This is a genomic window from Aeromicrobium sp. (genome assembly GCF_047606445.1).
GTDB lineage: Bacteria > Actinomycetota > Actinomycetes > Propionibacteriales > Nocardioidaceae > Aeromicrobium.
This window is the reverse complement of sequence record NZ_JASGEK010000002.1, coordinates 1-56,502: the sequence shown is the minus strand read 5'-3', so window position 1 is coordinate 56,502 and position 56,502 is coordinate 1. Positions and strand designations below refer to the sequence as shown.

55 protein-coding genes and 3 tRNA genes (1 of these 58 only partly in view) are annotated in these 56,502 nt (G+C 69.5%); 30 read left to right on the top strand and 28 right to left on the bottom strand.

Annotated features, from left to right (window positions below):
* On the bottom strand, positions 1-205 hold the beginning of the coding sequence (locus QM621_RS00475; protein ID WP_414988377.1) for a RidA family protein. Its footprint begins 257 nt before the window's first position; 205 of the gene's 462 nt are visible here — the first part of the coding sequence; its start codon is at positions 203-205; the stop codon falls past the left edge of the window.
* Between the two features lies 1 nt (position 206).
* The gene (locus QM621_RS00470) at positions 207-362 is read right to left on the bottom strand and encodes a DUF4177 domain-containing protein (protein WP_290582353.1); all 156 of its coding nucleotides are present in this window, start codon (positions 360-362) and stop codon (positions 207-209) included.
* Between the two features lie 70 nt (positions 363-432).
* Between QM621_RS00470 and QM621_RS00465 the strand changes: the two genes are divergently transcribed.
* Positions 433-1,401, top strand: coding sequence for an ArsA-related P-loop ATPase (locus tag QM621_RS00465; protein WP_414988376.1), 969 nt, complete (start codon positions 433-435; stop codon positions 1,399-1,401).
* Entirely contained in the window at positions 1,398-2,585 is a 1,188-nt protein-coding gene (locus QM621_RS00460) for an ArsA family ATPase (RefSeq protein WP_414988375.1), read from the top strand. Before QM621_RS00465 ends, QM621_RS00460 begins: the two co-directional genes overlap by 4 nt.
* 18 nt (positions 2,586-2,603) lie before the next feature.
* On the opposite strand, the gene QM621_RS00455 is transcribed toward QM621_RS00460, so the two are convergent.
* Complete coding sequence (locus tag QM621_RS00455) at positions 2,604-2,879, bottom strand: WhiB family transcriptional regulator (protein ID WP_414988374.1); 276 nt, start codon at positions 2,877-2,879, stop codon at positions 2,604-2,606.
* A 207-nt stretch (positions 2,880-3,086) separates the two neighbouring features.
* Here QM621_RS00455 and QM621_RS00450 point away from each other — a divergent pair, with 207 nt between their 5' ends.
* On the top strand, positions 3,087-5,219 hold the full coding sequence (locus QM621_RS00450) for a transglycosylase domain-containing protein (protein ID WP_414988373.1): 2,133 nt from the start codon (positions 3,087-3,089) through the stop codon (positions 5,217-5,219).
* Here QM621_RS00450 and QM621_RS00445 read toward each other — a convergent pair.
* A complete protein-coding gene (locus QM621_RS00445) occupies positions 5,216-5,677 on the bottom strand; it encodes a GatB/YqeY domain-containing protein (protein ID WP_414988372.1) in 462 nt (153 codons plus the stop codon). The two genes, QM621_RS00450 and QM621_RS00445, sit on opposite strands and share 4 nt — an antisense overlap.
* Positions 5,678-5,711: 34 nt before the next feature.
* On the opposite strand from QM621_RS00445, the gene QM621_RS00440 reads away from it, so the two are divergent.
* A complete protein-coding gene (locus QM621_RS00440) occupies positions 5,712-6,611 on the top strand; it encodes a metallophosphoesterase (RefSeq protein WP_414988371.1) in 900 nt (299 codons plus the stop codon).
* A gap of 35 nt (positions 6,612-6,646) precedes the next feature.
* Positions 6,647-6,720 (top strand) — tRNA-Pro (locus tag QM621_RS00435).
* 59 nt (positions 6,721-6,779) lie between these two features.
* Here the strand turns inward: QM621_RS00435 and QM621_RS00430 are convergent.
* Positions 6,780-7,298, bottom strand: coding sequence for a LytR C-terminal domain-containing protein (locus QM621_RS00430; RefSeq protein ID WP_414988370.1), 519 nt, complete (start codon positions 7,296-7,298; stop codon positions 6,780-6,782).
* A gap of 170 nt (positions 7,299-7,468) precedes the next feature.
* On the opposite strand from QM621_RS00430, the gene QM621_RS00425 reads away from it, so the two are divergent.
* Positions 7,469-7,681, top strand: a complete 213-nt coding sequence (locus QM621_RS00425; RefSeq protein ID WP_414988369.1) for a hypothetical protein — start codon at positions 7,469-7,471, stop codon at positions 7,679-7,681.
* 12 nt (positions 7,682-7,693) lie between these two features.
* Here QM621_RS00425 and QM621_RS00420 read toward each other — a convergent pair whose 3' ends face one another.
* Positions 7,694-8,851, bottom strand: a complete 1,158-nt coding sequence (locus tag QM621_RS00420; protein ID WP_414988368.1) for a THUMP-like domain-containing protein — start codon at positions 8,849-8,851, stop codon at positions 7,694-7,696.
* A gap of 184 nt (positions 8,852-9,035) precedes the next feature.
* Between QM621_RS00420 and groES the strand changes: the two genes are divergently transcribed.
* Complete coding sequence (gene groES, locus QM621_RS00415; protein WP_414988367.1) at positions 9,036-9,326, top strand: co-chaperone GroES; 291 nt, start codon at positions 9,036-9,038, stop codon at positions 9,324-9,326.
* Positions 9,327-9,432: 106 nt separating this feature from the next.
* A complete protein-coding gene (gene groL / locus QM621_RS00410) occupies positions 9,433-11,037 on the top strand; it encodes a chaperonin GroEL (RefSeq protein ID WP_414988366.1) in 1,605 nt (534 codons plus the stop codon).
* A gap of 54 nt (positions 11,038-11,091) precedes the next feature.
* On the opposite strand, the gene QM621_RS00405 is transcribed toward groL, so the two are convergent.
* Positions 11,092-12,222 carry a polysaccharide pyruvyl transferase family protein gene (locus QM621_RS00405; RefSeq protein ID WP_414988365.1) on the bottom strand — a complete coding sequence of 377 codons (1,131 nt, stop codon included), beginning with the start codon at positions 12,220-12,222 and terminating at the stop codon, positions 11,092-11,094.
* A 92-nt stretch (positions 12,223-12,314) separates the two neighbouring features.
* Here QM621_RS00405 and QM621_RS00400 point away from each other — a divergent pair, with 92 nt between their 5' ends.
* The 5 genes from QM621_RS00400 to QM621_RS00380 all read left to right on the top strand — a co-directional run bounded on the left by QM621_RS00400 (position 12,315) and on the right by QM621_RS00380 (position 18,404).
* Positions 12,315-14,144, top strand: coding sequence for a glycosyltransferase (locus QM621_RS00400; protein WP_414988364.1), 1,830 nt, complete (start codon positions 12,315-12,317; stop codon positions 14,142-14,144).
* Between the two features lie 264 nt (positions 14,145-14,408).
* Positions 14,409-14,690 carry a hypothetical protein gene (locus QM621_RS00395; protein WP_414988363.1) on the top strand — a complete coding sequence of 94 codons (282 nt, stop codon included), beginning with the start codon at positions 14,409-14,411 and terminating at the stop codon, positions 14,688-14,690.
* Positions 14,691-14,734: 44 nt separating this feature from the next.
* On the top strand, positions 14,735-15,475 hold the full coding sequence (locus QM621_RS00390; RefSeq protein ID WP_414988362.1) for an HAD family hydrolase: 741 nt from the start codon (positions 14,735-14,737) through the stop codon (positions 15,473-15,475).
* On the top strand, positions 15,472-17,961 hold the full coding sequence (locus QM621_RS00385; protein ID WP_414988361.1) for a glycoside hydrolase family 65 protein: 2,490 nt from the start codon (positions 15,472-15,474) through the stop codon (positions 17,959-17,961). The genes QM621_RS00390 and QM621_RS00385 overlap by 4 nt, the downstream gene beginning before the upstream one ends.
* A 62-nt stretch (positions 17,962-18,023) precedes the next feature.
* Complete coding sequence (locus QM621_RS00380) at positions 18,024-18,404, top strand: hypothetical protein (protein WP_414988360.1); 381 nt, start codon at positions 18,024-18,026, stop codon at positions 18,402-18,404.
* A 297-nt stretch (positions 18,405-18,701) separates the two neighbouring features.
* Here the strand turns inward: QM621_RS00380 and QM621_RS00375 are convergent.
* The 3 genes from QM621_RS00375 to QM621_RS00365 all read right to left on the bottom strand — a co-directional run bounded on the left by QM621_RS00375 (position 18,702) and on the right by QM621_RS00365 (position 21,476).
* Positions 18,702-18,775: transfer RNA gene (locus QM621_RS00375), tRNA-Asp, on the bottom strand.
* Positions 18,776-18,843: 68 nt separating this feature from the next.
* Entirely contained in the window at positions 18,844-20,943 is a 2,100-nt protein-coding gene (locus QM621_RS00370; protein WP_414988359.1) for an MMPL family transporter, read from the bottom strand.
* Entirely contained in the window at positions 20,943-21,476 is a 534-nt protein-coding gene (locus QM621_RS00365; protein WP_414988358.1) for a TetR/AcrR family transcriptional regulator, read from the bottom strand. Before QM621_RS00365 ends, QM621_RS00370 begins: the two co-directional genes overlap by 1 nt.
* Positions 21,477-21,567: 91 nt before the next feature.
* Here QM621_RS00365 and QM621_RS00360 point away from each other — a divergent pair, with 91 nt between their 5' ends.
* Positions 21,568-22,371, top strand: a complete 804-nt coding sequence (locus QM621_RS00360; RefSeq protein ID WP_414988357.1) for an alpha/beta fold hydrolase — start codon at positions 21,568-21,570, stop codon at positions 22,369-22,371.
* On the opposite strand, the gene gluQRS is transcribed toward QM621_RS00360, so the two are convergent.
* The 3 genes from gluQRS to QM621_RS00345 all read right to left on the bottom strand — a co-directional run bounded on the left by gluQRS (position 22,355) and on the right by QM621_RS00345 (position 23,873).
* The gene (gene gluQRS, locus QM621_RS00355; RefSeq protein WP_414988356.1) at positions 22,355-23,227 is read right to left on the bottom strand and encodes a tRNA glutamyl-Q(34) synthetase GluQRS; all 873 of its coding nucleotides are present in this window, start codon (positions 23,225-23,227) and stop codon (positions 22,355-22,357) included. The two genes, QM621_RS00360 and gluQRS, sit on opposite strands and share 17 nt — an antisense overlap.
* Positions 23,228-23,302: 75 nt before the next feature.
* Entirely contained in the window at positions 23,303-23,506 is a 204-nt protein-coding gene (locus tag QM621_RS00350) for a cold-shock protein (protein ID WP_414988355.1), read from the bottom strand.
* Positions 23,507-23,797: 291 nt separating this feature from the next.
* A tRNA-Glu gene (locus tag QM621_RS00345) sits at positions 23,798-23,873 on the bottom strand.
* Positions 23,874-24,058: 185 nt separating this feature from the next.
* On the opposite strand from QM621_RS00345, the gene QM621_RS00340 reads away from it, so the two are divergent.
* The 4 genes from QM621_RS00340 to QM621_RS00325 all read left to right on the top strand — a co-directional run bounded on the left by QM621_RS00340 (position 24,059) and on the right by QM621_RS00325 (position 27,398).
* Entirely contained in the window at positions 24,059-24,409 is a 351-nt protein-coding gene (locus QM621_RS00340; protein WP_414988354.1) for a metallopeptidase family protein, read from the top strand.
* Positions 24,402-25,046: a pirin family protein gene (locus tag QM621_RS00335; protein ID WP_414988353.1), complete on the top strand. Its 645-nt coding sequence runs from the start codon at positions 24,402-24,404 to the stop codon at positions 25,044-25,046. Before QM621_RS00340 ends, QM621_RS00335 begins: the two co-directional genes overlap by 8 nt.
* A 117-nt stretch (positions 25,047-25,163) precedes the next feature.
* Positions 25,164-26,435, top strand: coding sequence for an MFS transporter (locus QM621_RS00330; protein ID WP_414988352.1), 1,272 nt, complete (start codon positions 25,164-25,166; stop codon positions 26,433-26,435).
* A gap of 87 nt (positions 26,436-26,522) precedes the next feature.
* Complete coding sequence (locus QM621_RS00325; protein WP_414988351.1) at positions 26,523-27,398, top strand: hypothetical protein; 876 nt, start codon at positions 26,523-26,525, stop codon at positions 27,396-27,398.
* On the opposite strand, the gene QM621_RS00320 is transcribed toward QM621_RS00325, so the two are convergent.
* A complete protein-coding gene (locus QM621_RS00320; protein ID WP_414988350.1) occupies positions 27,395-28,180 on the bottom strand; it encodes an exodeoxyribonuclease III in 786 nt (261 codons plus the stop codon). The two genes, QM621_RS00325 and QM621_RS00320, sit on opposite strands and share 4 nt — an antisense overlap.
* Before the next feature lie 9 nt (positions 28,181-28,189).
* On the bottom strand, positions 28,190-29,023 hold the full coding sequence (locus tag QM621_RS00315) for an EamA family transporter (protein WP_414988349.1): 834 nt from the start codon (positions 29,021-29,023) through the stop codon (positions 28,190-28,192).
* 47 nt (positions 29,024-29,070) lie between these two features.
* On the opposite strand from QM621_RS00315, the gene QM621_RS00310 reads away from it, so the two are divergent.
* The 9 genes from QM621_RS00310 to QM621_RS00270 all read left to right on the top strand — a co-directional run bounded on the left by QM621_RS00310 (position 29,071) and on the right by QM621_RS00270 (position 36,399).
* Positions 29,071-29,703, top strand: a complete 633-nt coding sequence (locus tag QM621_RS00310; protein WP_414988348.1) for a hypothetical protein — start codon at positions 29,071-29,073, stop codon at positions 29,701-29,703.
* Between the two features lie 54 nt (positions 29,704-29,757).
* Entirely contained in the window at positions 29,758-30,543 is a 786-nt protein-coding gene (locus tag QM621_RS00305) for a hypothetical protein (RefSeq protein WP_414988347.1), read from the top strand.
* Complete coding sequence (locus tag QM621_RS00300) at positions 30,540-31,115, top strand: hypothetical protein (RefSeq protein WP_414988346.1); 576 nt, start codon at positions 30,540-30,542, stop codon at positions 31,113-31,115. The genes QM621_RS00305 and QM621_RS00300 overlap by 4 nt, the downstream gene beginning before the upstream one ends.
* A 121-nt stretch (positions 31,116-31,236) precedes the next feature.
* Positions 31,237-31,605: a hypothetical protein gene (locus QM621_RS00295; protein WP_414988345.1), complete on the top strand. Its 369-nt coding sequence runs from the start codon at positions 31,237-31,239 to the stop codon at positions 31,603-31,605.
* Complete coding sequence (locus tag QM621_RS00290; RefSeq protein WP_414988344.1) at positions 31,602-31,775, top strand: hypothetical protein; 174 nt, start codon at positions 31,602-31,604, stop codon at positions 31,773-31,775. Before QM621_RS00295 ends, QM621_RS00290 begins: the two co-directional genes overlap by 4 nt.
* 29 nt (positions 31,776-31,804) lie before the next feature.
* On the top strand, positions 31,805-34,084 hold the full coding sequence (purL, locus tag QM621_RS00285) for a phosphoribosylformylglycinamidine synthase subunit PurL (RefSeq protein ID WP_414988343.1): 2,280 nt from the start codon (positions 31,805-31,807) through the stop codon (positions 34,082-34,084).
* A 70-nt stretch (positions 34,085-34,154) separates the two neighbouring features.
* Positions 34,155-34,358, top strand: coding sequence for a hypothetical protein (locus QM621_RS00280; RefSeq protein WP_414988342.1), 204 nt, complete (start codon positions 34,155-34,157; stop codon positions 34,356-34,358).
* Positions 34,351-34,545 (top strand): hypothetical protein, encoded by a 195-nt coding sequence (locus QM621_RS00275; protein WP_414988341.1) that lies wholly within the window; start codon positions 34,351-34,353, stop codon positions 34,543-34,545. Before QM621_RS00280 ends, QM621_RS00275 begins: the two co-directional genes overlap by 8 nt.
* Before the next feature lie 84 nt (positions 34,546-34,629).
* A complete protein-coding gene (locus tag QM621_RS00270) occupies positions 34,630-36,399 on the top strand; it encodes an ABC transporter ATP-binding protein (RefSeq protein ID WP_414988340.1) in 1,770 nt (589 codons plus the stop codon).
* Positions 36,400-36,564: 165 nt separating this feature from the next.
* On the opposite strand, the gene QM621_RS00265 is transcribed toward QM621_RS00270, so the two are convergent.
* From QM621_RS00265 to QM621_RS00205, 13 genes are all read right to left on the bottom strand, one after another.
* Positions 36,565-39,018: a type IV secretory system conjugative DNA transfer family protein gene (locus tag QM621_RS00265; protein ID WP_414988339.1), complete on the bottom strand. Its 2,454-nt coding sequence runs from the start codon at positions 39,016-39,018 to the stop codon at positions 36,565-36,567.
* A 61-nt stretch (positions 39,019-39,079) separates the two neighbouring features.
* The gene (locus QM621_RS00260) at positions 39,080-40,630 is read right to left on the bottom strand and encodes a tetratricopeptide repeat protein (protein WP_414988338.1); all 1,551 of its coding nucleotides are present in this window, start codon (positions 40,628-40,630) and stop codon (positions 39,080-39,082) included.
* Positions 40,627-43,194: a hypothetical protein gene (locus tag QM621_RS00255; RefSeq protein ID WP_414988337.1), complete on the bottom strand. Its 2,568-nt coding sequence runs from the start codon at positions 43,192-43,194 to the stop codon at positions 40,627-40,629. The genes QM621_RS00260 and QM621_RS00255 overlap by 4 nt, the downstream gene beginning before the upstream one ends.
* A 121-nt stretch (positions 43,195-43,315) precedes the next feature.
* Entirely contained in the window at positions 43,316-45,049 is a 1,734-nt protein-coding gene (locus tag QM621_RS00250) for a hypothetical protein (RefSeq protein WP_414988336.1), read from the bottom strand.
* A gap of 178 nt (positions 45,050-45,227) precedes the next feature.
* Complete coding sequence (locus QM621_RS00245) at positions 45,228-45,854, bottom strand: TIR domain-containing protein (protein ID WP_414988335.1); 627 nt, start codon at positions 45,852-45,854, stop codon at positions 45,228-45,230.
* A gap of 133 nt (positions 45,855-45,987) precedes the next feature.
* Positions 45,988-46,773, bottom strand: a complete 786-nt coding sequence (locus tag QM621_RS00240; RefSeq protein ID WP_414988334.1) for a hypothetical protein — start codon at positions 46,771-46,773, stop codon at positions 45,988-45,990.
* Positions 46,766-47,143, bottom strand: coding sequence for a hypothetical protein (locus QM621_RS00235; protein WP_414988333.1), 378 nt, complete (start codon positions 47,141-47,143; stop codon positions 46,766-46,768). Before QM621_RS00235 ends, QM621_RS00240 begins: the two co-directional genes overlap by 8 nt.
* On the bottom strand, positions 47,140-47,811 hold the full coding sequence (locus QM621_RS00230; RefSeq protein ID WP_414988332.1) for a hypothetical protein: 672 nt from the start codon (positions 47,809-47,811) through the stop codon (positions 47,140-47,142). The genes QM621_RS00235 and QM621_RS00230 overlap by 4 nt, the downstream gene beginning before the upstream one ends.
* On the bottom strand, positions 47,808-48,788 hold the full coding sequence (locus tag QM621_RS00225) for a hypothetical protein (protein WP_414988331.1): 981 nt from the start codon (positions 48,786-48,788) through the stop codon (positions 47,808-47,810). The genes QM621_RS00230 and QM621_RS00225 overlap by 4 nt, the downstream gene beginning before the upstream one ends.
* 3 nt (positions 48,789-48,791) lie before the next feature.
* Entirely contained in the window at positions 48,792-49,034 is a 243-nt protein-coding gene (locus QM621_RS00220; RefSeq protein ID WP_414988330.1) for a hypothetical protein, read from the bottom strand.
* 22 nt (positions 49,035-49,056) lie between these two features.
* Entirely contained in the window at positions 49,057-49,329 is a 273-nt protein-coding gene (locus tag QM621_RS00215; protein ID WP_414988329.1) for a hypothetical protein, read from the bottom strand.
* Positions 49,329-52,193 carry an FtsK/SpoIIIE domain-containing protein gene (locus tag QM621_RS00210; RefSeq protein ID WP_414988328.1) on the bottom strand — a complete coding sequence of 955 codons (2,865 nt, stop codon included), beginning with the start codon at positions 52,191-52,193 and terminating at the stop codon, positions 49,329-49,331. The genes QM621_RS00215 and QM621_RS00210 overlap by 1 nt, the downstream gene beginning before the upstream one ends.
* A gap of 1 nt (position 52,194) precedes the next feature.
* A complete protein-coding gene (locus QM621_RS00205; RefSeq protein ID WP_414988327.1) occupies positions 52,195-52,548 on the bottom strand; it encodes a hypothetical protein in 354 nt (117 codons plus the stop codon).
* A gap of 233 nt (positions 52,549-52,781) precedes the next feature.
* Here QM621_RS00205 and QM621_RS00200 point away from each other — a divergent pair, with 233 nt between their 5' ends.
* The 3 genes from QM621_RS00200 to QM621_RS00190 all read left to right on the top strand — a co-directional run bounded on the left by QM621_RS00200 (position 52,782) and on the right by QM621_RS00190 (position 56,307).
* On the top strand, positions 52,782-53,786 hold the full coding sequence (locus tag QM621_RS00200) for a hypothetical protein (protein WP_414988326.1): 1,005 nt from the start codon (positions 52,782-52,784) through the stop codon (positions 53,784-53,786).
* A 95-nt stretch (positions 53,787-53,881) separates the two neighbouring features.
* On the top strand, positions 53,882-54,316 hold the full coding sequence (locus QM621_RS00195; RefSeq protein WP_414988325.1) for a T3SS (YopN, CesT) and YbjN peptide-binding chaperone 1: 435 nt from the start codon (positions 53,882-53,884) through the stop codon (positions 54,314-54,316).
* 2 nt (positions 54,317-54,318) lie between these two features.
* Positions 54,319-56,307, top strand: a complete 1,989-nt coding sequence (locus tag QM621_RS00190) for an AAA family ATPase (RefSeq protein WP_414988324.1) — start codon at positions 54,319-54,321, stop codon at positions 56,305-56,307.
* Positions 56,308-56,502 lie beyond the last annotated feature (195 nt).

The window sequence follows — 56,502 nt, the reverse complement described above, 5'->3', positions numbered from 1 at the left end:
TGCGGGCGAGCTCGGCGGCCTCCTCCGGGCTCACCTCGGCGCCGACCTTGCCGGTGGCGACGAGCGCGCCGTCGACGAACGGCAGTTGGCCGGAGGTGAACACGAAGCCGCCATGCGCGACCGCGGGCACGTAGGACGCGACCGGCGCGGCGACCGGCGGCACCGTCAAACCGACGGCGGCGAGGCGTTCGGCGACCCCGCCCATGTCAGGCCGCCGGACGCTTGAAGTAGGCCACCAGGTTCTCCGGGTTGAGGCCCGGCACGATCTGCACGAGCTCCCAGCCGTCGCGGCCGAAGTTGTCGAGGATCGCCTTGGTGTTGTGCACGAGGACAGGCGCGGTCAGGTACTCCCACTGAGTCATAGGCCGACTGTAGCCAACCGGGCGTCCACGATCGGCCCCGCCGAGCGCGCCGACTCGCTAGGGTGACCTCGTGACCCAGACCGCGCTGCATGTTGTGACCGGCAAGGGCGGCACCGGCAAGACCACCGTCGCCGTGGCGCTCGCGCTCGCGCTCGCCGACCAAGGCCAGCAGGTGCTCGTCTGCGAGGTCGAGGACCGCCAGGGCATCGCCCAGCTCCTCGACGTCGCCCCGCTCCCCTACGAGGAGCGGAAAGTCGCGACGGGGCTCGGCGGCGGACAGGTGTTCGCGCTGGCCATCGACCCGGAGTCGGCGCTGCTGGAGTACCTGGAGATCTTCTACCGGCTCGGCCGGGCGGGCAAGGCGCTCGACAAGTTCGGCGTGATCGACTTCGCCACGACCATCGCGCCCGGCGTGCGCGACGTCTTGCTGACCGGCAAGATCTACGAGATCGCGCGCCGCGCCGCCAAGCCCAGCCCGGCGGGCCCGGCCTATGACGCCATCGTCGTCGACGCGCCGCCGACCGGCCGGATCACCCGCTTCCTCAACGTCAGCACGCAGGTCGCGGGGCTCGCGAAAATGGGGCCGATCCGCAAGCAGGCCGACGCGATCACCGCGATGATGCGCTCGGCGGCGACCCAGGTCCACCTGGTGACGGTGTTGGAGGAGATGCCGGTGCAGGAGACGCTCGACGGGGTCGCGGAGCTGCGCGCCGCCGAACTGCCCGTGGGGCACATCGTCGTCAACCTCGTCCAGGAGAGCCTGATCTCGGCCGGGACCGCCGCCGCGCTGGCCTCCGGCGAGCTCGACACCGGCGCCGTCGCCGCGGTGCTCGCCGAGGCGGGGCTGCCCGAGCCGGCCGCGCCACTGCTTCTCGCGCAGGGCGAGGGCCACCTCGAACGCCACCAGTTGCAAGAGTCGCAACGGTCCCTGCTGGCCGAGAACGACGTCGACACGGTCGAACTGCCCCGGCTCGACGGCATGGACCTCGGCGGGCTCATGGACCTCGCCGGACGACTGCGCGAGGGGGGCCTGGCATGAGCCGAGGACCCCGCACCGCGCCGAAGCGCCGTCCGCAACCGCCCCGCCCCCGGGTCGTCACCCCGCACGCGGCGGAGGGCCGGCTCGACGTCGACGCGCTGATCGCCGACCGCTCGGTGCAGATCGTCGTGTGCTGCGGCTCCGGCGGCGTCGGCAAGACCACGACTTCGGCCGCCCTCGCGATGCGCGCCGCCGAGGCGGGCCGCACCGTCTGCGTGCTGACCATCGACCCGGCCCGACGCCTCGCGCAGTCGATGGGCCTGACCGAGCTCGACAACACGCCGCGGACGGTCGTCGGCGCGGGCGCGAACGGCGGCTCGCTCGACGCGATGATGCTCGACATGAAGCGCACCTTCGACGAGGTCGTCGAGGCGCACGCCAGTCCGGAGAAGGCCGCGCAGATCCTCGCCAACCCCTTCTACCAAGCCCTGTCCAGCTCCTTCGCGGGCACGCAGGAGTACATGGCGATGGAGAAGCTGGGGCAGTTGCACGCGCAGGGCGACTGGGATCTCATCATCGTCGACACTCCGCCGTCGCGGTCGGCGCTCGACTTCCTCGACGCTCCCGAGCGGCTGTCGTCGATGCTCGACGGGCGCTTCATCAAGCTGCTGCTGGCCCCCGCGAGGGGTCCGGCGCGGCTGCTCAGCGCGGGTTTCGGGCTGGTGACGTCGGCGATCAACAAGATCCTGGGCGCGCAGACGCTGACCGACGTGCAGACTTTCGTGGCCGCCTTCGACACCCTCTTCGGCGGTTTCCGGCAGCGCGCCGAGGCCACCTACGCGCTGCTCAAGGCGCCGGGCACCGCCTTCCTGGTGGTGGCCGCGCCGGAGCCGGCCGCGATGCGCGAGGCGTCGTACTTCGTGGAGCGGCTGGCCGGCGACCAGATGCCGCTGGCCGGGCTGGTGGTCAACCGGGTCCATGACGACGTGGCCGACCTGATCGACCTCGACGACGCGCGCGCCGCCGCCCGCCGGCTCGCCGGCGGCGAGGGGGTCGCGCCCCAGGTGGCCGAACTGCTGGCCGTGCACGCCGAGCGCGTCGCCATCGCCGGCCGCGAGCGACGCGAGCGCGAGGGCTTCTCCCGGTCGCACCCCGGCGTCCCGCAGATCCCCGTCACCGCGCTGTCCGCCGACGTCCACGACCTCGACGGCCTGCGTCAGATCGGCGGCCTGCTCGCCCGGTGAGTCCGCTGGCCGACGGACTCAGCGCGACGGCTGCAAGTCCCGCGAACCCAGCACAGAGCGCCACGCGGTGACCTCGGGACGGCTGCGCAGCAGAGCGCGCCGCTCGCGTTCGGTCATGCCGCCCCACACGCCCCACTCGATGCGGTGGTCGAGGGCCTCGGCCAGACAGTCGGCGACCACGGGGCACCCGCCGCACACGGTCTTGGCCTGGTTCTGCTCGGCGCCTCGCACGAACAGCTCCTCGGTGCGGCCACGACAGACAGCCCGGGTCGCCCAGTTGTCCTCCCACGGCATCGCGAACCTCCCGAATCCTCTCCGGCGTGACTGCGCACGTTCTTTAGACGACCGTACGAAAACGACGCCCCGTCGCGGCAGGGCCAACTGGGGCGTTTCCCGTAGTCCTTTCGGACTATTCGGGACTGGCCCCCTCCTCTCGGCGACCCCGCCTCGCCCACAGGTCGGCACCCCCGGCTGTCACGGCCGTCACGTATCGTGGTCGGCATGGATCTCGACCAGGCGACCACGCGGCTGCGGCGACGAGTCCGCTCCGAGCGCCGCCCTCCGTCGAGCCTCGCGAGCATCGCCACCATCGCCCGGCTCGCCGTCATCGGCGGGCTCATCACCGCCGCCGTCGTCACGCCCACCGCTGCGCTGACCTCCTACACGGCCTCCAAGGTCGCCCAGGACATCATGGACGCGCCCATCGTGCTGCCGGAGACCGCCAACCCGCAGACCACCGAACTTCTCGCCGCCGACGGGCAACGGATCACCTACTTCTACGAGGAGAACCGTCAGGACGTCCCCCTCGACCAGATCGCCCCGGTCATGCGCGACGCCATCTTGGCGATCGAGGACAACCGCTTCTACGAGCACGGCGCGCTCGACCTCGAGGGCACGCTGCGCGCCTTGGCCAACAACGCGGCCGTCGGCTCGGTCCAGGGCGGCTCGACCATCACCCAGCAGCTCGTCAAGCTCACACTGCTCCAGCAGGCGGTCACCGACGAGCAGAAGAAGGCCGCCACCGAGCAGACCTTCGCCCGCAAGACCCGCGAGCTGCGCCTGGCGATCGACTTCGAGGAGAAGTTCACCAAGGACGAGATCCTCACGCGCTACCTCAACATCGCCTACTACGGCGACGGCGCCTACGGCATCAACTCGGCGGCCCTGCACTACTTCTCGGTGACCCCTGCCGAACTCACCCCCGCCCAGGCAGCGATGATCGCCGGCCTGGTCCAGAACCCCGTCGAGTACGACCCGAACGTCTACCCCGAACGTGCCCTGCAACGTCGCAACACGGTGCTCGCGGTCATGGCGCAGCAGGGCAAGCTCTCCCAGGACGAGGCCGACGACCTCCAGGCCACCGACCTCGGTCTCAACGTCACCGAGTTCCCGAACGGCTGCGTCACCACGACGGCCGCCTTCTCCTGCGACTACGTGCGTCGCTATCTGATGGAGGAGCCGGCGCTGGGCACCACGTACGAGGAGCGGCGCGAGCGGCTCGAGCGCGGCGGCCTGACGATCAAGTCCAATATCGACCTCAACATCCAAGGCGCCGCGAACGACGCCGTCGCCGCGCACGTCTCGCCCACCGAGCAGGCCATCGGCGCGCTGGCGATGGTCGAGCCCGGCACCGGCAAAGTCCGCGCCGTGGCTCAGTCCCGCCCGATGGGCCGCGACAAGGCCGCCGGCGAGTCCTTCATCAACTTCGCGGTGCCGACCCAGTACGGCGACTCCGCCGGCTTCCAGGCCGGGTCGACCTTCAAGCTGTTCACGCTCGCGGCCGCGCTGAAATCCGGCCTGCCGCCCAGCACCAGCTTCAACTCTCCGGCGTCGATGACCGTCCCGACCGGCACCTACTTCGACTGTCAGGGCCGCGGTACCGGCCCGTGGAAGGTCGGCAACTCCACCTCGTCGGGCATGATGAACATGTACACCGGCATGCGCTTGTCGGTGAACACCTACTTCGCCCAGCTGGAGGCGAAGGTCGGCCTGTGCCCCACGGTCCAGATGGCCGAGTCGATGGGCATCACGGTCCCCGACGGCACGGACGGCACCGCCAACAACGTGGTCCCCTCCTTCACGCTCGGCGTCACCGACACCAGCGTGCTCTCCGTCGCCGCCGCCTACGCTACACCCGCCTCGGGCGGCCTGTACTGCGAACCGCAGCCGGTCTCGGAGATTCTCGACGCCGACGGCGAGGTGCTGAAAGCCTATGACCCAGACTGCACGCAGGTCTTCGACAGCAAGGTCGCCGCGCAGATCAACGACATCCTGCGGGGCCTGCAGGAGCCGGGCGGTTTCGGGTATCAGCGCGGGACCGGTCTGAACATCCCCTCGGCGGCCAAGACCGGCACGACGGAGAGCGCCAAGGCGGTCTGGTACGCCGGGTACACCCCGGAGTTGGCCACCGTCGCGATGATCGCCGGCGCCGACGCCGACGGCATTCCGATCCCGCTGCGCGGCGGCAACGCGTCGGGCAGCGCGGTGGCCGGACCCATGTGGGCGGCCGCCATGAAGGTCATCCAGAACTGGCTGACGCCTGTCGATTTCGCCCCGCCGCCGACCCGGCAGCCGACGGCGACCCCCACGCCCACGCCGACCACCCCGGCGACTCCTGCGACGCCGGCCGACTAAAGGCCCAGCTGGCGCCGCACCTCGGCGGCCACAGCGCCGCCGTCGGCGCGACCCTTGACCTGCGGCTGCACCCGCCCCATGACCATGCCCATGGCCTTGCCGCCCTGCTCGGCGGCGCCGGTCTGCTCGACCACCCCGGCGACGATGGCCGCGATCTCCTCGGGAGTCAGCTGCTGCGGCAGGTAGACCGCGAGGATCCGGGCCTCGTCACGTTCCTTCTGGGCGAGCTCGGGACGGCCGCCCTCGTCGAAGGCGGTGGCGGCCTCGCGGCGCTTCTTGGCCTCTTTCGCGACGATGTCGAGGACTTCGTCGTCGCTGAGCTCGCGGGCCTCGGTCCCGGAGACCTCGGCGTTGGTGATCGCGGTCAGCACGAGGCGCAGCGTCGAGGCCGTCAACGCCTCGCGTGCTTTGAGCGCGGTGGTCAGGTCGGCACGCAGTCGGTCCTTGAGGTCAGCCATGGGCTCATCATCTCCCATGTGCCAAGGTGGGGCCATGCGCACTCGCGACCTCGTCACCTGGCCGTTGCTCGCCGCGGGCGGCGCGCTGGCCTGGGGTGTCTGCGAGGCGCGCGCGTTCACCCTGCGCCGGTTCACCGTGCCGGTGCTGCCGCCGGGCTCGCGGCCGCTGCGCGTGCTGCACCTGTCCGACGCGCACATGCTGCCGTCGCAGGGGCGCAAACAGGCGTGGCTGCGCGGACTGGCCGATCTGAAGCCCGACCTCGTGGTCAACACCGGCGACAACCTGGCGCACCTGGACGCCCTTCCGGCGATCCTCGACGCCTACGAGCCGCTGCTCGACGTGCCGGGCGTGTTCGTCTTCGGGTCGAACGACTACTTCTCGCCCCGCCCGAAGAATCCGGCGCGGTACTTCCTCGGCGGTTCCGGCGTCGGAGCCGCGGGGGCGTGGGAGCGTCAGCCCGACCTGCCGTTCGAGGCGATGCGCGAGGCGTTCACCCGGCGCGGCTGGACCGACCTGTCGAACCGGCACGACGAGTTGACGGTCGGGGGGCTGCGTCTCGCCTTCGCCGGCGTCGACGATCCGCACCTGGAGTACGACCGGCTGGACGACGTGCCCGCCGACGCCGCCGCGGACCTCGCCATCGGCGTCGCGCACGCCCCCTACCTGCGCGTGCTCGACCGGTGGAACGCGCTCGGCTACCCGTTGATCCTCGCTGGGCACACCCACGGCGGGCAGCTGTGCGTGCCGTTCTACGGGGCGCTGGTCACCAACTGCGACCTCGACCGGGCGCGCGCGCGAGGCCTGCACACCCATGCGACACCGGGCATCGAGCCCTCCTGGCTGCACGTCTCCGGCGGCCTCGGGACGTCGCCGTACGCGCCGATCCGCTTCGCGTGCCGCCCCGAGGCGACCCTGCTGACCCTCACCGAGTAGACTTTCTCCGGTCGCCTTGATCGGGTGACTGACACCGGGGTGTGGCGCAGCTTGGTAGCGCGCATCGTTCGGGACGATGAGGTCGCAGGTTCAAATCCTGTCACCCCGACTCGGTAGAAGGCCCGGCGTTCTGAGAAGAACGCCGGGCCTTCGTCGTGTCGTGTCTGGTCAGTCGCCGACGGTGAGGTCGGGCACGCAGACGTCGGCCGCAGCCTCGGCAGTGATCTCGGTCGGCGCCCCGGGCTTGACGTCGGTGTAGTTCGGGCCGACCACGACCGTCACGCCGTCACCGATCGGAATGTCCGGCGCGACGATCTGCGGGACGACCTGGAATTGCGCGGCGACCAACTCGACCAGCGGGCTCTCCGGCTCCTCGGTCAAGATCGCCACGTGATCGACGGGGATCTCGCTCTCGCTGTTGCCGATCGTGCCGGCGAGGAAGCCCTGACGCTGCAGATTGATGCTGGCACGGTTGGCCAGGCCCTCACGTCCCGAGGCGTTGAAGACGTCGACCTGGACGAGGTTCGCCGTCAGCGGCTCGCCCGCCGCCACATGCTTCATCGTGCAACTGGGTCGTTTCTCGCCACCATCGACGGGTTCGGTCAACATATTCCAGCCCGCGAACGCACCTCCGCCGAACACTCCGAGCGCCACGACGGTGGTCAGCGCTCCTACGGCCTTGCTCATCGGCGGGCTCCCATCGTGTGGACACGCGCGTGCGGGACGATGCGCAGCGGGCCGTCCTCACGGTACCGACGTCCCTCAGCCACCTCCCGGAAGATCACCCGGCCAGTCTACGGGCACGCCGCTGCGCGATGATCCACCATCTCGTGGCCTCGGACCGTAGAGTGGGGGCCATGGCCCGTCAGTCCCTGTACATGACCCTCCTGCGCCGCCATATGGACGAGGGCAAAGACTGGCACGAGTCCTCCGAGCGGGCGTTGGTCGGCGTGCAGCAGGCCTACGACCTCATCAAGCAGGCCGTGCTCGGTCCCCCACAGCTCCAACAGCAGTCCGCCAAGGAGCCGCCCTCGTCGCCCGGCGAAGGCAGCCACCGCTCAGTGTCCTGACGTCCCCGCCGGTCAGACGACGGCCGGTTCGACGAGGAAGGCTCGTCCGGCGCCGTCGACGCGGGTCATGAGGAGGGTCGCCTCGTGGGGGCCGTCGAGTTTGAGGCGGCGGACGAGCTCCTCGGGGACGGTCTGGACGCCGCGCTTCTTGACCGTCAGCGTGCCGACGCGTCGTTCCCGGAGCGCGGCGCGCAGCTGCTTCTCGCGGAAGGGGAGCTCGGCGAGCACGGTGAAGCGGCGGGCGAGGGGCGTGACGTCGCCCCGGTCGGAGCTGAGATAGGCGATCTTCGGGTCGATCAGCCAGCCCTGGAGGTCGTCGGCCAGCTCGGCGACCGCCCCGGCGCGGATCACCGCGTCGTCGGGCTCGTAGAGGTAGCGGCCGACGTCGCCGACGACCGGCGGTTCCTCCCGGTGGGCGAGCGTCGCGCCCGACGGCAGCAGGGTCGCGCGGCGCCGGACGCGGGCGAAGGGGGCGCCCCAGAGGCAGCACTCCACGAGGTCGCCGCCGTCGCTGACCCACTCGGCCTCCGCGCCGGGCGGAATGTCGGCGTGGGCGAGGCCCGGCATGACCTTCGCGACGGCGCGCCCGGCGAGCAGCTCACGGACCCACGGCCACGGCGGCTGGAGGTCGCTGACGCCGAACACCCGGCCGCGTCCGGTGCGGCGGGCCGGGTCGACGAAGGCGGTCTCGTCGGGGCCGACGACGGTGTGGGTGGCGTCGGCGTGCTCCACCTCGCCGTCGAGGCCGAGAGCGCGGAGGTTGGCGCGGGCGACGGCCGCGCGCACGGGGTCGAGCTCCACGCCGCGGACCCTCAGGCCGGCTCGGGCCGCGGCGATGAGGTCGGCTCCGATCCCGCAGCCGAGGTCGACGACCGCCTCGGCCCCGGAGTCCGCGAGACGGCGGGCGCGGTGCTCGGCGACCCGGCGCCGGGTGGCCTGCTCCAGCGCGTCGGGAGTGAAGTAGAGCCGGGCGGCGTCCTCGCCGAACTTCGCCGCCGCTCTCGCCCGCAGCCGTCGTTGCGTCATAGCCGCCGCGACGAGGTCGCCGTCGTGGTCGCGGCGCAGCCGGGCGCCGAGCGCGAGGTCGTCGTCGTCGGTGGCGTCGGCGAGCGCCGCCAGCAGCTCCTGGCCTTCGAGGTCCAGCAGCCGCTCGAAGGTCGCCAGGTCCATAGAGAAGACCCTAGTCCAATTCTCGGCCCACTTTTAGCACTCGGCTTGGGTGAGTGCCAGCGACGTGCTACATTCCGAATTGGCACTCTCGCCCTGAGATTGCCAACGTGCGCGGCACCGCGACGACGCGCACACCTTCCGAATGTTCACCCGACTCCATTCATCACGAAGGGGAGGTCGACCAGTGTCGACGATCAAGCCGCTCGAGGACCGTCTCATCATCAAGACGAGCGAGGCCGAGCAGACCACCGCGTCCGGACTCGTCATCCCGGACACCGCCAAGGAGAAGCCGCAGGAGGGCGAGGTCGTGGCCGTGGGCCCCGGTCGTGTCGACGACAACGGCAACCGCGTCCCGCTCGACGTCGCCGTCGGCGACAAGGTCATCTTCAGCAAGTACGGCGGCACCGAGGTCAAGCACGCCGGCGAGGACTACCTGATCCTCTCCGCGCGCGACGTCCTCGCCGTCATCTCCTGACGCCCGTGGCCCCGGTGCTCCCTGTGAGCGCCGGGGCTCTCGCGTCCCCTCACATCTTCGATTTCCCAGACTCCATCCAATTTTCACTCCGCGAAAGGTGGCTTCCATGCCCAAGATCCTGGAGTTCGACGAGAACGCCCGCCGCGCCCTGGAGCGCGGCGTCGACAAGCTCGCCGACACCGTCAAGGTCACCCTCGGCCCCAAGGGCCGCTACGTCGTGCTCGACAAGTCGTGGGGCTCGCCCACGATCACCAACGACGGCGTCACCGTCGCCCGTGACATCGAGCTCGACGACCCGTTCGAGAACCTCGGCGCCCAGCTGACCAAGGAGGTCGCCACCAAGACCAACGACGTCGCCGGCGACGGCACCACGACGGCGACGGTCCTGGCCCAGGCGATGGTCCACGAGGGCCTGCGCGCCGTGGCCGCCGGCGCCAACCCGGTCGGCCTCAAGGCCGGCATCGAGAAGGCCGTCGCCGCGGTCACCGAGAAGCTGCACGAGACCGCCCGCGCCGTCGACGACGTCAAGGACATGAGCTCGGTCGCCACCGTGTCGAGCCGCGACAGCCACATCGGCGAGCTCATCGCCGAGGCCTTCGAGAAGGTCGGCAAGGACGGCGTCATCACCGTCGAGGAGCACAACGCCTTCGGCACGCAGCTCGAGTTCACCGAGGGCATGCAGTTCGACAAGAGCTACCTGAGCCCCTACATGGTGACCGACGCCGAGCGCATGGAGGCCGTGCTCGACGACCCGTACATCCTGCTGCACAGCGGCAAGATCTCGGCCGTCGCCGACCTGCTGCCGCTGCTGGAGAAGGTCATCGCCGCCGGCAAGACCCTCTTCATCGTCGCCGAGGACGTCGAGGGCGAGGCGCTGTCCACGCTCGTCGTCAACAAGATCCGCGGCACCTTCACCTCGGTCGCGGTCAAGGCCCCGGCCTTCGGCGACCGCCGCAAGGCGATCCTGCAGGACATCGCCGTGCTCACCGGCGGCACCGTCGTCACCCCCGACGTCGGCCTCAAGCTCGACTCGGTCGACCTCGACGTGCTGGGCACCGCCCGCCGCGTCGTCGTGTCGAAGGAGGGCACCACGATCGTCGACGGCGGCGGCGACAGCGCCGAGGTCGCCGGCCGGGTCGCGCAGATCAAGGCCGAGATCGAGAACACCGACTCCGACTGGGACCGCGAGAAGCTGCAGGAGCGCCTCGCCAAGCTGGCCGGCGGCGTCTGCGTCATCCAGGTCGGCGCGGCCACCGAGGTCGAGCTCAAGGAGAAGAAGCACCGCATCGAGGACGCCGTCTCGGCGACCCGCGCGGCCATCGAGGAGGGCATCGTCCCCGGCGGCGGCTCCGCGCTGGTCCACGCCGTTTCGGTGCTCGACGACGACCTCGGCCTGACCGGCGACGAGGCGGTCGGCGTGCGGATCGTCCGCAAGGGCGCCGACGCCCCGCTGGAGTGGATCGCCCGCAACGGCGGCGTCTCCGGCGAGGTCGTGGTGTCCAAGGTCCGCGAGTCCGGCGAGGGCTACAACGCGGCCACCGGCGAGTACGGCGACCTGCTCGCGCAGGGCATCCTCGACCCGGTCAAGGTGACCCGCTCGGCGCTCGTCAACGCCGCGTCGATCACCGCGATGCTGCTGACGACGGAGACCTTGGTGGCTGAGAAGCCCGCCGAGGACGAGGGCGACGCCCACGCGGGCCACGCCCACTGAGCGACGTCCTGACCGCGGGGCCCGTCCGGAACGATCCGGACGGGCCCCGTGTCGTCAGGCGTAGATCCGTGACGCGATCGCGTGCAGCGCGCGCTCGTGCTCGTCACGCCGGGCGGGAAGCGAGCCCGCCGAGCCGGCCTCGACCGGGTCGTCGCCGAGCCTCACGAGCGGCCACTGCGACCCCGCGGCGAGCACCGCCTGGTGTTTGACGTCGTAATAACCGTCAGCGACCGAGACCGCCACGCCCTGCGCACCGCTCGCGGCGGCCAACAGGTGAGGGTGGTAGCGCGTCGACAGCCACCGTTGACCGGGTTGCGCGGGCAGACCGTGTCGGTGCGCCTCCCTGAACGAGTAGAAGATATGGGGGCCGAGACGCCGCTCCAACTCCGCGCGGATAAAACCGTCGACGGGCGGGTTCGCCTCGACCACGCCGTAGTCGCCGCCCCGCACTCCCCAGTGGCGAAGCTGAGCCTCGACCATGTCGGTGAGTTCGTCCAGTCGCTCGTGCCCGTCGCCCTGCGCCAGCACCATCACCTCGGGGTGGCGCTGGCCGGTGGCGACATGCTGGGCGGCGCCGCCCAGCCAGATGTCGTCCGGTGCCAGCTCGGCCCCCGGCAGGACGCGCGCCGACTCCGGATCGCGCACGGTCGCCACGTCGAGGTGGTCGGCGGCCTCCCGCCACAAGGCGTCGAGCCGTTCGTCGCTCGGCGTCAGGCCAGCTCCGGTGATCGCGGTCCGGCTCTCGGTGTGCTCGGCCATCCAGGCCAGCGTTGCGCCGACCGAGGCAGCAGGCGCGTGCCGCGCGTTCAGATAGCCGCCGCCGAGGACGTGCACCACGTCGGCGCCTAACAGCGCCTCGAGGCCGGCGAGCCAGCGAGGCGCCCGAAACGGCTCGCGCAGCACCGCTCGGGCGTGCTCGACGACCGCTTCGACCGCAGAGACGTCAGGCGCCTCCCAGCCGAGACGGTGCATCGTGTCCACGATCACCAACCGCGGATGCTCCCGGTGGTGCAGCGCCGCGGTTCCCGACGCATTGGGGACGTCGAGCCAGACCTCGTGGCGCGGGCGGTGACGGGCCAGCCAACGGAGCCAGCCGACGGTGATCGCCTCGTCGCCGAAGTTGGGGTGGCCCGCGACGCCGATGAGATAGACGCGAGGGCTGCGGGCGGCGCGGCGGCGGAGCATGGCGAGAGGCTAACAAAAGTCCGTCAGCCACCAGCGCCGCCGCGCGCCTGGCCAGGACGCTGGTGTCAGCCTGTCGCGTCTAGGCTTTCGGCGTGTCTATCTTCCCACCCGCCGCCGACTCCGGTCCCCGAGTGATCCAACGGATTCACTTCTCGCCCTTGGATGCCGTGCCGACAGGACTGTACGCCGCCACGACGGGCGCTGTCGTCTGCGATCGGTCCACGGCGCGGTTGGAACCGTGGTCCACGCTCAGCACACGCACCTACTTCGGACGCGTCCCGCTGTCCTACCTCCAGCGGTGGACGCTGGTCGACGAGCTCGACGTCGTGCTGACCGCCCGTGGACGCGGCCGGGTGCGGGTTCTGGTCGACGACCACCTGCCCGGCGAGCGTCTGGCCCACGAGGAGCGCGTGGACGCCGAGGAGCCGGTCGAGCTGCGGCTGCGCGTGCTGGTCGACCACTACCTGGAGTCGGGGCACCTCTGGATCGAGGCGAACGCGCAGGCCGACCCGCTGGAGATCGGCGACGTGCGGATCGAGGCGGTCCGCGACGGCCGTCGGCGCTCGTACGCGATCGTTATCTGCACCTTCAACCGCGCGGCCGACTGCGCGGCGAACCTCGCCCGTCTGGCCGCCGCGCCGCAGGTGCTCGGCGCCGTCGACCACATCGTGGTGGTCGACCAGGGTTCCGACCGTGTCGTCGACGTCGACGGATTCGACCAGATCAGCGCGGCGCTGGACGGTCGGCTGCGGATGTTCCATCAGGGCAACCTCGGCGGCGTCGGCGGATTCACCCGCGGCATGCTCGAGGTGACCGCGTTGACCGGCCGCGTTGACACCTCGGTGATCCTGATGGACGACGACGTCCAGCTCGAACCCGAGTCGCTGCTACGGCTGATCGCCTTCGACGCGCACCGACGCGATCTGACGATCGTCGGCGGACAGATGCTCAACCTGCACCATCCGTCGGTGCTGCTGACCCACGGCGAGCAGACTGATTTCTCCGACCTGCACGCGGGCGTCCCCGTCGATCCGGACGCGCACGGCCTCGACTTGCTGACCGCGTTACCGAGCCGTCGGGTCGACGTCGAGTACAACGCCTGGTGGTTGTGTTTGATCCCGCTGGAAGTGATCGACCGGATCGGCCTGCCGCTGCCGATCTTCTTCCAAGGCGACGACATCGAGATGGGCGTGCGCGCGCGGGCGGCAGGCGTGTCCACGGTCACCTTGCCCGGCGCGGCCGTCTGGCACGCCGACTTCGACCTCAAGGACTGGGACAACCCGGTCGCTTTCTTCTCGATCCGCAACGCGCTGATCAACGCCTCGATCCACACCGGCCTCGTGCCGGACGGAGTGGTGGAGAAGCTGTCGCTGCGGCTACGCCACCTGCTGATCGAGTTCCGGTACGGACACGTCGCGACCATCTTGTTCGCGGCGGAGCAGTTCTTGGAAGGGCCGCGCATCCTCGAAGAGGGCTGCGCCGACGACCTGCCGAAGGTCGCACGGCTGCGTCAGGAGTACCCGGACACCCACCGACTGACTGCGGCGGAGCTCCAAGAGCAGGGGCTCGGGCAGGTACGGGTGTCCCATGGGAACGCCGTGCCCAAGGATGCCGCGAAGGCGTCGTGGCGGCGTTTCGTCGGTCAGTGGCGGGGCAATCTGGGGGACGCGGTCGCGGTGCCGTCGACGGCAGCGTGGTGGCAGTGCAGCTCCTATCGCACCGTGGTGACGATCGACCGGGCCCAAGACGCCTTCCGGGTGCGCCGCTACTCGCGCGAGGAGACACTGCGGCTGGCCAAGGAGAGCCGACGGATGCTCAAGCGGCTGCGCAAGGAGGGTCCGAATGCCGCCGAGCGGTGGCGTGCCGCCCATCCGGAGCTGACCTCCGAGGAACATTGGCGGCACGTGCTGGGCCTCGACTGAGGGACGTGTGCGTGGCCGACGGTCGTGGCGGCGCGCCAGTATGCTCGGACTGTGTCCCGACGGTCGGCCGCTCCACGGCGCTATCGGGTGCGTCTGTCGCCTCTGACGAGCCAAAGCCTGAAGCACTGGCGCGCTGAGACGCAATGGGTCTCCGATCATCCCTGCGTCGACATCGTCACACGCCACCGCTCATGGCGGCGCGGGCGTTTCCGTGTCACGTTCGCCCAACGCTTCGGCCTCAGGGCGTGGACGACCGCTGTGGCTGTGGCACGTCTGCGTCCTGACGGGGAGCTGAACGTGACACTGCGGGTCCACCGCCTGATGTGGCTGCTCACCGCGCTCTTCCTCGGGGTGGGCGCCTTGGTCGTGGTGACCATGCTGACGCGTGACGGGCTGACGGAGATCGGAGCGTGGCTCGCCCTGGCCGTTTGCGCTGTCGGCGCCTGGTATTACGGCAGCCCGCGACTCAGGTCGGCGGAACTCGACGCCGCCGAGCCCTTCCTCCGCGACGCCTGGCCGGGAGACTGGGAGAGCGCGGACGGCTGAGAGTCGTTCACCCGCCCGTCACACGCCCCGCCTAGGCTCGTGGGGTGGACGTATCGACGCTGGACTGGACCGACTACGACGCGGCGCTGTTCGACCTCGACGGGGTGATCACGCCGACCGCTGAGGTGCATATGCGGGCGTGGGAGCGCATGTTCAACACGTTCTTGAATGAGCGCAGTGCGGAAGAGTGGGGGATCGCCGAGCCGTACACCGACGCCGACTACCACCGCTACGTCGACGGCAAACCCCGCTACGACGGCGTGCGGTCCTTCCTCGCCTCGCGCGGCGTCGAGCTGCCCGAGGGCGACCCGTCGGACGGGCCGGAGGCCGAGACGGTCTGCGGGCTCGGCAATCGCAAGAACGAGGTGTTCGCCGCGCTGCTCGCCGAGGAGGGTGTCGCGCCCTATCCCGGCTCGGTCGCGCTCGTCGCGGCGCTGGCCGAGCGGGGGGTGCGCCGGGCCATCGTGTCGAGTTCGCGCAACGCTCCGGCGGTGCTGCGGGCGGCGGGCATGATCGACGAGTTCGAGCTGATCGTCGACGGCGTGGTCGCGGCCGAGGCGGGCCTGCCCGGCAAGCCGGCCCCCGACACCTACCAGCACGCCGCCGACCTGATGGGCGTCCCGCACGCGCGCGCGGTCGTCTTCGAGGACGCGATCTCCGGCGTCCAGGCGGGCGCGGCCGGCGACTTCGGCCTCGTCGTCGGCGTGGACCGGGGCGCGGGCGCCGACGCGCTGCGCGATCATGGAGCCGATCTCGTCGTCGCCGACCTGGAGGAACTGCTGTGAGCCCGTCCCACGAGGCGCCCCCGGTGGCCGACCCGCTGGATCGCACCCGTTTCCCCGTCGACGAGTGGCGGCTCGTCGAGTCGCGCTTCGAGGCCGCCGACCAGGGCGTCACCGAGACGCTGTTCGCCGTCGGCAACGGCTATCTGGGCCTGCGCGGCAACGTCGAGGAGGGCCGTGACTCACACGCCCACGGCACTTTCGTCAACGGCTTCCATGAGACCTGGCCGATCCATCACGCCGAGGAGGCGTTCGGTTTCGCGCGGGTCGGGCAGACCATCGTCAACGCCCCCGACGCCAAGGTGATCCGGCTGTACGTGGACGACGAGCCGCTGCTGCTGCCGATCGCCGACTTGCTGGAGTACGAGCGGGCGATCGACTTCCGCGAGGGGGTGCTGCGCCGCGAGCTCGTCTGGCGCACGCCGGCGGGGAAGCGCGTGCGCGTACGGTCGAGCCGCATGGTGTCCTTCGCGCAGCGCCACCTCGCAGTGCTCACCTTCGAGGTGACGCTGCTCGACGATGCCGCGCCGGTCGCCATCAGCTCGCAGATCCTCAACCGGCAGGACGGCGAGGACGAGTACCACGTGCGGTCCAAGGCGATGGGCGAGGGCGTCGACCCGCGCAAGAGCGAGACGCTCGACCGCCGGGTGCTGGAGCCGCGCCACCACGCGGGCGACGTCGAGGCCGGGCGGGTCGAGCTCGGCTACCGCACCCACGACAGCGGCATGACCCTCGCCGTCGTCGCCGACCACCACCTCGACACCGCCAACGACGTCACCGCGCGGGTGGCCGCCGAGGACGACCTCGCCAAGATGACCTACCGGGTCCACGCCCAGCCGGGCGAGCCGATCCGGCTCACCAAGGTCGTCGCCTATCACACCTCGCGCGGGGTGCCGGTGCGCGAGCTGCTCGACCGCTGCCGCCGCACGCTCGACCGGGTCCAGGAGGAGGGCGTCGAGCGGCAGTACGCCGACCAGCGGGACTGGCTGGCGGGCTTCTGGGAGCGCTCCGACGTCGAGATCCCGGGCCAGTCGGCCGTCCAGCAGGCGGTCCGCTGGAACCTGTTCCAGATCCTCCAAGCCTCCGCACGGGCAGAGGGATGGGGTTTTCCTGCCAAAGGTGTCACGGGATCGGGATATAGCGGCCATTATTTCTGGGACACCGAGATCTACGTCCTGCCCTTCCTCACCTACACGAGCCCGCAGTCGGCCCGCTCGGCGCTGCGCTTCCGTCACCAGCTGCTCGACCACGCCCGCCGCCGCGCGCGTGAGTTGGCGCAGGACGGCGCGCTCTACGCCTGGCGCACGATCAACGGCGAGGAGGCCTCGGCGTACTACGCGGCGGGCACGGCGCAGTACCACATCAACGCCGACATCTCCTATGCGTTGAGCCAGTATGCGCGGGCCACCGGGGACGTTGACTTTCTCATCCGTGAGGGTATTGACATCCTGGTCGAGACCGCGCGCATGTGGGTGGACATCGGCTTCTGGCGTTCCGAGGGCGACAGCACCTTCCACATCCACGGGGTCACCGGTCCCGACGAGTACACGACGGTCGTCAACGACAACCTCTTCACCAACGTCATGGCGCGTTTCAACCTCGCCCGGGCGGCGTCGGTCGTGCGGGAGCTGGCCGAGAGCGACGGGCCCGAGTACGCGCAGGTCGTGCGACGGCTGGGCCTGACCGACGACGAGGTGGCGCAGTGGGAGCGGGCCGCCCGCGACATCGCCATCCCCTTCGACGAGCACCTCGGCGTGCACCCGCAGGACGCGCACTTCCTGGAGCGCGAGGTGTGGGACCTCGACCGCACGCCGCTCGACAAGCGCCCGCTGCTGCTCAACTACCACCCGCTCGTCATCTACCGCTTCCAGGTGCTCAAGCAGGCCGACGTCGTGCTGGCGCTGTTCCTGCAGGGCGACCAGTTCACGGCGGAGCAGAAACGCGCCGACTTCGAGTACTACGACCCGATCACCACCGGCGACTCGACGCTGTCGGCGGTCGTGCAGTCGATCATGGCCGCCGAGGTCGGATACGCCGACCTCGCCTACCGGTACTTCTGCTCGGCGCTGTACGTCGACCTCGCCGACCGGCACCAGAACACCGCCGACGGCGTGCACGTCGCCTCGGTGGGCGGCGTGTGGAGCGCGCTGGCCTGCGGCTTCGGCGGTTTCCGCGACCACGGCGGTGCGTTCTCGATCGACCCCCGACTGCCGGCCGAGTGGGACGAGCTGGCCTACCGGGTGACGTTGGAGGGCACACGAGTGCGTGTCGTGGTGCGGGTTGACGAGGTGGAGTTGACGGTCGAGGACGGCGACGAGGCACGGCTGTCGGTGCGCGGCGAGGCCGTGGTCGTGCGGGCGGGCGCGCCGGTCGCGGTCGCGCTCGACGGACAGGGTCCGCGGCTGGCGGGCGGTCCCGCGCCGGTCCCGGGCCGACGGCGGGCCGACGGCTCGGTCATCACCGCCACAGTTCCGGGCATTAACCCCTAGAACCACCCGCGACGCGTCGCCGATGCCCTTGATTCCTCGGCGAAGTGGGGGACAATCGAGGCATGTTCACGGTGTCCTGGGAGTTGGCCGACGGAGCGTCGGGGCAGATCGACGTGCCTGAGGAGGCGCGTTTCCTGTTCGGCCGTGAGCAGGCCACCGTCACCGCCGACCTTCCGGGGCTGAGCCGTCAAGCGCTGTCGATCCGTGACGCGGGCTTCGGGCCGGTGCTGTTCCGAGGCCAGCGCGACAACGGCGCCCGGGTCGCGGTCGTCTCCAACGACGGCTGGCGCGAGTGGATCGAGCCGCAGTCGGCGATGAACTTGCTGCCACAGGCGAGCCGGGTCGAGTTCTACCTCGCCGACCAGCTCGTCTTCTCCGCCGACGTCCGCCACGACGAGCGTCCCCGCCCCTCCGACCATGCCCTCCCCGAGACCACCTACTGAGGGTGGGAGCGGAGAAAAGCTCCCATCATGCGGCCGGGGACGCAGGATGATGTGTCGCGGTCGCGATGGCAGCCGTGAAGCATCATCCTGGTAAGAACGACGAAAGCCCCTCTCCTCGTATTCGGAGAGGGGCTTTCGCGATCTGCGACCCCGACGGGACTCGATCCCCGAGCTCTCCGCTCGTTCCTCGCTGCGAGCAGGGGGCACCCCCACCGCTTCACGGGTTCTCGTCCCGGCAGTGCTTAAGAATTGAAGAAGCTCCCACCTTCGTATTCAGGTGGGAGCTTCTTCGACCTGCGACCCCGACGGGACTCGAACCCGCGACCTCCGCCGTGACAGGGCGGCGCGCTAACCAACTGCGCCACGGGGCCTTGTGTTGCAGTGCGCCGAAGCGCGAACGCAACTCTAGCCCATGCCTCCGCGGGCCGCTGTCAGGGGGTCACCCCTCGCGCAGGCCGATGCGGTCGTGCAGGCGGCGCAGGGGTTTCGGGGCCCACCAGTTGGCGCGTCCGAGCATCGCCATCAGCGACGGGACCAGCAGCGCGCGGACGATCGTCGCGTCGATCAGGACCGCCGCCGCGACGCCGATGCCGAGCTCCTTGATGAACACGATCTCGCTCGTCGCGAAGGCCCCCAGCGCGATGGCGAACAGCAGCGCCGCCGCCGTCACGATGCGGCCGGTGCGGTGCAGGCCGAGCGCCACCGCCTCCCGCTCGCCGGCGCCGTGGTCGCGCGCCTCCTTGATCCGGGTCAGCAGGAGCACCGCGTAGTCGGTCGACAGGCCGAAGACCACCGCGAAGATGAACACCGGCTGCGTCGACTCCAACGCCCCCGAGCTGGTGAAGCCCAGCAGGCCCTCCAGGTGGCCCCACTGGAAGATCGTCACGAGGATGCCGAAGGTCGCGCTGATCGTCAGCAGGTTCATCAGCAGCGCCTTGACCGGAAGCACCACCGACCCGGTCATCAGGAACAGGGTGACGAAGGTCAGCGCGCACAAGATGAGCAGCGCGGCCGGGATCTTGTCGGCGATGGCCGCCATCTGGTCGACCTGGTCGGCCGCGGTCCCGCTGACCAGCACCGTGCCGGGGCCGTCGAGCGCGCGGATGTCGTGGACGAGGTCGACGGTCGACTCGTCCAGCGGCTCGCCGACGGGCAGCACGTCGAGCTGCCACAGGTCGTCGCCGAGGTAGCGCGGCGGCACGACGGTCTCGACCCCGTCGAGGTCGGCGATCTCCCGCGCGAACTCCTCGACCTCGGCCGCGTCGCGCTCGGGCGCCTCGACCGCCACCGGCATCGCCCCGGCGTCGACGCCGGTGAACTCCGCGTCGAGGGTGTCGATGACGATGCGTGCCGAGGCGTCCTCGGGCAGCACGCCGGCGTCGACGCCGGTGAACTTCACACCGAGGAAGGGCGCGCCGAGCGCCAGCAGCACCGCCGCCCCGGCCGCCGCCGTGGCGAACCGGTACCGCATGACCGACTGCGCCAGCCGATACCAGAACCCGCGGTGCTCCTGGCTCGCCTCAGCCTGCTGCGCCCGCTTCCAGCGCGCCGGAGCCCCCGAGTTGACCCGATGCTGCAGCACCGCGAACAGGGCTGGCAGCACCAGCAGGCTGACCGCCGCCGACGCCAGCGCCACGACCGTCACACCGACGCCCATCGAGTACAGGAAGCGCAGCGGGAAGACCAGCAGCGACAGCCCCGCGCCGGCGATGGTGACCGCCGAGTAGAGCACCGTGCGGCCCGCCGTGGCGACCGTGCGGCGCACCGCCTCCGCGCCCGGTCCGACCCGCTCCAACTCCTCACGGAAACGCGAGACCATGAATAGCGAGTAGTCGATCGCCAGGCCCAGGCCGAGTCCGGTGATCAAGTTGAGCGCGAACACCGAGATCTCCAAGGTCTCGTTGATGCCGCGCACGACCAGCATCGACGTCACGATCGTCATGCCGCCGACGAGCAGCGGCAACAGCGCCGAGACGGCCGAGCGGAACACCAGCAGCGCCACGATGAACAGCACCGGGAAGGCGATCATCTCGGCGGTGACGAGGTCGTGCTCGACCTGGTCGTTGACCTGCTGGAAGGCGACCGCCATGCCGCCGGTGGTCACGCCGTCGATCTGCGCCAACTCCTCGCGCAGCACCTCGGTCTCAGCGTCGATATCGGCCTCGTCGGTGAAGAAGACCGCGTAGTAGGTGAGGTCGCCGTCGTCGGAGACGAAGGGCGGCCCGGCCTCGGGTCCGCCCGCGACGAGTCCGATGGACTCCCGGTCGGCGAACAGATCGGTGACGGCCTCCTGCGCCTCGGTGCCGCCGGTGTCCACCAACGCCATGATCGACGGCGACGCCTCCAGCCCGCTGGCCTCGGCGACGCGTTCGAGCGCAGTCCAGCTGTCGGACTTCGTGTCGGAGAAGGAGTCGGTGTCGGCGTTGAGCAGGCCGGTCACCGGGCCGCCGAGCACGGCGGCGACGAGCATGAACACGCCGGTGACGGCGAGCACGCGCCAGGGTCGGGAGGTGGCGAGGCGGGCGAGGGCGTCGAACATCAGAACTCCTTGAGGACGTCGGCGGGGTCGCCGAACAGTTCGGGCAGGTCGAGCGCGCCGACGACGGTCAGCAGCATCCCGTGGGCCATGAAGGCACGGACGGTGGCGGGGTCGGCTCCGCTGAGCGTGGCCACGTCGTCCCAGATCTCGCGATAGGTGCGCTGGGCGATCTCTTTGATCTCCGGGTCGCTCGCGGCGGCCCAAGTGTGGAGTTGGCAGCGCAGCTCGTTGGGGTCCTCGACCATGAACTCCAGATAGGCCGCGCCCATCGCCTGCAACGGGGAGACGCCCTCCGGACGGTGCTCGGCGGCCTCGCGGAACTTCGCGCGCAGGATCGAGGTGTGGTGCTCGATGGCGGCCGCGATCAGCTCGACCTTGGTGCCGAAGAGCCGGAAGAGATAGGGCTGGGAGATGCCGGCGGCGGCGGCGATGGCCTCGGTGGAGGTCGCGTGCATGCCGGACTTCCCGTACTCGGCGATGGCGGCCTGGAGCACGGCGACGCGGCGTTCGGCGGCGGACATGCGGGGTGACATGCCAATAAGTTAGTGATGACTCACAAACTATGTCAACCCTTTCGTGGGAGCGACGCCGTGCGGCGACTCCCCGATGTGGGAAAGTTCCCCCATGCCTCTTCTCGAAGTCAACGGCACGCAGGTCCACGTCACCGACACCGGCGGCGACGGTCCAGCGGTCGTTTTCGGCCACGGGCTGCTGTTCAGCGGATGGATGTTCCACCATCAGGTCGACGCCTTGAAAGACCGTTACCGCTGCGTGACGATCGACTGGCGAGGCCAGGGTCAGACGCCGCCCGCGCTCGGCGGCTACGACATGGACACCCTCTGCGACGACCTCGTCGGCGTGCTCGACGCGCTCGGCCTCGACCGCGTCCACTATGTCGGTTTGTCGATGGGCGGATTCGTCGGCATGCGTTTCGCGTCGCGTCACCCGCGACGGATCGAGACGCTGGCGCTGCTCGACACGAGCGCCGGCCCGGAGGACCCGGAGAAGGCTCCCCGGTACCGCACGCTCGCCAAGGTCTACCGCTGGCTCGGCATCGGCCTGGTCGCCAAGAAGGTCGAGCCGATCATGTTCTCGGAGGCTTTCATCGCGTCGCCGGAGGGGCGCGCGACGATCGATGAGTGGATCGCGATGCTCAAGAAGGTGCCGCGGGGCGGCATGCGTCAGGCGATCCTCGGCGTCACCGACCGTGAGCCGATCCTGCCGGAGATCGGCGTCATCACCGCGCCGACGCTCGTCGCGACCGGCGAGCGCGACGTCGCGACTCCGGTGGCGAAGGCCGAGGTCATCGCCGACGAGATCCCGCGCTCCTGGCTGGAGATCATTCCCGGAGCCGGGCATCTGAGCCCCTTGGAGCAGCCGGAGGTCGTGACGAGGCTGCTGGAGGAGCACCTCACACGGGAGGTGTGACCACCCACGGCGCGCGAGGGAGTCGGGCGGGGTCGAACTCGGCGAGCCAGTCGGCCGGTCCGTCTCCGGCGAGTCCGAGGGAGTCGCCGATGAGACGCAGGACGTCGACATCGCGCTCGGCCAGTTCGGCGAGCGTCACCGCGCCGTCACGTTTGGCGAGGCGCTTCCCGTCCGTGTTGAGCACGAGCGGAACGTGCGCGTACTCCGGGGCCGGCAGGCCGAGCAGCGAGGCGAGATAGGCCTGGCGTGGCGCGGAGGCGAGCAGGTCGTCGCCGCGCACCACCTGGTCGACTCCCTGGTGGGCGTCGTCGAGCACGACTGTGAGGTTGTAGGCGGGAATCCCGTCGCCGCGCCGCAGCACGAGGTCGTCGACGGAGGCGGACACCTCGCCGTGCAGGACGTCGGCGACCGTCCATTCGGCGACGTCGGCGCGCAGCCGGATCGCGGCGGGGCGGGTCTGGCGGCGTTCGTCGCGCTGGGCGTCGGTAAGGTCGCGGCAGGTCCCCGGGTAGGCACCGGGCGGCTGGTGGGGCGCGGTCGGCGCCTCCAAGATCTCACGGCGGGTGCAGAAGCACTCGAAGGTGCGTCCTTCGGCGACGAGTCGGTCGACGGCGCTCGCATAGGCGTCCAGACGTTCGCTCTGGAACAGGACGGGGTCGTCCCAGTCGAGCCCGAGGGCCGCGAGGTCGGCGAGTTGTCGCTCGGCCGCGCCGGGGCGCACGCGGTCGAGGTCGTCGACGCGCATCACGAAGCGGCGGCCGGTGGCCCGTGCGAACAGCCACGCGAGGACGGCGGTGCGCAGGTTGCCGACGTGCAGGTCGCCCGAGGGGGAGGGTGCGTAGCGGCCGACGGGCATGGGCTCATTGTGCCCGAGGAACGGCGAACGCCCCGCCCACCGGAGTGGACGGGGCGTTCTGCGTGAGTTCAGAACTCAGATCGCGCGGATCTGAGCGGCCTGCAGGCCCTTCTGGCCCTGCTCGACCTCGAACTCGACCTTCTGGTTCTCGTCGAGGGTGCGGTAGCCCGAACCCTGGATCTGGTTGTAGTGGGCGAACAGGTCCTCGCCGCCGGCGTCGGGCGCGATGAAGCCGTAGCCCTTCTCAGCGTTGAACCACTTCACAGTTCCGGTAGCCATAATTTCTCCTTCGTTCATGCGCACGCCACGGTGACGTGCGACGGGGTCGCGACGCGCATCAACCGAATGAAGAACGAGAAAGACCGCGGAACGCGGTCGGTCACACAGCAACACTGGTACAACAAACGCCAAACAACGAGCACCACTGTACATGGTCGTCGGTGAGGGTGCGACCGCCACGCCCGCTCGTCCTCGCGGAGGCATTTCGTTCTACGTCAACCTCCATCAAGGAGGGCGGCTCCCTTGACTTTGACGCGCTTTATGACGGCGTCGTCTGTGATAGGGAAGTCTTGGTACCCCCTACGGGATTCGAACCCGCGCTACCGCCTTGAAAGGGCGGCGTCCTAGGCCGCTAGACGAAGGGGGCGCGGGCACAGCATAGCGGTCGGCTCCGCGCCGGGTGGCGGCACGGGCGGGCGGTACGTGGACAACCGAATGGTCGCGTCGGAGGTAGCCGAGCAACCCTTCCGCGCTCGTATCCGGTACCTCAGCTACCTCCCTGGGCGGTGAGAGGTTGCTGAATACCTCCCGGGCGGCTGGCAGGATGGGGGCGTGATCGAGGTGGACGAGGACCGGTTCGTGGAACTGGCGGAGGCGGCGCTCGCGTCGGTGCCGCCGGAACTCACCCGGCTTCTCGACAACGTCGTGCTGTTCGTCGAGGACGACGCGCCGCCCGAGGACCCCGACCTGCTCGGTCTCTACGACGGCATCGCCCTCACCGAGCGCGACACGAACTACAGCGGCGTCCTGCCCGACCGCATTATGATCTACCGCCGCCCCACCCTCGCCATCTGCGAGACCGAGCAGGACGTCATCGAGGAAGTCCGCATCACCGTCGTCCACGAGATCGCCCACCACTTCGGCATCGACGACGACCGACTCCACGAGCTCGGCTATGCGTGAGCTGCGACCCGCCGCGCGGCGGTTCCTCACTCGCGCCGACGGGATCGAGACCCGCCACTCCTTCAGCTACGGCGCGCATTACGATCCGAGCAACGTCGGCTGGGGCGCCCTCGCGGCGATCAACACCGAACACCTCGACCCCGGCGCCGGCTACGACACCCACCGGCACGAGGACGTCGAGATCGTCACCTGGGTGACCGACGGGGCGCTCGCCCACCAGGACTCCACCGGCCACGGCGGCGTCGTCGAGCCCGGCGTCACCCAGCGGCTCTCGGCGGGATCCGGGGCCGAGCACAGCGAGCGCAACGCCTCCGACATCCGCCCGCTGACCTTCGTCCAGATGATGCTGCGCTCGGAGCACTGGGGCGCCCCCGAGTACGCCTCGCTCGACATCCCCGACGGTCCGGGACGTCACCGCGCCGTCGAGGTCCGGGCCGCCGGGTGGCTGGAGGTCGTGCGACCGGTCGAGCAGGTGGAGATCGAGGTCGAGGCGCGGCTGCTGGTCCACGTCACGCGCGGAGTGATCGACGTCGACGGCCAGTCGCTCGGCCCCGGCGACGAACTGCGCCTGCTCGCCCCCGAACCCACGGTCCGGCTTCACGGCGACGGCGAGGCGCTGGTCTGGCATCTCGCCTGACGTCGGGGCTGCCCGAGCGCCAGATGTGCGCTGAGTTCAACCGTTCGAGGGGGTGAAAACGGTTGAACTTGGCGCAAATCTGGGACGGGAGGGGAGCTGGCGTGGCAGGGTGAGCCGGTGGACTCTGTGGAATCGCCGAAACTGCCCGCTCTGACTCTCCTGTCCATCGTCGTGGTGGAGTTCGTGGCGTTGGGATCGCTCACCGCCCCGCTCCTGCTCGGCCTGGCGCTCATCGTCCACCGATTCGACTCGACATGGACTCCCGAGGAGAGGCTGTCGCTGGTCATGGCGTTGGGCGCGGCGTCGGCGATGGTCTTCAACGCCCTCTTCGGCGCGCTGAGCGACCGCACCCGGCACCGGGCCGGAGGCGTCCGTGCCACCTGGGTGGTCGGAGGTGTGATCGGCGGGGCGCCGACCGTGCTGTTGTTGGCGCAGGCCTCGACCATGTGGCAGCTCGCCCTCCTCTGGTGCCTGGCTCAAGGCGCCTTCAACTCGACCTTCGCCGGCCTGTACGGGGTCATCGCCGACCAGACGCCCGAGACCGACCGCGCGCGGGTGTCGGGCTGGTTCGGCGGCGCGGCGGTCCTGTCGGTGGTCGCGGCCCTCGGCGTGGCGACCTTCCTCCCCAAGGATCCCGGAACCGTGATGGCCCCGATGGCAGTGGCCGCGATCCCAGTGACGCTCCTCGCCTACCTCCACCTGCGACGGCTGCCCCGGCCGAGCGAGCCGCGGGCGCGCGTCTCGACCCGCGCCATGCTGCGCGAGGTCGTCGGACAGCGGCAGTTCTGGTGGGTGTGGTCGCAACGTCTGCTCGTCCAACTGGCCTATGGCCTCGTCATCGCCTACGGGCTGTTCTTCCTGATCCGCCGGGTCGGCCTCGACGAGGAGCGCGCCTCCACCTGGGTGGCGGCCACCGCCGCGCTCGCCGCCGTCGCCAGCGCGGTGGCCGCGGTCGTCACCGGACGTCTCGTCGGGCGCCACGGGAACTACGGCTGGCCGATCGTCATCGCGATCGGCGTCATCGTGGCGGGCACCGCCTTCAAACTGGTCGGCACCTCCCTGACCGCCTTCGTGATCGCGACGGTCGCGGTGGGTGTCGGCGTCGGCTGCTACTACGCCGTCGACCTCGCCCTGGTGTTGCGGACGGTGCCGGGGGAGCGAGCGGGCCAGTTCCTCGGCCTGTTCAACATCGCCCGGACCCTCCCGCAGTCGCTCGCCCCGGCGCTCGGCCCGCTCTTCCTCGCCATCGGCTCCGGCGACGTGATCGGCGACGGCAGCCAGAACTACTTCGCCCTGTTCGCCTTCGGCATGGCCGTCGCGGTCGCCTCCCTCCTCCCGCTGCGCCGCATCACCGTGCTGCGGCGGGACGCGGTGGAGACCTCAGCCTGAGCGATTCACAAACCTGTGGATAGACGCAGGACAGATCGGAGAATCTGCGCTTGAGTCGGGCGCATGCCGTCTGTCGACCATGAAGTCGTGATCGAGTTGATCCGTCGTTCGCCCGAGTTGATCCCTGAGTTGTTGTCGTCTCGTTTCGGGGTGGACGTGTCCCCTGGGCTGTCGGCGGCCCCTTTCTCCGAGGCGTCCCGTGTGGTCGAGCCACGGACCTTTCACGCTGACGCGGCGTTCGTGTTCTCCGACGCGGGCGGCGAGGCGAGGCTCGCGGTGGTCTTCGAGATGCAGCGCGCCTGGGACCCGGAGAAGCGCTGGACCTGGCCGCTCTATGTGACGCATCTGGAGAACGAGGCGCGCGTCGACGCCGCGCTGGTCGTGTACTGCCCTGACGCGAGGGCGGGCGCCCGGTGCCGAGAGGAGTTGGGCGCGTCGGGCATCAGCGTGCGGGTCCATCGGTTCGTCGTCACGCCGGACGATCTGCCGCTGATCCTCGACCGCGACGAAGCGGCGGAGTCACCCGAGCTGGCGGTGTTCGGCATGCTGGCGCACGCGCGGGAGAGCCAGGCGCGGCACGGATTTCCGGCCTACGTGGCGGCGATGGGGGTCTTGCGCGAAAGACTGGGCGCGAGTCAGGCGACTTCGTACCATGATCTTGTCAAGGCCGTGATGTCCATGACGGTTCGTGAGGAATGGAGCAGGTACATGACGACGACACAGATCCCTCGGCAGTATTTCAGCGAGGACAGCCAGCAGATGTTCGAGAAAGGGTGGCGGAAGGGCGAGGCGGAAGGGAGAGCCGGTGACGTGCTGACCGTGCTCGCCGCCCGCGGCTTCAACGTGCCGCCGGAGGTGCGCGACCGTGTCACAGGCACGACCGACCTCGCCCGACTCGACGCTTGGCTGGTCGCCGCCGTGACGGCCGAAAGCCTCGACGAGGTCTTCGGGGACGAGGTTTAGTCCAGGTCGACCACGACCGGGGCGTGGTCGCTGGCGCCTTTGCCCTTGCGCTCGTCACGGTCGATCCAGCCCTTCGTCACGCGCTCGCCGAGGGCAGGGGAGCACAGGTGGTAGTCGATGCGCATGCCCTCTTTCTTCGGGAAGCGCAACTGCTGGTAGTCCCAGAAGGTGTAGACGCCGGGGCCGGGGGTGTGCGGCCGGACGACGTCGGTGAAGCCGGTGTCGACGAAGGACCGGAAGGCCGCCCGCTCCGCCTCCGACACGTGCGTCTTGCCCGCGAAGACCGCCGCGTCCCAGACGTCGTCGTCGGTCGGCGCGATGTTCCAGTCGCCGGTCAACGCGATCTGCGCCTGCGGGTCGGCGGCCAGCCAGCCTTCGGCGGCGGTGCGCAGCGACTCCAGCCAGGCGAGCTTGTAGGCGTAGTGGTCGTGGTCGAGCTCGCGGCCGTTCGGCACGTACAGGCTCCACACGTCGACCCCGCCGCAGGTCGCGCCGATGGCGCGCGGCTCCAGCACGTCGGCGAAGGTCGGCTGGTCGTCGGCGAAACGCGTGCGCACGTCCTCCAGGCCGACGCGCGAGATGAGCGCGACGCCGTTCCACTGGTTCAACCCGAGGTGCGCGTACTCGTAACCGGCCGCCTCCAACGCCAGTCCGGGGAACTGGTCCTCCCGGCACTTCGTCTCCTGAATGGCCAGCACGTCGACGTCGTGACGCTCGAGAAAAGCGACGACGCGGTCGATCCGGCTGCGGATGGAGTTGACGTTCCAGGTCGCGATACGCACGGGTCGAACCTAGCCGAGGGCGACGAGCGAGACCGCGACGGCCGCCGCCGCGAGTCCGACGGCCTGGGCCGGGCCGATCCGCTCTTTGAGGACGAGCCAGGCGAGCAGCACGGTCGAGGCCGGGTAGAGCGCGGCGATCACCGAGACGAGCGAGAGCATGCCGTGCTGGGTCGCGATCATGAAGGTCGCCGTAGCGGTCAACCCCAACGGGCCGAGAGCGGCGGCCGAGAGGGCGGCCCGTCCGCGCGGCCGCCAGTCGCGTTCACGGGCCAGCAGCGCCGCGCCGACGACACCCGCGATGGAGACCGTCTGGCACAGCGCCAGCGGTGTGAACCCGGCGTCGTCGGGCACCTGGCCGATGGCCCCGAAGAAGACGCCGAAGCCGAGTCCGGCGAGCAGCGCGTCGCCCAATCCGCTGGGACCGTCGGCGTGATCGTGCTCGGCGGGCCGGGCGATGAGCCAGATGGCCGGAAGGGCGCAGACGACGCCGAGCGAAGCGAGCCGCGACGGCTCGTCGCCCTGCGCCAGCCCCACGACGAGCGGCACCAGCGCCGAGCCGAGCGCCGACACCGGCGCGACGACGCCCATGCGACCTCGCGCGAAGCCCCGGTAGAGGAAGGCGGTGCCCATGCCGTTCGCGACGCCGGCGAGCGCGCCGACGAGCAGCTGCTCGCGGGTCGGCTGGCCGACCGTGACCAGCACCGCGAGCCAGGTGAAGGCCGCCGACGAGGTCTGCACCATGATCGCGACCTGCCAGGCGCTCGCCCGTCGCGACAGCAGACCGCCGAGGAAATCGCAGACGCCGTAGGCGAGCGCCGAGCACAGCGCGAGAGTCACAGCCACGGCGCGACGCTAGCGCACCCCGGCGGGACGGACCGTAGGCTGGCGGCATGGCACGTGAGCGGAAGAAGGGGTGGGGGACGCGCGCGAACGAGGCGACGACCCGGCTCACCTCGCAGGTCGACGACCAGACGGGCGAGGCGTCGCGCAAGGCCGCGTCGCTCATCGTCCTCGCGGTGCGGATTCTGCGCATCCCGACGGCGATCCTGCTGGTCCTCCCGATCCCCTTCCTGATCGCGATGGGTTTCGCCTCCTCTGCGATCGGCGGGACTGCGGGCGTGCTCTGCGGACTCCTCACCCTCGTGCTGACGGCGATCCTGACCGCTTTCGGCTGGCAGCGCCGTCAGATCATCCGGGCGGCCGACGATCCCGAGGCACTGGGCACGGAGCTCGGGATCATGGTCAATCTCAGCGACCGCGCCGACGACACGCGCGGTGTCTTGGAGCAGTTGGCCGGCGGCGGAGGCGTCCGCCTGTTCTCCCGGCTGACGGGCGCGTGGCGGGGCGTCACGATGCCGGCCCGGTGGATCGACGAGGTCGGCGACCTGACCCGGGCGCGCCAGTTCGCGCCGCCGCGCGTCGGCTTCACCGTGACCGTGACCATCGCGACCCTGTGGGTCGTGCCGCTGTCGGTGGTCGGCGCGATCCTCCTGCTGATCGGCGCGCTCGCGCGGTCGGTGTGAGGCGCGCGACCCGAAACGCTGACATGAGCGGTGTCACGTCCTAGGCTGACCCCTATGGACTTCCGCTCCTTGGCGACCTTGCCTGTCCGCGTCACCGTCGCGGCCACCCGGACCACCCTCGCGCTCGGCTACTTCGTCTCTCCGCAGGGGCCGTTGCTCCGCGAGGGCGGCTACGCCACGCAAGTGTCGAAGCTGCTCTCCGAGGGCGGCCTGCTCGACCGGCTCGCGCAGATCCTCGACGACGACCACGGCCCGATCGGCCTGGCCTACACGCTGGCCGAGCTGACCGCCGAGGACCGCCCCATCGGCAAGGCGCTCGCCCGCGACGGCCTGCTCGACCGCATGGCCTCCGAGGACGGCCCCTTCGTGCGGCTGTTGGAGGCCGGCGGCCCGCTCGACCGCGCGCTCGCCGAGGGCGGCCCGGTGCACCGACTGCTGGAGGAGGGCGGCGTCGTCGACCGCCTGCTCGCCGGCGACGGCCCGCTGTTCCGGTTCCTGGAGCCCGGCGGGCCGCTCGACCGGCTGCTGGAGGAGGAGGGGTCCATCGACCGCATCCTGGAGCCGGGCGGCCTGCTCGACCAGCTGCTGGAGGAGGACGGCGTGCTGGAGACGCTGTTGCTGCCGGGCGGCACCCTCGACCGGCTCGTGGCGCTGGGCGACACCTTCGACGCGCTCGTGCCGAAGATCGACATGCTGGGCTCGGCGATCCCCACGCTCAACTCCGCGGTCGGCGTCCTCAGCGGGGCGGTCGAGCCGCTCAGCTCGCTCGCGGGCCGCATCCCCGGCGCGCGCCGCCGTCCGCACGCGACTCCGGCGATCGAAGCCTCCGAGGCGCCGTGAGCGAGATCGTTCCCACCCCGTATTGCAGTTACGCGGAGTTCGGCGAGCTGTTCTTCCGGGCCGCCGTCACCGAGGAGCGCATCCTCGGGGCGGTCGGCCAGATGGCGGGCCAGCCCATCGTCTTCGGGCCGAAGGGCGTCGGGCCGGGGCGGGTCGTCCAGGTCGTCGCCAACGGCCAGATGGGCGACCCGGTGATCCGCCCGGTCGCCGACGACGAGGTGGTCTACAAGGTGATGCTGCCGGTCCAGCTCGACTTCGAGCTGCGCTTCCCGGTCGACAAGCACCGGTTCAGCGGCGACCTGATGGTGCCGTTGACCGTGCACGCCCGCGCCACCGACGACCTGCGCATCATCATCGACATCACCCCGCCGTCGGCCCGCGACATCCGCATCTCGCTGCGCGCCGAGGGGCTGCGGGCGAGCGTGCTGCAGAAGGCGGCCGCCGTCGACGCCGAGGTCAAGCGGTTCGTCGCCACGTACGTCGCCCGCGAGGTCGACAAGCCCGAGGTGGCCGCGTTGCGCGAGGTCGACGTGAGGACGGCCATCGACGCCGCCTGGCGCTCGATGAGCTGACCGGGGGACGTGCGGGCGCCGCGCGTCGGCTGTGTGACGCTCATCGCAGAGCGATAACCGGGGATGGCCGTGCCGGCTGTCGCCGTACACGCCGGTCGGCGACCGGTTCCCGACCTTCTCGGTGGACGATGAGGCCGAGGAGGCGCTGGAGGTATCGCAGCCGGGCGCGTCGCCCACGTTCGGCCCGTTCGCGTATGTGGTGACGCAGGCTGACGTGGAGGTCGGCGGGGTGGTGAACACCGGCAATGTGACGATGACGGATGCGCCGGTGGAGGACACGGAGGTCACGGGGCTCGACCCTCAGAACTTGTACTTGTTGCCGGGCGAGGAGATCACGGGCAAGATCGCGGAGAGCTTGTGGCGATGGAACTACTGCGCCTGGTCGGCCGGGCACGAGATGACGTCCGGGTCCATCACTCTCGCGACGGTCGTGACGAAGTCGACGTGGTGGCGGAGGACCGCGCTGGCGAGTTGGCGGGATTCGAGGTGAAGTCGTCGGCTTCCGTCGACCCGCGCTCCGCGCGCGGCCTCGGCGAGTTGCGCGACGCCGTGGGGGATCGTTTCACGGCAGGGGTGGTCTTCTTCACCGGTCGGCAGACGCTGCTGTTGAGTGATCACGTCTGGGCCGTCCCGTCGGCGGGTCTCTGGGAGGGCGCCTGACGCCGACTCGACCCGATAGGCTGTCGCTTGTGACTGAGGCCTCCGCTACGCCGGTACTGGACACTGTTTCGCACGCTGAGAGCACCCCGGAGCGGGAGTTGCCGTGGGAGGAGTTGGGCCTCAAGCCCGACGAGTACGCGAAGATCCGCGAGATCCTCGGCCGCCGCCCCACCGGCGCCGAGCTCGCGATGTACTCGGTCATGTGGAGCGAGCACTGCTCCTACAAGTCGTCCAAGGTACACCTGAAGAAGTTCGGCGAGCTGCCGCAGGAGACGCCGCTCGGCAAGACCCTCGCGGGCATCGGCGAGAACGCCGGCGTCATCGACATCGGCCAGGGCTACGCGGTCACCTTCAAGGTCGAGTCGCACAACCACCCGTCCTACGTCGAGCCCTATCAGGGCGCGGCCACGGGCGTCGGCGGCATCGTCCGCGACATCCTCGCGATGGGCGCCCGCCCGGTGGCGGTCATGGACCCGCTGCGCTTCGGCCCGCTCGACGCGCCCGACACCGCCCGCGTGCTGCCCGGCATCGTCGCGGGCGTCGGCGGCTACGGCAACTGTCTCGGCCTGCCGAACATCGGCGGCGAGGTCGTCTTCGACGAGACCTACCTCGGCAACCCGCTCGTCAACGCGCTCTGCGTCGGCGTGCTGCGGCACGAGGACCTGCACCTCGCGCACGCGTCGGGCGTCGGCAACCAGGTCGTGCTCTACGGCGCGCGCACCGGCGGCGACGGCATCGGAGGCGTGTCGGTGCTGGCGTCGGAGACTTTTGACGCCGAAGGCCCGGCGAAGCGTCCCAGCGTGCAGGTCGGTGACCCGTTCATGGAGAAGTTGCTGATCGAATGCACCCTGGAACTGTTCGGCGCCGGCGTGGTCGCGGGCATCCAGGACCTCGGCGGCGCGGGCCTGTCCTGCGCCACGAGCGAGCTCGCCTCGGCTGGCGACGGCGGCATGCGCGTCGAGCTCGACACCGTCCCGCTGCGCGACTCCACCCTCAGCCCCGAGGAGATCCTGATGAGCGAGAGCCAGGAGCGCATGATGGCGGTGGTCGAGCCGCAGCATCTCGACGCGTTCATGGCCATCGCGGAGAAGTGGGACGTCGAGGCCGTCGTCGTCGGCGAGGTCACCGACACCGGCCGCCTCGTCATCGACTGGCACGGCGAGACCGTGGTCGACGTGCCGCCGCGCTCGGTCGCCCACGACGGCCCCACCTACCACCGTCCCTTCGCGCGCCCCGACTGGCAGGACGCCCTGCAGGCCGACGCCGCCGAACAGCTGCCTCGTCCGACCTCGGGCGAGGAGTTGGCCGAGCAGGTGCGCCAGGTGCTCGCCAGCCCGAACATCGCCGACAAGACCTGGGTCACCGGCCAGTACGACCGTTACGTGCAGGGCAACACCGTCACCAGCCAGCCCGACGACGCCGGCGTCATCCGCGTCGACGAGGAGACGAACCTCGGCGTCGCGGTGTCGACCGATTGCAACGGCCGCTTCGCCAAGCTCGACCCGTACGTCGGCGCGCAGCTGGCGCTGGCGGAGTCCTTCCGCAATATCGCCGTCGCGGGCGCGCTGCCGCTGGCGGTCACCGACTGCCTCAACTTCGGCTCGCCGGAGGACCCGTCGGTCATGTGGCAGTTCGAGCAAGCCACCCACGGTTTGAAGGACGCCTGCGCCGAGCTGGGCATCCCGGTCACCGGCGGCAATGTGTCGTTCTACAACCAGACCGGCGAGACGGCGATCCTGCCGACCCCGGTGGTCGGCGTGTTGGGCGTCGTCGACGACGTGCGCCGCCGGGTCCGTCACGGCTTCGCCGCCGAGGGCGAGCATGTGCTGCTGCTCGGCTCGACGTCCGAGGAGCTGTCCGGCTCGACCTGGGCCGACGTGGTCCACGGCCATCTCGGCGGACGTCCGCCCGCGGTCGACCTGGCCGCCGAACAGGCGTTGGGCGCGCTGATGCGCGAGGCGATCAACGAGGGTCTGGTCACCTCCGCGCACGACCTGTCCGACGGAGGCCTCGCGGTCGCGCTGGCCGAGTCGGCCTTCCGGCACGGCGTCGGCGTGACGGTGGATCTGGACGACCCCTTCGTCGACTTGTTCAGCGAGTCCTCCGCCCGCGCCCTGGCGACGGTCGCCGAGGCCGACCACGACGTCTTCGTCGCGCTGGCCGAGAAGCACGGCGTCGAACTGGCCTCCATCGGCCGCACCGGCGGCGACGCCGTGACGGTCGAGGGCCAGTTCAGCCTCCCCGTCGCCGACCTCAAGGCCGCCTGGCAGGCCACGCTCCCCTCCGTCCTCGGCCCCCTCCTCGACTGACGGGTCACCTTCCAGGGCCTTGAGGCTGTAGGAGTTTCACTGACGCGGCGAGCGAGCGTAGGCTGAACATATGAGCGTCGAGGTCACAGACATGGTGAGCGTGCCGCACGCTGACTGGGAGGCCCTGCGAGCCGAGGTCAAACGGTTGCGGCGCGACGCGGGCGCTCAGGCCGCGCTGTCACGGATGCAGGCCGATCCCGGAGCAGACTCCGACGAGTCAGCTGTCACGTTCACTGAATCGGAACTCGCGGCGGCGTGGGGCCTGAGTGAATGAACGGCAGGTGCGTTTCGCGGATTCCGCATGGTCGGAGATCGAGGCGTTGCCGCAACCCTGGCGAGGAGTCGTCCAGCGCACGATCTTTTCGCTCCTCCACGACCCGACGCCGGCCTTGGCGAACCTTTTCCTCAGCACGACCCACTGCCTGGAGAATATGAAATCCATCTCCCGTCTGACGATGTGACGATCTGGTACGTCATCGTGGAGCGCGAGAGCGTTGAGGTCATCGTGATCCAGCATGTCCGGGCAGACACGTAGCCTGAGCGACGTGAACGCACAGACATCGCCGCTGCGCGCCCTGTGGCGTCGGCAGCGGAGCTTCCGGGGACGACTCGTCGCCGCCGTGACCATGTCGACGGTCAACAAGATCGCCGACGTCATGCCCGAACTGCTCATCGGCGCGGCCGTCGACGTGGTGGTGCGCGGCGACGCGTCCTTCGTCGGACAACTGCTCGGCGTCGAGTCGCGCTATCAGCAACTCGCGTGGATCGCGGCGCTCAACGTCGTCGTCTGGGTGGTCGAGTCGGTGTCGCAGTACATCGCCGAAGTCCTGTGGCGCGGCCTCGCCCAGGGCATCGAGCACGAGCTGCGGGTGGAGGCCTACGACCACGCCCAGCACCTCGACGTCGGCTGGCACGAGTCCCGACCCCAGGGCACGACGCTCGCCACGCTCAACGACGACGTCAACCAGCTGGAGCGCTTCCTCGACGTCGGCGCGCCCGCCATCATCGCGACCTTGCTCAACATCGTCCTCGTCGGCGCGATGTTCGCGGTCGCGTCGTGGGAGCTGATGCTGCTGGCGTTCGCGCCGGTCCCGGTCATCGTCGCCGGGTCGCTGCTGTTCCAGCGCCGCCTCACCCCGCTGTACGAGCGGGTTCGCGAGACCGTCGCGCACCTGTCCGGGGTGCTGTCGGCGAACCTCTCCGGCATCGCCACGATCAAGGCCTTCACCGCCGAGGACCGCGAGCGCGACCGCGTCGCCGCCGCCTCGGCCGCCTACCGCGCGGCGAATCTGACCGCGATCCGCTCGGCCGCCGCCTTCGTGCCGCTGGTGCGCATGGCGATCCTCGCCGGCTTCACCTGCACGCTGCTGCTCGGCGGCTGGGCGACGCTGAACGGCGACCTGGAGGTCGGCCTGTACTCGGTGCTCGTGTTCATGACCCAGCGGCTCCTCTGGCCGCTGACCGAGGTCGCCGAGGTGCTCGACCTCTACCAGCGCGGCCGCGCCTCGACCCGCCGCATCCTCGCCCTGCTGGACGAGCCGGTCACGGTCCCGGCGGGCGACCGGACGCTGCCCGTGCCGGTGCGCGGCCGGGTCGAGCTGCGCGGGGTGCGCGGCGGATACGCCGACGGCCCCGACGTGCTGCACGGCGTCGACCTCACGGTCCCAGCGGGCGAGACGCACGCCATCGTCGGCTCGACCGGCGCGGGGAAATCCTCACTGCTGCGGCTGATCCTGCGCTTCGACGACCCCCGCTCTGGTCAGGTCTTGCTCGACGGCGAGGACGTGCGCGACCTCGGCTGGGACTCTCTGCGCGGCTCGACCGGCTACGTCGCGCAGGACGTCTACCTGTTCGCCGGGACCATCGGCGAGAACATCGCCTACGGCCGCCCCGACGCGAGTCGTGACGAGATCCGCGCGGCGGCCGAGGCGGCGGCCGCGCTCGACTTCATCGAGGCGCTGCCCGACGGCTTCGACGCCTGGGTGGGCGAGCGCGGCGTGACCCTCTCGGGCGGTCAGCGTCAGCGGCTCGCCCTGGCCCGCGCGCTGCTGCGCGACCCGGCGGTGCTGGTGCTCGACGAGGCCACCAGCGCGGTCGACAACGAGACCGAGGCGGCCATCCAGCGCTCGCTGCGCGAGGCCACCCGTGACCGCACCGCCATCGTCGTGGCCCACCGGCTGTCCACCGTCCGGCACGCCCACCGCATCTGGGTGCTCGACGCCGGACGGGTGGTCGAGTCGGGGACCCATGAGGAACTAGTCGCCGCCGACGGCCCCTACGCCGCCCTCTGGCGGGTGCAGACCGGCGAGGCGTGAGGGGTGAAAGAGAGGGGAAAACCCGTAGGAACGGCGAAGACGTCCGAACCTGGCGTTGAACGTTTGCGGGTTGCTGTGCGGGCTCTGGGCGCGCGTGAGGTGTGCGACACCCCTCGCAGTCATGCCGAGGAGATCCTGCGTAGTTCCAGCGAGGCCTGAACACCCTCACGAGTCGCGGTCGCGCTGCCGCGTCCGCCAGGTGTCGGCGAAGGTCGGCGGCGGGGCGGTCGCCTTGCGCGCCTTCGCCGCGAACGACCCCGGCACGACCGCCCACCGCTCCGTGAACTCGCGGTCGACCTGGGCCACCGGCCGGGCCCACTGGCGACGCGACGCCGCGCGGACGGCCTCCATCGACGTCCGCTCCGCCGGCGGCGCGTGCGTCTCCACCAGCACCGGCGAGGTCGGGATGCCGCCCGGGGACAACGCCGCGACCACATGACGGTTCGGCAACCGGCTCAACTCGGACGCCTCGACCGTCTCGCCGAGCCATTCGGAGAACGCCTTCGCGTCGTGCGGACCGAGCCGCATCGACAGCTTGGTGCCGACGTTGCCCAGGATCGCGTTCTTCGTCGCGTCGGTGAGCTGGTCGAAGAACTGATTCGCCAGCGTGAGGCCGACGCCGTACTTACGCCCCTCCGCGAGCATCACGTCGAGGGAGTCGGTGGTGACGTTCTGGAACTCGTCGATGTAGAAGAAGAACGGGTGCCGCTGATCGGCCGGGACGGATGTCCGTTCCAAGACCGCGGCCCACAGCTTCATGACGACGATGTGGCCGAGCAGTTTGGAGTCGTACTCGCCGAGGCTGCCCTTCGACAGGTTGACCAGGAGGATGCGCCGGTTCTCCAAGACGTCGGTGAACGACACCGTCGAACGCGCCTGGCCGATCACCGAGCGCAACGCCCGGCTGGTCCGGAAGACCTCGAACTTCGACCGGAACCAGGAGACCACCTCGCCGGACTCGTTCGACCGCAGCGACGCCGGATACTCGCCGAGCCAGTACTCGGCCAGGTGCGGGTCGGTGATCTTCGCGCTCAGGAACTTCCGCACCTCGGGATCGGCGAAGATCGTCGACACGTCGAGGAAGGAGCCGGGGACGTCGCGGACGTGTTCGAGCAGCAGCATCGCGTTGCGCATCATCGACTCGAAGCGCGGCCCGATGATGCCGGTGCGTTTCGGGTCGAAGAGCGCGTACATCATGTTGGCCGACTCGCTGACCAGGTAGCGGCGCTGGTGGTCGGACTCGGCCTCGATCAGGTTGACGCCGGGCACCGCCACCTCGTCGGCGGGGTCGATGAGCACGACGTCGTCGATCCGCTCAGGCGGAATGCGGCACATGAGGTCCTCGAGGAGGTCGCCGTGCGGGTCGATGACGCACACGCCGTGGCCCGCGGCGATGTCCGCGACGGCCATGTTGAGCAGCAGCGTGCTCTTGCCGGTGCCCGTCTGGCCGGCCACGTAGGTGTGGCGCAGGCGGTCGTTCTCGCCGATCGCGATGGGGCGGTCCCGGTCGAGCAGCGTGCCGATCACCGCGCCCTCGGAGGGCAGCGCGTCGAGCACGGCGCGCAGTTGCGGCCGTTCGTCGAGACGCATGCCCGGCGCGCCCTCCTCCCCCGCCACGGGCAGCCGGAAGAGGTTCGACGCCTCCCAGACGCCCAGGAGGTGACGCAGGCGCTCCAGCCCCGGCGACGCGAGCCCTTGGACCACCGGACCGAGGCCCAACGTGCCGTAGACCTCGGCCAGATGCGGATGGGCGGGCGGACGCATGACCGCGTACCCGCCGGACAGGATCCCGTTCGGCGCGTCGTGCGGCGTCGGCTCGCTCAGCGTGTGGCCGATGGTCGAGAGCAGCGCCGAGCTCAGCGGCTCAGGACTCGCGACCACGCAGCGCGCCTCGAACAACGGGCGCAAGTAGAGCATCGCCTCCAAGGTCCGCAGCGAGGCTTGCGTAGACAGCTGGCGTTCCGGCAGACCCGCGTGGAAGGCGACCAGCTCCTCCAACAGGTCGCGTTCCTCGCCGGTCAGCTGCGTCGGGGTGATGGCCATGCGCACGCAGACCGGCGCCTCCTGCACGAGGAGTCCGGCAGACAAACGGTGCGAGTCGATCGACGGCGGGCCGAAGGTCCACATGCTCCACAGTTGGGGGCCGCTCTCCGGACGGCTCACCGGAGCCGCGCCGAAGCCGACGCCGGAGGTCCGCGCGTCGGGTCGCAGCGGCGCCTCACGGCGGACGACTCCGGCGAGGTGGACCGGTTCCAGCGGGTCGACGAGACGGGCCAGCGCCGCGTCGTCGTCCTCGAGTTCGAAGCGCCACACCTCGGGCGGCCCGTTCAGCAGGTCGAGCACGTCGTCGGCGATCTCCTCGACTCGCGCCGCGTCGGGCGTCCCGCCGACGGCGGTGAGCACGGCGACCTCGATCACCCCGCCCCGAGGATCGTCCGGACGCGGGTCGCACAGCCACTGGACGGCGAAGGAGCAGTCCGCGTGGCCTTCGAGCGCGGTCGTCACCGCGACGAGGTCGCGTTGGATCTCGGCCATCTCGTCGTCGTCGACCATGCGTGTGGAGCGCAGGACGTGCGCGATGACCACACGACCAGCGACGGTCGTCTGCGCGAACTTCATAGGGGTCGCCTCTCGTTCCGATCCCCCCGACTCGCGCCAGCTTCTCACAGCATGTCCGCGATTACTCGGAAGCCAACAGCCCGTCGATCTGGGCGATCATGTCCAGGTCGGCGTCGTTGGCGAATCCACGGTCCGCCAACGACTGGAGGATCTCCCTCGCCGTGGTCAACAACATGTCGTCACGGTCGAGGTTCCACAGTCGCGCGGCGGCGACGGCGAGGTCGCGCTGCCAACCGATGTTGGTGGTGTCCCGGGACACCAGCCCGCCGCAGATCCCCATCGACTCCGCGTACGCCTGGCGCGCGGCGGCGAAGTCCTCGCGCGCCATCGCCAGGTCCGCGACACGGTCGAGGCTCGCCGACAAGCCGTAGAGCCAGTCGACGTTGTCGGGATCGTGTTCGACCAGGCGTCGCCGAATCGCCAACGCCTCCTCGCCAGCCTCGTGAGCGGCGTCGAGATCGCCTCGCGCGCGAGCCACGCCCCACACCTGGTCGAGGCTCTTGGCGAGGTCCTCCTGCCAGTGAGCGTTCCTCGGGTCACGTTCCACCAAGGCCCTGCTGATCGACAGCGCCTCGTTGTACGACTCATGGGCCATCTTCAGATCGCCACACTCATCAGCCAGTTCGGCCATGCGGTCCAAGCTGACCAACAGGGCGCGTCGCCTTGCCGGATCGTTCGGCTCCTGGGCGAGCACCGCGCGTCGAATGCCCAGAGCCTCCGCATACGGCTGAGCAGCCGCGACCCAGTCGCCTCTGGCGCGGGCGAGGTCGCCGAGACGGTCGAGCCCCGTGGCCAAATCCTGGTACCTGCCGATACGACCGGGTTCGCTGTCGAGAAGTTCTCGGCTGATCGCGACCGACTCCTCATATGCGGTCCGCGCCTCGTCCAGATCTCCTTGTTTGACGGCGAGGTCGCCCAGCCGGTCGAGGCAGACGGTCACATCGCGCCGGAATTCCGTGTCGCCTGGATGCTCGGCCACCAGGCCCCGACGGATGTCCAACGACTCGGCGTAGGCCTCGCGGGCGGCCCGCAGGTCCCCGGACTTGCGTGAGACGTCTCCCACGCAGTTCAACGCGGTCGACAAGTCGTCCCTCCAGGCCGACCGCTCGGGCTGGCGTTCGACGAGGGTGCGGAAACTGTCTCGGAGGGCGACGGCGAAGTGGAGTTGAGCCGTCAGATCGAGGCGTCCCTCGAGCTCGCGCGCGTAGTACAGCGCCCGGCGGGCGACGCTGGGCGAGACCACCACGTGATAAGCGACGAACTCGGCGAACGCCGCCAGCCGACGGGAGTCCGTCAGGTCGTCGGCCTCCATGCGTTCGAGTGCCCACGCGTCCAGGCGGTCGACGTACCCGGCGGTCTCCTCCTCGTCCATCCGGTCGAGCAAAGCGCCGGCGACATGAGGGCTGAGACGGACGATCCCGTCTGCGTCGCCCGGCCGCAACACGTCGTGGCCGGTGATCTCTGCCCACGTCGTCGTCCAGGCGTCCCCATCCGGGTGGCGCTCGTCCAGGCCGGAGGTGAGCTGTTCGAGCCAGTCCACCACCAGCGAGTCGAGCGGCATGAGCGCCGCGAAGTTCAGCGCGTCCATCATGCGTGGGCTGAATCCACTCACGGCCGACTCCTCTCGACAATCCCACCGAGCACCCCGAGCCAACGGTCGCGCACGACCTCATAGGGCTCCAGCCAGTCGGTGGGAACTGGGTCGAGCGGATGTCCGAGATGCTCAAGGAGGATCTCGACGTTGATCCACGCTGCGGTGCGATACATCACTGAACTCGCCAACGCGTGGGCTTCCGCCGCCATCTCGTCGCTGCCAATCGCCCAAGCTCGCATCGCCATGGTTAGTACTCGATGAGAACCCGGCTGGTACCGCCTCTCATCGAGAAGACGCAACTCGTCAAGACGTTCGGCCACATAGTCGCCGTCGAACAACCGCATCAGGGCGAGCACATGTAAGGCGTCGGCCTCAGCTCCGATATGCCCAACCGCCCGAGCCGTGTCCAGAACGCTCCCAGCCTCGCTCATGGTCACACTGCCTTCACGCTGTCCAGCGACCAACCTGGAGCCCAGCAATTCCACCTGGAACCGTCGGCTCTCAGCAAGGTTGATCCGCTGCGCCAAGGATTGATAAGCACCGTCATAGTCGCCGTGAAGACGAGCGAGCGCAGCCTTCTGGAGCGCCTGACGCCTCTCATCCACCGTTGGAAGCTGCCGCACGACCTCTTGGAATCTCCGAGCCAGCCTCAGCGTGACAAGCTTCTGGAAACGGTAGAGATTCGTCCGAAGACCGAACTCAGCCTCTGCCTCGTCGAACTGAGCCAGGGTCTCGTCAACAAATCCTCGCTTACGCAGGTCGTAGGCACGCCACACCGCCGCTGACTCCGAGAACGCGGACCGTCGCGCAATAAGGTCACAACTACGTGCGTCAGTGTTGTGTTTGCGCGCGGACGCACGGATCTGCAAGAACTCCAAGGCGTCGATGAGATCTCTCGGCGAGCCTTCCATCGCTACCTCAGGCAGCAGTGGAGCTAGATTCGCGACGGTAGGGCTGATCCGAATCGCCTCGACGAACCACTCATCGAACACCTTGTTCTCGAAAGCGACGTTCAAGCCGAGCGCCAGCGACGCGATGGCCGCCGTGTCGTCTTGGATCGCCATCGCTTCCTCGAAGCGGCGTCGTGCCTCGGCGATGGCTAGATGGGCGTGGCGCTGCCAGTCGGCCTCGGCCCAGCCGCCTTGGGCCTCGGCGCCAGCCTCACGGACGATCTCTCGCAACTTGTCGTGGATACGGTACGGATAGTTACCGCTGGGGTTGTCGCGCACGATGTCGCGTCGGAGCAGGCGCTCGACCGAGCCGCCCTCCACTTCGCCCGCAGCCCGCACGAAATCTGGATCGAAGTACGGCAACAGCGAAGCGGCGCGGAATGCCTTCGCGACGTCGGACGGGAGGTCGCTGAGCAAGCGGTCGACCAGTTCGGGGAACCGGCCGCTCAGATCGGCCGCGGTGAGTTCCCTGTTCTCCGACCGCCGCTCAACGGCCACCGAGACCAACGTCGCCAGATGCTCACTCCAGCCGTCGGTCTCCTGCGCCAACTGCTCGATCAGTCCGTCAGCGACACGGATTCCCTCCCGTTCGAATGCCGCTGTCAGAAACAACTCGGCGTCAGCATATGAGAGGTTCCCGATCCGGTGCTGGTGCGGCTCCTCAGTCGGCGTCGGCTCGGTCGACAGCAGCGGCCACGCCGACGGTCCGCTGAACGGCAAGAAACGCAGGCCCGGTTGATGCCAGCGCAAACTGGTGCGTCCGGTGACGACGAACAGAACATAGGGCAGCCGGGCCATCAGACGGTTCATGGTCGCCTGCCCCGAGGCGTCGTGACCGTCGGCGCTCAACCGCTCGAAATGGTCGACGAACACCACTACCATGGGACGTTCGACGGGCTTCATCCGACCGATCTCACGGCTGAACTGATAGGCGGCTTTGCTGGCGAACTCGGCGTTTTCACTCGCCGACGCAGGCAGGGCGGCCATGTCGCTCACCAATTGTTCCAACCCGGAGAACTCACGGTAGGCCTTCTCGGCTCGCGACTTAGCCTGATATTTGAGCCACCAGCCGCGCGCCAGCCCGAAGGTTCCGCCAGCGATACCGCCGCCGCCCATGACATCAGCGACCGACGCCGCGTCTCCCAACAACCCGGCAGTGATCTCCTCCAGAGTGGTGGCCGCACCTCCCGGAGACTTGAGACGCAACGGCACGCCGAACTTGAAGGCTTGGTAGTAGCTCATGAACGCGAGGTCGAAGGCGGGCCAGACCCCACGCAACGAACCCAGGCCTTGCCGCAGCGTCACCAGCAACTCGAGCGGGTCGACCGCGCCGTGGGAGTCGTGCACATCCCAACGAATGACCGCGTCGACCTTGGTGATTGGTGGCTCGCCCCAGTGCTCGGGAGCATGACCACTTCTCGATACCCACGAGGCCAACTGCGCCGACAGCAGACTCTTCCCGACCCCACCCTCCCCGTAGAAGGTCAAGACGTTGCGGAATCGATGGGAGTCAATGGTGTCGTCGTCCATATTGCGGCGATGCGCCGTCAGCGACGCAGCGAGCGCCTCGGACTCGCCGACGCGGTCGACGAACAGATCTGGCGGACGTGACGGGTCGTCGTCGAGGGGCATAACTCGTTGTAGCAGAGCCTCGCCGACTGGCCGGGTCAGACACGCGCGCCTCCGTTGGAGACGGGGTATTCGCCCCTCGGATCGGCCGGTGTGGGATCAGGTCCGGTTATGTGATGGCGAGCTACTCGGTGTGCGGCTCGTCGCCCAACTCGCGGTTCATCCAGTCGAGTACCTTCTTGTCAGCCTCAGGCGCCGCTCCATGTTCGACCAGTTGTCGCAGGATGTCGCGTGCTTCTCGGAGGAGTTCGGTCTCCTGGGTGACCTGCCAGAGCCCGTAACACCCGACCGCCAGGTCGCGTAGCCAGGTCGTGTTGTCGGGATCGGCGGCGGTGAGCGCCCGTGCGATGTTCAGCGACTCGGTGTACAGGTTCTGTGCGGTCTGCAGGTCATCCCGCGCCTTCGCGGCATCCCCGACCCTGTCGAGGCTCGACGCTAGGTCGTGCCGCCAGGTCGTGTTGTCGGGGTCGGCGGCGGTGAGGGCGCGCATGATGTTCAGGAACTCGGTGTACAGGTTCTGTGCGGTCTGCAGGTCACCTCGCGCCTTCGCGACGTCCCCGACCTTGCACAGGCTGGCCGCCAGGTCGCGTCGCCAGTCGGTGTTGTCGGGGTCGGCGGCGGTGAGGGCGCGCATGATGTTCAGCGACTCGGTGTACAGGTTCTGTGCGGTCTGCAGGTCATCCCGCGCCTTCGCGACGTCCCCGACCTTGCACAGGCTGGCCGTCAGGTCGCGTTGCCAGGTCGTGTTGCTCGCATCGACGGTGATGAGTGCTCGGCGGATGCCCAGCGATTCGGTGTACAGGTTCTGTGCGGTCCGCAGGTCACCCCTTGCTGCCGCGACATCCCCGACCTTGTCCAGGCTGACCGTCAGGACGCGTTGCCAGGTCGTGTTACTCGGATCGCGGGCGACGGCGTGACGGAATACCTCCTCTAATGCGGAGCCGAGGGCGTGTTGTTGGTCGAGGAGCAGCCGACCAACGAACGTTTCGCAGTAGAACACCGCCTCATGCGCCACGTCCATTGAGTGCGGAGAACGGTAGAGCAAAAGCTCAGCGAACGCCCGCAACTCATCGGGGTTAGTGATGTCGTCGGCGGTCATACGCTCAATCGCCCAGGCGTCCAGCCGGTTCGCGTAGTCAGCCGACTCGCCCCCGAGGTCGTCAACCACGTGAGCGGCGATCAACCGGTGCATACGAGCCATCGGCTCGGTGTCGCCCGGGGTGAGGAGTTGACGGCCGCGCAAGGTCCGTCGCACGACCGGCCAGCGCTCGCCGCCCTCATGCGTCTCATCCAGGTCGCGGGTCAGGTACTCCAGCCACCCCCACACCACATGATCGGGCGGCAAGTGCGCGGCGAAACGCAAGGCCGCCAGCGAACGGGCTCCCAACTGCGCGACCGTCTGGTCGAGGATCAAACCGACCGACCGGCGTTGGATATCCGGGATCTCGGTCAGATCGTCCAGGTGGGTCGCGCCGTCGCGACGCAGCACCTCCAACAACGCCGCTGGCCGCAGGTCCGGATTGCCACCGAGATACACGGCCGCCTGCTTCACCGCGAGCGTGAAGCACTGCACCTCCTCGGCCAACTCCCGCGCCTCGACCTCGGCCTGCGCGTCGACGAAGTCAGGATGGCGACGGTCCACGTCGCGGGCCTTCTGATGGTCGCGCAACAACTCCACCGCGTCATCGGGCGTCATCGGCCCGACCGGCACCACGTTCACATGCCGTTGCGCGCCGACCGCCTCGATGTCCTCCAGACCGAGCCGCGTCGTGGCGACCACATGCAGCCAGTTGGCCTCCGGCAGCACCCGCAGATTCTCCGGCGAGAACAGCCGCGCGTCCGACACGTTGTCCAACATCAACAGCGTCGCCGGAATCACCGGGTCGCCGCCCTCGCGCGTCTGCGCCGCCTGCTCCGCCGCGCCGTCACGGGCCGCTGCTCCAACTCCTCCAACACCAAAAAAGCGCGGTCCTCGTCCGGGGTCCCGTCGGGGACGCTGATCCTCAGAACACCACACAACGATGCGATCTTGCTGGTCAGGTCGGTCGCGCCCTCACAACCGATCTGCCACGTGCCGCCGGATACGCATGGCGGTAGGCGTGCGCGTACGTCGTGGTCAGTTCGGTCTTGCCGATGCCGCCCAACCCGGAGACGACGCTCAGCAAGCCGATCTTCTTGTCGGCCAACCCCGACCGTAAGGCCCTCAGCTCCTTCACGCGGCCCACGAAGTACTCGTCGAACCGCTTCAGATTGCCCTTCGTCTTCTCCGAACGTCGCGCCCGCTCCATCCGTTCAGCCAGGCTGTCGCCCAACAGCGCCAACCGCTCGCGCACCGCGTGCTCGGCCAGCGCCTCCCGACCCTGCGGAAACCACGGCCGCACGTCGGTCTGCTGCACCATCCTCTCGATCTCGGCCTTCCACTCCGCCACCTCGCCCGGATCGGGATCGCCCACCTCCACGCAGTACAGCGCCGCGACCGTGTCAGTGCCGCCGACGTCGCGCGCGTGACGACGCAGGTACTCCGTCCACTCCCGACGACACCACTCGCTGCGCAGATACGCCGGCGACAGACACACCAACAGCACCCGCGACTCCCGCAAGCCGACCAGAATCCGGTGCTGCCAGTCGTCCATGTCCCGGATGGCCCGCTCGTCGAAGAACACCTGCAGCGGGCGGCCGAACTATTGGAAGTCGTCGACGATCACATCGCGCAACGCGGTGATCCAGCCGTCCGTGTTGTCGGCGTGCGCGTAACTGATGAACAGGTCGAACTCTCTATCCAGCATGATCGACTCCTCAATCCTTCCGGCTGAACCGGCGGCGGAAGAACGCGACAACGACGTAGGCCACTGCCGCCCCCAGCAAGAACAGCGACTGGCCCGGCCCGAGCCCGCCGCAGTTATCGGCGGTCAAGAAGACTCCGGTGTAGAAGGTGACGCCGAAGAGCAGCAGACCGCCGAGACCGAAGGTGATCTCCGGCGCCACCGCCGACAGGAACCCAAGACCCACCGTCGCCCCGAACACCACCAACGCCAGATGGTCGTCGACGACTGACATCGCGGTGGTGGCGTAGAGGATCAATTCCACGACCACGAAGGCGCTCAGCCCGACCCTGGCGTTCAACTCGAAATACCTGACGCCCATGATGCCGCCGAAAACAAAAGCGAGCGTGGCAAGAATCAGCATGGCGGGAAGCCGGTCGGACGACGCTCCACCGCATATCGGATCGCTCAACGCGCTGACCACGCTGACGACCGCGGCCAGGGCGCCGACCACACTCAAGAGAACGTCGCGGACTGTGCGCGCCGTCCCGTCGACCGCCACGGCGCACCCGACGCCGTACACGATCCCCAAGGTGCCGCCGACTCGCGCGTCACTGCCCATCAACGCAGTGACCGCGAACGCGCCGATCAACGGAGCAAGTCCCGCGAACGCCGCGTCCATCCCGCCGTAACGACTCATGTCCAGGAGCTTCGTACCTGGGCTCAAACCGTAATCCGGTCGCATCGGCGGTAACAGATAGCGGTAGAAAATCCACACCAAGAGCATGAGGACTACGAGAAGCTCCAGCAGATTACCCATAGCTCTGACTCCTTCGGTCACTCTCTGCCACGGCGATACAGGCGACGAGATGGGCGAGGACGCCCTCGTAGGTGCCGTCGCCGAGTCGGCGGACGGCCGTCGGATCGTCTGATTCCTCAAGCAGTCGGCAGGTCTGGTCGACGTCGGCCGGCGACGGCAGCTCCAGATTGCCGCCATCGGCCAGCCGCCGTCCGCGCGACGACCGGTCGAGCAGCCGTCCGACCACCACCGGCGCGACCTCGGACGCGGGCAGCTGTGCCAACAGGAACACCGCGCTGAGGAAGGTCGCGGCGTCTCGTCGTGTCGCGCCGTCCACACCCTGGTCCACCAGCGCCGAGGCCGCTTCCGGCCCCCCTGCGTGGCCGCTCATGACTTCCTCCCGAACCGGGCTCCGATGGCGCGAGTCAACTCACCGAACTTCGCTTGGACGACAGGATCGTTCTTCAGGTCGATCAGCTTCTCAGCGACGCTCTTGACAGCGTCGCCGATCGCGTCGTTGTTCACCATCTGGCCGACAGCTTGTTCTGCCAGCGTCGGCCCCAGCACTTCCAGGCGCGCGACAGCAGCGGCCTTCTCCATAGCGACGCGCGTGTCGCGTTTGATCTGCGCGACGTACCGCTGCTCCACCTGTCGGCCCAGATCGTCGGCCGACGCCCCCTCGGCCCGCGCGAGATGCTCCAACGCGGTGGCGAGATGACGCGACGCCTCTCCGCGTGTCTCGACGGCGCGCTGCTCGTGATGGCGCGCCGCCGAGATCGACGTCGTCGACTCCGCCACCTGCGCGTCGGCGTCCTCGCACAGCGACACGATGACGGCGCTGTTCTCCTCGACGGCCATGACCTCCATCGAGAGGGCGTCGACCGCGTCCGCATGTTCGTCGGCCGCGTCCGCCAACGCCGTCGACACGGCGGTCATCGAGTCGATATGACGCGCCCGGACCTGCGGGAGCGCCGCGTCGCTCCACAGCCTCGACTCGGAGCCCAACTGCCGCACCGTCGCCATGCCTCGCCGGACCCGTCCCGCCGCCTCGCTACTCATCGACCGCCCAACCCCTCGGCCAGGTCGTAACGCCTCAACTGTTCGGCCTTGTCACGGAGCGTCCGGTCCGCGCCGGTCGCGTGCTCACCCGCTGACTCCGCGCTCGCCGCAGCCGTCATCGCCACCGTCGCCGCCTCGTCGGCGATGCGGGCCGCTGCTGTGACCGCCTCAGCGGAGCGTTGTCGCGGCTCATAGGCCTGTCGCATGGCGACCGCCGCCCGGCCGTCGGCGTCCTCGGCGTACCAGGCTTCGTCCATCGCCTGACCCGTGATCGCCGTCGCCTGCTCGGCCACCCGCGCCGCCTGCTGGATCGCCGACGTGGCGCTCTGGCAGGCGACCACCGCCCGCTCAGCTCGAGCCACCCGCGCTTCGGCCGCCTCGACGGCACGCTGCGCATCAGCCAACGCCAGTTCCGCCATCGTCAGGCGTTCGGCCAGCGCGTACACCCGCGCTTCGGCCGCCTCCACTTGGCGGCGTTCCGACGCGCAACTGCCGGACTTCTGGTCGCGGCAGTAGTCGAGCGCCTGCTGTGCGGCGTCGTACTCGCTGCGAGCCTTCTTCAGCGCCCGCGTCACCTCGTCGACCTCCGCCTGACACACGTCGCGGTGCGCTTCAGCCGCCTCGAGTTGAGCCAACGCCTGCCGGTACTCCTCGCGCCAACGGTCCGAGGCCGCACGGATCATGCCGGTCGCCTGACCGATGTGGCCTTGGACTCGTGTGATCGATCGATCGAGTTCGTCAAGGTTCGCAAGGAGTTCGACCACCTGCTGATGATTCTGGTCCACCGCGATCTGCGCGTCTTGGAGCGTGTTCGCCGCGATGCCGACGCGGAAGCGGGTCTGGCTCACCACGTCGTCCATGCACTGCTGGGCGTCGGCGACCGACGCCGCCGCCTCCCCACAGACTGACCTCAGACGAACCGACGCGGCCGCGACCTCCGTCAGCCGCTCGGCGACCCGCCGCGGATCAACAGCCACCGGTCAGCGTCCCTGGTCGAAGGCTTCGAGTTGGGCGACCTTCTCCTCCAAGAGCCGCAGCAGCGGGGGCGCGCCTTCGGCATAGGCCTCGAAGGCCGCCCGCGACCGCTGCCACCCGGTTTTGAATTCCCTCGCGCCTACTCCGTCGTACACCTCCGACAGCGCGGCGTATCTCTGGTCGAGCACGCGATGGGCCTCCCGCACACGCTCGGTGTGGCTGGTGAGCGCCTGGGCGTACTCATTCATCAACTGTCGTAGAACTGTCGCGTCATGCATGACCGAGATACCTGCCCAACTGTCGCTCCCGGGAGGCGATGAACTGCGCGTACAGGTCCGCCTCACGGTTGGTGTACTGCTTGACGGGATCGGCGATCTCTCGATAGAGCGCGGTGAACTTCTTCGCGAAATCGTCGTCCCAGACGTGCTCCATCCGCGACTCGATCTCCGACAGGCTCTGCTCGCTGGCGCGCAGTGTGTCGTTGAACTGCTCCAGCGCTTGGTGGAAGTTCCGCAGCTCGCGGTGGGTGTCGTTCAGTCCCATCAGACCCCTCCCGAGGCTCGGTCGAAGAGATCGGCGAGGTCGGCCAGCAAAACCGGAGCGCCGCCTTCGCCTTCCTCGTCCGACTCGCTGGTCGTGAACGGGAGGAAGATCGACGCACGCCCTTGACGCATGTCGGTGTAGCCGGCGCGCACCGGTATTGGGGCGTCATCCGGTTGCACCTTGTGGCCTACTGACTTACCGAGCAACGTGAAGGAGTCGTCTTCGGAGACCTGCAGGTAGACCCGGTGCCGGAAGCGGTCGAGCTCACGCTCGGGCAACACCGACTTGAAGGATCCAGCCGAGCGGAAGCCAAGAACGGTGTGGACGCCCACCGCCGGCCCCGACCGCAGCACACTCGCCAGCCGTCGGCCCGGCCCCGACGGGTCCAACCCGTAGTCGCCCGCCACTTGCAGGTAGGCGCCCTTACGGTCGAGGTCGAGCGCCACCACGACCACCGGCGGCAGGTCGGCCCGGTCCTCGTCGCCGAACTCCGAACGTCGGGCGATCTCCTCCTCCACCCAGGCGAGCGGGTCGTCGCCGCCGACCAGCGCGTGGCCGCGCCTCGCCAACAGCCCGGGCAGCCGCTCGTCGAGCACGCCGCTCCAGGAACCACCACGGGGCGGCGTCGACAGGACCGCCAGGCTCAACACCCCCGGAGCACTGGCGAGGGAGGCCCCCGCGACCGCCGAGGCGACCATGCCGACGGTGGCCTCGCCGTTCGCGCCGATCACGACGACGTTCTCGTCAGGACCGCGCGTCGGACTCACGGTCACGGTGCCGGTGACCGTGAGTTCGCGGCCGAACAGCAGCGGCAACGGCCGGTCGGCGGCCAGCCAGTCCGTCTGGCCCAGACCTCCGTCGCGGACGCTCCTCCGGGCGAGGTCCTGCAGAGCCTCGGGGCGGCGGTCGGTCAGCGCGGCGAGGTTGGAGAACGAGGGACTCTCCCGCACACGCGGTGACTTCTTACCCCGGAAGACCACCGGCCGACGCTCACCGAAGCCCTCCTCCCTGGCCTTCCTCTCCACGTCGTCCAACACGTCGGCGGCCAGCTCCGCAGTGACCAGCGCCACCTTGCCCGGCGTGTTGGCGGGGTCTTGGTCTGTGTCTTGGTCTGTGTCCTGGTCCGCACCCGCCCGGCTGTTGACCACCACACGCCCGATCCTCGTGCCGTGCGAGCGCACGAGCGCGCGTCCGTCCGGGCCGAGCTCTTGCATCGACCGCGCCACCTCGTCGGTGACGGGCAGCACGATGCGTGTGTGGATGTTCTCAAACAGCGAGGTGGCGTGCCGCAACCCTGGGGCTTGGAAGCCCTGCGAGGCCAAGTACAAATGAATACCCGCCGCGCGCCCCTTGGTCGCCAGTCGCAGCAACTTCTCGACCGCCTTCGACTCCGGCCCCGTCTCGAAGAGGACGCCGTACTCGTCGACCACGAAGATGATCCGCGGCAACATGCCGACCCGCTCGCGGTAGCCGTCGATCCCGACGATCTTCGGGTCCCGGTCCTTTCCGTCCTCGTCTTGCTGGAACAGCGCGTAACGACGCTCCAGCTCCTCGACCAGCTCGCCCAGCACGCTCACCGCCAGCTCGGGAGCGGTGTTGAGCGAGACGACTCGCGCGTGGGGCAGATCGGTGTACATCTGGAACTCGGCCCCCACCTTGCCGTCGACCAGATACAGGTGGAGTTCGTCGGGCGAGTACCGCGTGACCAGACTCAAGATGAACGAGTGGAAGGTCACTGACTTGCCATTGCCGGTGGCTCCCGCCTGAGCGGCGTGGGCGAACGCCTGGGAGCCGTCGGAGCCGAAGCGCACCGCCAGCGGGCCGCCGGTCGTCGACACGCCGATGTTCGCCTCCACGAGCCGGGCCGACGACTCCGTCCACCACGACGCCGGGTCGCGCTCGTTCACCGTGTCCCACGGGATGACCGGCTCGGTCGGAGCAGCCTCCACCACACGCTCCAACGCCGGGCGGACGATGTGGTCCGGCGGTGCCCCGTCCAGCACCAACGTGCCAGGGAATCCCTGCCACGTGGTCCGCGCGGACCGTCCCGTGACCTCCAGGACCACGGGGTCGTCCAGCTGGAGGTCGTCGTGCTCGCCGGGGCGGTCGGCGTCGAGGTCGTGATGAACGACGAGGAGGACGCCGGCCCGTGCGTTGCGGGCCGCACGGTGGATCGCCGCGACTGCCCGCGAGTTGTACTGCCGTGGGAACTCCGCCGCCACGACCACATTGAACCGCTCATAGGCGCGCAGTTCTTCGGGCAACTCCTCGAAGGACTTGTCCGGGTGTTCCCTGGTCAGCCGGGCAGTGTCGGCGAACAGCTGCTCCAGGTCCTCATGCACATCGCTCGTCCGAGGCGCCACATTCGGGATGTTTGCCGCCAGCGGGAAGGAGCGTCCCTCGTGGTGGGGGTCGATGAGGTGGTAGTTCGCCGACGCGCCCAGCATCAGGGCGAGCCGCGCGACGATGGACCGCGTCAACTCCTTGGCCGCCTCCGACGCCTCGGCACCCCGGCTGCGCAACACGATCGGACGATGCGACCCGACCAAAGGCAGCAGCGCGGGCGCGATCTCACCCTGCACGTCATGGACGCCGCCGACCCGCAGAAAGCGCGGCGTGAACGACTCCGGGAGCCACCCGTCCCACCGTGGGGACTCCCAGCCGTCCGCCTCGACGACCGGACGCTCCGCGAGCACCGCCGTACGCCGTTCCTGCCACGCGGCGAGAGTCCGGTCGACGTGTGCTTGGGCGGGACCGCTCGCCGACCTCGCGCTGGCGACCGCCTGACGTTGCGCGCCGTCGGCCTGACGCCGCTGCTCTTCCAGTGCGACCCGGCGGGAGCGCGCCTCTTCCAGGCGTCCCATGTCAGCCTCCCGCCACGATCAGCACGAGGATCAGCAACACGACCGCCGCGATGGCTGACGCGATGACGATGGTGCGCGTCCGGGCGGACTGCAGCACACTGATCTCTCGGTCGAGTTGCGTGATCTGGGCCGCGACCTGCTCACCGCGCGCCCGGTGTTCACGCGCCTCTCCGACGATGCGTTCGAGGTCGTCCGGCGTGGTCGCGGTCATCGATGTCGGCGACGGGTCCAGCCCTCCCAGAGCGGCCGCCATCGTGTCGGCCTCCGCTCTCAGACGCGCCACTCGCTCGCTGTCGCGGTCGATGTCGGCGCGCGCCGCCAGAATCGCCGCCGCGAAATCCTCACTGCCCGCCATGCGTCATTCCTCTCATCGGGCGACGGAGCTCACGCCGCCCTCACACCCTAGGGCTCACGGACGCCTCGCGGGAGCCCTCATTTTCGAGGACACCCTCGCCGGCTGTCACAGCGTGCCTGAAAGTCAGCTCGGGCACACGGGGAAATCCACCTGCGACGACCGGGAGGACGGCGACGCCGCTCCTTCCGTAAGGTGTGCGACACCGACTACCGAGCCTCTGCGAGCGACCCTCCATGACATCTCCGAGCATCGAGCCGACCGATCCAGCCCCCACCCGTGTCCTGTTGATCGACGACAAGGAGGGCGAGGGTGCCCTGCTCCACAGCGAATGGGACAACCGCGGCGTGGACATGATCCACGTGCACGACGTCCCGTCGCTGCTGCGTCTGGCTGAACAACGCGCCCTCCACGAGGTGAGCGCGGCGATCGTCGACCTCGACCTCGGCGGCGCGTCCGACGGCGCGGCGGGCGGACTACAAGCGGTCGCGGCGCTCAGCGCGTGGAAACGGAAGACCGGCGCCCCCATGCCGATCGTGCTGCGCACCCAGGACGTCGACGACGACCGCAGCCTCGCCGCCGCGCTCGCCGCAGAGCTGCACGGCGGCCCGCTGCCCCTGTGGGGCAAGTCCCGCGACGACGCGCTCCGCCTCCTGCGCTATCTCCATGACGAGTCGACGACCGACCCGCGCCCGCATGGCGGCCAGTGGGTCCACCCCGTCCGACTGATCCGGGACGGACGGAACGAACGACTGCTCGGCGACTACCTCTTCGGCGGGCGGCGCGGGCGCGTCTGGTCGCTCATCCATCAAGAGTTCGACCCCGACGTGGCCGTGCTCTACGCCGGCTACCACAAACGGCACAAGTTCTGGGAGCAAGTCAACGAGTTGTTCTCCGCCATCGTGCATCTGCGCGGCATGGACCGTCACCTGCACGACCTCGGCGGCGACCCGATCCGTGTCGAGGACATCCAGCGGGAGATCGCCGAGGACGAGTTGACCGAGGTGAACATCGCCCTCGACGCCATCGCCGCCGGGCCTGGCCAGGTGCCGCCGGAGACCCAGCACTTGATCGTCGGCCTGCTCACCACCCGGCGCGACGAACTACAGGCGTGGCTGTCCGGCGAACGCGACCGCAAGCCCAGCTTCAACCGCAACTACGACCAAGGCGAGTTCCTGGGCGTGTTCGGCCGCGTCCTCGGCCACCCGGACGTCGTCGACCTGTTCACCGACGACGACTGACACCTGGGTGTCCTCACTTTCGAGGACAGGAGACGCGAGACAAGGGTGACCGGTGTCACTAGGGTGGGACCACCGTCGCAGACACAGGAGCAGACATGAGCAATCGGCAGAACGTCGTCAACAAGGTCCAGCAGTACCTCACCGAGATCTTCTCGAACGTCCAGCTCGGCAGCGACGGCGTGTTGTCGCTGCGCGACGGCTCCGCGCGACTGTTCGTCCGGGTCAACCAGCCCCGCGAGGACGGCCCCACCTTCATCCACCTCACCGCGCCGCTGCTGTACGGCGTCAACGACAGCCCGGCCCTGCACGAGTACATCGCCTTCCACGCCGACGACTACGTGTTCGGCCACGCCTCGCTGTACCGCGAGGACGACGGCTCGGTGAACGTCGTCATGACCCACCGACTGCTCGGCGACTACCTCGACCGCGACGAGCTCGGCTACGCCGTCAGCTGGATGCTCAGCACCGCTGACGACCTCGACGACGAGCTGCAGACGCAGTTCGGCGGCAAGCGTTTCCACGAGGAGTGAGCGTGGCGGTGGACGCGCGCGATATCGAGGCGATCCTCGACGCGGCCCGGTCCGAGGTCAAACGATGGGGCGGCGAGGAGGCGTCGCTGACGCACGCGGCGTTCGTCCTGTCCCGACGCTGGCCGGAAGAGTTCACGCAGGTCTTCGGCGAGGACGGCCGCCGGCAGGTCGAGCAGTTGCTGCGCTCCAGCCAGTTCACCGGGTCGGAGCAGACGGTGCGCGAGACGCTCGCCGGTCACGACCGGGTCGCCGCGCTCGCCGCCCTCCGGTCCTCGCTGCCGACGGACGGCGAGAAGCCCGCGTCGGAGTCCGCCCCGAGCGCTGAGACGACGACGGCTCGCCCGGCGGCGGCGCAGGCCTCGCCGCACCGCGAGCGCGCGCCGCGGGTCGATCCGGTTCCGAGCCAGACCCGTCAGCGCGAGGTCGACGAGCTGGCCGCCCAGCTCATCACCGAACGGGGCGGCGCTGTCGCGCTCGCGGGCGCGCGCGGCGTCGGACGCTCCTCGATCCTCGCCGGGCTCGCGGCCCGGCTCGACGCCATCGAGCCGCGACGTCCGGTGTTGCGGCTGTCGCCCGACAGCGTGGTCGCGAACCCGGAGGCGACGCTCGACCAGGTGCTCGGCTCGCTCACCGAGCCGACGGTGCTGGCGATCGACGACCTCGAACGGCTCGCCCGGCTCGACACCGAGTCGCCCGACCTGGGGCTGCTCGCGGCGATCACCAACCACACGCGGCACGAGTTCGCGCGACTGCTGCTGATCGTCGACCATCGGTATGTCAGCCGTCTGCGCACGTTGGCGCGCGGGCTGACCGAGTCGTGGGCGCTCGTCTCGCTGCCGGAGTTGACGCCGGAGGTCGTGGAGTCGCTGGTGCGCGAGAAGTCGGCGGCGATGGCCGAGGCGTCGGGACTGCGGCTCGATCCGGCGGTCGTGTCCGCCGCGCTGACGCCGGGCCTTCCGTCCGAGGGCATGTCCCATCCGGGCCTGGCGCTGCGCCGGCTCGACCTGGCTATCGCGCGGGCGCGCGTCGCCGGTGACAGCGAGGTCGTCGGCCACCATCTGGCCACCGACGGGAAACGTCCGACCGTGGAGGCCGCGTCGCACGACCTGGCCCTGGTGCTGCAGAACAAGATCAAGGGGCAGTCCGGCGCGGTCGAGAAGGTGGCGCAGCGGCTCACGCTGACGCGCGCGAAGCTCGACTTGCGTCCAGAGCGGCCGAACGGCGTGTTCTTGTTCGTCGGTCCGACGGGCGTGGGCAAGACCGAGCTGGCCAAGGAGATCGCCGTGCACGAGTACGGCGGCGGCGACCGGCTGATCCGGCTCGACATGAGCGAGTACGCCCACGACTGGGCGGTGAGCCGGCTGACCGGTCCGGCGCCGGGCTATGTCGGGTCGACCGATCCGGAGAGCTGGCTGACCACGAAGGTCGCCGCGATGCCGCGCTGTGTGGTGCTGCTGGACGAGATCGAGAAGGCGCACCCGTCGATCTGGAACACCTTCCTACAGGTCTTCGACGCCGGACGGCTGACCGACGGTCGCGGACAGACGTGCAGTTTCGCCGACACGACCATCGTGATGACGTCGAATCTGGGCGTGCGCGAGGCGAGCAGCGGGGCGGTCGGCTTCGGCAGCGACAGCTCGGCGGTGACCGGGCGCATCCTGTCGGCGGTCAAGGAACAGATGGCCCCGGAGATCCTGAACCGGGTCGACGAGATCGCGCTGTTCCAGCATCTGTCGATCGAGGCGATCACCGAGATCGCGCGGGGTGAGTTGCAGGGGGCGCTGTTCCGTCTGTCCAGCGCGGGCTGGAACGTCACCTGCTCCGACGACGTCGCCGACTGGCTGGCCCGCACCGGCTACGACGAGGCCTACGGCGCCCGGCATTTGCAGCGCAATATCGAACGCGAGCTCCTCGCCCGCCTCGCCCTCGCCGACAGCCGCACCGTCCACGTGACGGTCGAGGCCGACGGGCTGGTGCTGTCGACGGAGTGACTGAGGGATCCACGGACGAATGACCCGTGTCGATCCCTGACTCAAAAGGCCCGGAGATCGTTGGAATACAAGGGGTCGGAAGGTGTCGCTCCCTGACTCGAAAATGGTCGTGACCCCTGGTGGTTAGCCGGTGTGTTCGAGGGTGACGGTGTAGCCGAGTGCTTCGAGTTGGCGGAGTGCTTGTCGTTTGGCGCG

Excerpts from the sequence above, each read along its gene's own strand:
- QM621_RS00305 (WP_414988347.1), top strand. The coding sequence starts at position 29,758 with ATGGACTTCCGCTCCTTGGCGACCTTGCCTGTCCGCGTCACCGTCGCG.
- gluQRS (WP_414988356.1), bottom strand. The coding sequence starts at position 23,227 with ATGCCCGTCGGCCGCTACGCACCCTCCCCCTCGGGCGACCTGCACGTC.
- QM621_RS00440 (WP_414988371.1), top strand. The coding sequence starts at position 5,712 with ATGCGCACTCGCGACCTCGTCACCTGGCCGTTGCTCGCCGCGGGCGGC.
- QM621_RS00335 (WP_414988353.1), top strand. The coding sequence starts at position 24,402 with ATGCGTGAGCTGCGACCCGCCGCGCGGCGGTTCCTCACTCGCGCCGAC.
- QM621_RS00220 (WP_414988330.1), bottom strand. The coding sequence starts at position 49,034 with ATGAATGAGTACGCCCAGGCGCTCACCAGCCACACCGAGCGTGTGCGG.
- QM621_RS00365 (WP_414988358.1), bottom strand. The coding sequence starts at position 21,476 with ATGTCACCCCGCATGTCCGCCGCCGAACGCCGCGTCGCCGTGCTCCAG.
- QM621_RS00450 (WP_414988373.1), top strand. The coding sequence starts at position 3,087 with ATGGATCTCGACCAGGCGACCACGCGGCTGCGGCGACGAGTCCGCTCC.
- QM621_RS00235 (WP_414988333.1), bottom strand. The coding sequence starts at position 47,143 with ATGAGCGGCCACGCAGGGGGGCCGGAAGCGGCCTCGGCGCTGGTGGAC.
- QM621_RS00240 (WP_414988334.1), bottom strand. The coding sequence starts at position 46,773 with ATGGGTAATCTGCTGGAGCTTCTCGTAGTCCTCATGCTCTTGGTGTGG.
- QM621_RS00460 (WP_414988375.1), top strand. The coding sequence starts at position 1,398 with ATGAGCCGAGGACCCCGCACCGCGCCGAAGCGCCGTCCGCAACCGCCC.
- QM621_RS00195 (WP_414988325.1), top strand. The coding sequence starts at position 53,882 with ATGAGCAATCGGCAGAACGTCGTCAACAAGGTCCAGCAGTACCTCACC.
- QM621_RS00210 (WP_414988328.1), bottom strand. The coding sequence starts at position 52,193 with ATGGGACGCCTGGAAGAGGCGCGCTCCCGCCGGGTCGCACTGGAAGAG.
- QM621_RS00470 (WP_290582353.1), bottom strand. The coding sequence starts at position 362 with ATGACTCAGTGGGAGTACCTGACCGCGCCTGTCCTCGTGCACAACACC.
- QM621_RS00360 (WP_414988357.1), top strand. The coding sequence starts at position 21,568 with ATGCCTCTTCTCGAAGTCAACGGCACGCAGGTCCACGTCACCGACACC.
- QM621_RS00250 (WP_414988336.1), bottom strand. The coding sequence starts at position 45,049 with ATGTTGGACAACGTGTCGGACGCGCGGCTGTTCTCGCCGGAGAATCTG.
- QM621_RS00455 (WP_414988374.1), bottom strand. The coding sequence starts at position 2,879 with ATGCCGTGGGAGGACAACTGGGCGACCCGGGCTGTCTGTCGTGGCCGC.
- QM621_RS00205 (WP_414988327.1), bottom strand. The coding sequence starts at position 52,548 with ATGGCGGGCAGTGAGGATTTCGCGGCGGCGATTCTGGCGGCGCGCGCC.
- QM621_RS00230 (WP_414988332.1), bottom strand. The coding sequence starts at position 47,811 with ATGAGTAGCGAGGCGGCGGGACGGGTCCGGCGAGGCATGGCGACGGTG.
- QM621_RS00405 (WP_414988365.1), bottom strand. The coding sequence starts at position 12,222 with ATGCTCCGCCGCCGCGCCGCCCGCAGCCCTCGCGTCTATCTCATCGGC.
- QM621_RS00255 (WP_414988337.1), bottom strand. The coding sequence starts at position 43,194 with ATGCCCCTCGACGACGACCCGTCACGTCCGCCAGATCTGTTCGTCGAC.
- QM621_RS00215 (WP_414988329.1), bottom strand. The coding sequence starts at position 49,329 with ATGGGACTGAACGACACCCACCGCGAGCTGCGGAACTTCCACCAAGCG.
- QM621_RS00200 (WP_414988326.1), top strand. The coding sequence starts at position 52,782 with ATGACATCTCCGAGCATCGAGCCGACCGATCCAGCCCCCACCCGTGTC.
- QM621_RS00350 (WP_414988355.1), bottom strand. The coding sequence starts at position 23,506 with ATGGCTACCGGAACTGTGAAGTGGTTCAACGCTGAGAAGGGCTACGGC.
- QM621_RS00310 (WP_414988348.1), top strand. The coding sequence starts at position 29,071 with ATGGCACGTGAGCGGAAGAAGGGGTGGGGGACGCGCGCGAACGAGGCG.
- QM621_RS00425 (WP_414988369.1), top strand. The coding sequence starts at position 7,469 with ATGGCCCGTCAGTCCCTGTACATGACCCTCCTGCGCCGCCATATGGAC.
- QM621_RS00280 (WP_414988342.1), top strand. The coding sequence starts at position 34,155 with ATGAGCGTCGAGGTCACAGACATGGTGAGCGTGCCGCACGCTGACTGG.
- QM621_RS00445 (WP_414988372.1), bottom strand. The coding sequence starts at position 5,677 with ATGGCTGACCTCAAGGACCGACTGCGTGCCGACCTGACCACCGCGCTC.
- QM621_RS00420 (WP_414988368.1), bottom strand. The coding sequence starts at position 8,851 with ATGGACCTGGCGACCTTCGAGCGGCTGCTGGACCTCGAAGGCCAGGAG.
- groL (WP_414988366.1), top strand. The coding sequence starts at position 9,433 with ATGCCCAAGATCCTGGAGTTCGACGAGAACGCCCGCCGCGCCCTGGAG.
- QM621_RS00265 (WP_414988339.1), bottom strand. The coding sequence starts at position 39,018 with ATGAAGTTCGCGCAGACGACCGTCGCTGGTCGTGTGGTCATCGCGCAC.
- QM621_RS00370 (WP_414988359.1), bottom strand. The coding sequence starts at position 20,943 with ATGTTCGACGCCCTCGCCCGCCTCGCCACCTCCCGACCCTGGCGCGTG.
- QM621_RS00380 (WP_414988360.1), top strand. The coding sequence starts at position 18,024 with ATGTTCACGGTGTCCTGGGAGTTGGCCGACGGAGCGTCGGGGCAGATC.
- QM621_RS00430 (WP_414988370.1), bottom strand. The coding sequence starts at position 7,298 with ATGAGCAAGGCCGTAGGAGCGCTGACCACCGTCGTGGCGCTCGGAGTG.